The sequence below is a fragment of the Marinomonas atlantica genome (assembly GCF_001639725.1).
Lineage (GTDB): Bacteria > Pseudomonadota > Gammaproteobacteria > Pseudomonadales > Marinomonadaceae > Marinomonas > Marinomonas atlantica.
Window position 1 is genome coordinate 1 of record NZ_LTAW01000007.1, and the last position, 57671, is coordinate 57671.

44 protein-coding genes, 6 tRNA genes and 1 riboswitch (1 of these 51 running past the window's edge) are annotated in these 57671 nt (G+C 43.6%); of the genes, 37 read left to right on the forward strand and 13 right to left on the reverse strand.

The window, feature by feature from the left end; genetic code table 11:
• From AYW75_RS13160 to recD, 4 genes are all read left to right on the forward strand, one after another.
• A partial coding sequence (locus tag AYW75_RS13160) for an Ig-like domain-containing protein (RefSeq protein ID WP_156490858.1) occupies positions 1-5565 on the forward strand: 5565 nt, incomplete at its 5' end.
• 152 nt (positions 5566-5717) lie between these two features.
• Entirely contained in the window at positions 5718-9254 is a 3537-nt protein-coding gene (recC, locus tag AYW75_RS13165; protein WP_067100164.1) for an exodeoxyribonuclease V subunit gamma, read from the forward strand.
• The gene (recB, locus tag AYW75_RS13170; RefSeq protein WP_067100165.1) at positions 9254-12976 is read left to right on the forward strand and encodes an exodeoxyribonuclease V subunit beta; all 3723 of its coding nucleotides are present in this window, start codon (positions 9254-9256) and stop codon (positions 12974-12976) included. Before recC ends, recB begins: the two co-directional genes overlap by 1 nt.
• A complete protein-coding gene (gene recD, locus AYW75_RS13175; RefSeq protein ID WP_067100166.1) occupies positions 12969-15014 on the forward strand; it encodes an exodeoxyribonuclease V subunit alpha in 2046 nt (681 codons plus the stop codon). The genes recB and recD overlap by 8 nt, the downstream gene beginning before the upstream one ends.
• Before the next feature lie 39 nt (positions 15015-15053).
• Here recD and msrA read toward each other — a convergent pair whose 3' ends face one another.
• The gene (gene msrA, locus AYW75_RS13180) at positions 15054-15692 is read right to left on the reverse strand and encodes a peptide-methionine (S)-S-oxide reductase MsrA (protein ID WP_067100167.1); all 639 of its coding nucleotides are present in this window, start codon (positions 15690-15692) and stop codon (positions 15054-15056) included.
• 177 nt (positions 15693-15869) lie between these two features.
• Here msrA and AYW75_RS13185 point away from each other — a divergent pair, with 177 nt between their 5' ends.
• From AYW75_RS13185 to AYW75_RS13220, 8 genes are all read left to right on the forward strand, one after another.
• The gene (locus tag AYW75_RS13185) at positions 15870-16760 is read left to right on the forward strand and encodes a hypothetical protein (protein ID WP_067100168.1); all 891 of its coding nucleotides are present in this window, start codon (positions 15870-15872) and stop codon (positions 16758-16760) included.
• Positions 16761-16799: 39 nt separating this feature from the next.
• Positions 16800-16876 (forward strand) — tRNA-Met (locus AYW75_RS13190).
• A 58-nt stretch (positions 16877-16934) separates the two neighbouring features.
• Positions 16935-17011: transfer RNA gene (locus tag AYW75_RS13195), tRNA-Met, on the forward strand.
• Between the two features lie 71 nt (positions 17012-17082).
• Positions 17083-17159: transfer RNA gene (locus tag AYW75_RS13200), tRNA-Met, on the forward strand.
• A gap of 71 nt (positions 17160-17230) precedes the next feature.
• Positions 17231-17307 (forward strand) — tRNA-Met (locus AYW75_RS13205).
• 71 nt (positions 17308-17378) lie between these two features.
• Positions 17379-17455 (forward strand) — tRNA-Met (locus AYW75_RS13210).
• 71 nt (positions 17456-17526) lie between these two features.
• Positions 17527-17603 (forward strand) — tRNA-Met (locus tag AYW75_RS13215).
• 180 nt (positions 17604-17783) lie between these two features.
• Positions 17784-18455, forward strand: coding sequence for a DUF6933 domain-containing protein (locus AYW75_RS13220; protein WP_067100169.1), 672 nt, complete (start codon positions 17784-17786; stop codon positions 18453-18455).
• Between the two features lie 33 nt (positions 18456-18488).
• Here the strand turns inward: AYW75_RS13220 and AYW75_RS13225 are convergent, their stop codons facing one another.
• Complete coding sequence (locus AYW75_RS13225; protein WP_067100170.1) at positions 18489-18893, reverse strand: hypothetical protein; 405 nt, start codon at positions 18891-18893, stop codon at positions 18489-18491.
• A gap of 493 nt (positions 18894-19386) precedes the next feature.
• Here AYW75_RS13225 and AYW75_RS13230 point away from each other — a divergent pair, with 493 nt between their 5' ends.
• The 9 genes from AYW75_RS13230 to AYW75_RS13270 all read left to right on the forward strand — a co-directional run bounded on the left by AYW75_RS13230 (position 19387) and on the right by AYW75_RS13270 (position 29540).
• Positions 19387-20235 carry a mechanosensitive ion channel family protein gene (locus AYW75_RS13230; RefSeq protein ID WP_197478956.1) on the forward strand — a complete coding sequence of 283 codons (849 nt, stop codon included), beginning with the start codon at positions 19387-19389 and terminating at the stop codon, positions 20233-20235.
• Between the two features lie 276 nt (positions 20236-20511).
• Positions 20512-22701, forward strand: coding sequence for a catalase/peroxidase HPI (katG, locus tag AYW75_RS13235; RefSeq protein WP_082856530.1), 2190 nt, complete (start codon positions 20512-20514; stop codon positions 22699-22701).
• 149 nt (positions 22702-22850) lie between these two features.
• Positions 22851-23387: a DUF2889 domain-containing protein gene (locus tag AYW75_RS13240; protein WP_067100173.1), complete on the forward strand. Its 537-nt coding sequence runs from the start codon at positions 22851-22853 to the stop codon at positions 23385-23387.
• A gap of 208 nt (positions 23388-23595) precedes the next feature.
• A complete protein-coding gene (locus AYW75_RS13245; protein ID WP_067100174.1) occupies positions 23596-25239 on the forward strand; it encodes an aminoglycoside phosphotransferase family protein in 1644 nt (547 codons plus the stop codon).
• On the forward strand, positions 25232-26134 hold the full coding sequence (locus AYW75_RS13250) for a GAK system ATP-grasp enzyme (RefSeq protein ID WP_067100176.1): 903 nt from the start codon (positions 25232-25234) through the stop codon (positions 26132-26134). Before AYW75_RS13245 ends, AYW75_RS13250 begins: the two co-directional genes overlap by 8 nt.
• A complete protein-coding gene (locus tag AYW75_RS13255) occupies positions 26134-27219 on the forward strand; it encodes an HprK-related kinase B (protein WP_067100178.1) in 1086 nt (361 codons plus the stop codon). Before AYW75_RS13250 ends, AYW75_RS13255 begins: the two co-directional genes overlap by 1 nt.
• On the forward strand, positions 27216-27911 hold the full coding sequence (locus tag AYW75_RS13260; RefSeq protein WP_067100179.1) for a histidine phosphatase family protein: 696 nt from the start codon (positions 27216-27218) through the stop codon (positions 27909-27911). The genes AYW75_RS13255 and AYW75_RS13260 overlap by 4 nt, the downstream gene beginning before the upstream one ends.
• A 30-nt stretch (positions 27912-27941) precedes the next feature.
• A complete protein-coding gene (locus AYW75_RS13265; RefSeq protein ID WP_067100182.1) occupies positions 27942-29264 on the forward strand; it encodes a metallophosphoesterase in 1323 nt (440 codons plus the stop codon).
• Positions 29265-29273: 9 nt separating this feature from the next.
• Complete coding sequence (locus tag AYW75_RS13270) at positions 29274-29540, forward strand: amphi-Trp domain-containing protein (protein ID WP_067100185.1); 267 nt, start codon at positions 29274-29276, stop codon at positions 29538-29540.
• An 8-nt stretch (positions 29541-29548) separates the two neighbouring features.
• Here the strand turns inward: AYW75_RS13270 and AYW75_RS19040 are convergent, their stop codons facing one another.
• Positions 29549-29971: a thermonuclease family protein gene (locus AYW75_RS19040; RefSeq protein ID WP_067100189.1), complete on the reverse strand. Its 423-nt coding sequence runs from the start codon at positions 29969-29971 to the stop codon at positions 29549-29551.
• Between the two features lie 175 nt (positions 29972-30146).
• Positions 30147-30345, forward strand: a riboswitch (cobalamin riboswitch).
• 59 nt (positions 30346-30404) lie between these two features.
• On the opposite strand from AYW75_RS19040, the gene AYW75_RS13280 reads away from it, so the two are divergent.
• The 11 genes from AYW75_RS13280 to AYW75_RS13330 all read left to right on the forward strand — a co-directional run bounded on the left by AYW75_RS13280 (position 30405) and on the right by AYW75_RS13330 (position 40686).
• Positions 30405-32237, forward strand: coding sequence for a TonB-dependent receptor domain-containing protein (locus tag AYW75_RS13280; RefSeq protein ID WP_082856531.1), 1833 nt, complete (start codon positions 30405-30407; stop codon positions 32235-32237).
• Between the two features lie 71 nt (positions 32238-32308).
• Positions 32309-33151: a cobalamin-binding protein gene (locus tag AYW75_RS13285; protein ID WP_331709528.1), complete on the forward strand. Its 843-nt coding sequence runs from the start codon at positions 32309-32311 to the stop codon at positions 33149-33151.
• A gap of 8 nt (positions 33152-33159) precedes the next feature.
• Positions 33160-34140, forward strand: coding sequence for a FecCD family ABC transporter permease (locus AYW75_RS13290; protein WP_067100195.1), 981 nt, complete (start codon positions 33160-33162; stop codon positions 34138-34140).
• Entirely contained in the window at positions 34137-34898 is a 762-nt protein-coding gene (locus AYW75_RS13295) for an ABC transporter ATP-binding protein (RefSeq protein WP_067100198.1), read from the forward strand. The genes AYW75_RS13290 and AYW75_RS13295 overlap by 4 nt, the downstream gene beginning before the upstream one ends.
• Positions 34899-34914: 16 nt before the next feature.
• Positions 34915-35298, forward strand: a complete 384-nt coding sequence (locus AYW75_RS13300) for a nucleoside-diphosphate sugar epimerase/dehydratase (protein WP_067100200.1) — start codon at positions 34915-34917, stop codon at positions 35296-35298.
• Between the two features lie 470 nt (positions 35299-35768).
• Positions 35769-36776, forward strand: a complete 1008-nt coding sequence (locus tag AYW75_RS13305) for an amidohydrolase family protein (RefSeq protein WP_067100203.1) — start codon at positions 35769-35771, stop codon at positions 36774-36776.
• Between the two features lie 16 nt (positions 36777-36792).
• Complete coding sequence (locus AYW75_RS13310; RefSeq protein WP_067100205.1) at positions 36793-37470, forward strand: 4-carboxy-4-hydroxy-2-oxoadipate aldolase/oxaloacetate decarboxylase; 678 nt, start codon at positions 36793-36795, stop codon at positions 37468-37470.
• On the forward strand, positions 37463-38533 hold the full coding sequence (locus AYW75_RS13315; RefSeq protein ID WP_067100207.1) for a 4-oxalomesaconate tautomerase: 1071 nt from the start codon (positions 37463-37465) through the stop codon (positions 38531-38533). The genes AYW75_RS13310 and AYW75_RS13315 overlap by 8 nt, the downstream gene beginning before the upstream one ends.
• Before the next feature lie 41 nt (positions 38534-38574).
• Positions 38575-39444, forward strand: a complete 870-nt coding sequence (locus AYW75_RS13320; RefSeq protein WP_067100224.1) for an amidohydrolase family protein — start codon at positions 38575-38577, stop codon at positions 39442-39444.
• Between the two features lie 34 nt (positions 39445-39478).
• Positions 39479-39838 (forward strand): protocatechuate 4,5-dioxygenase subunit alpha, encoded by a 360-nt coding sequence (locus AYW75_RS13325; protein ID WP_067100227.1) that lies wholly within the window; start codon positions 39479-39481, stop codon positions 39836-39838.
• The gene (locus tag AYW75_RS13330) at positions 39838-40686 is read left to right on the forward strand and encodes a class III extradiol dioxygenase family protein (protein WP_067100229.1); all 849 of its coding nucleotides are present in this window, start codon (positions 39838-39840) and stop codon (positions 40684-40686) included. The genes AYW75_RS13325 and AYW75_RS13330 overlap by 1 nt, the downstream gene beginning before the upstream one ends.
• A gap of 77 nt (positions 40687-40763) precedes the next feature.
• Here the strand turns inward: AYW75_RS13330 and AYW75_RS13335 are convergent, their stop codons facing one another.
• The 3 genes from AYW75_RS13335 to AYW75_RS13345 form a co-directional block, all read right to left on the reverse strand.
• Positions 40764-41747 carry an aldo/keto reductase gene (locus tag AYW75_RS13335; RefSeq protein WP_067100242.1) on the reverse strand — a complete coding sequence of 328 codons (984 nt, stop codon included), beginning with the start codon at positions 41745-41747 and terminating at the stop codon, positions 40764-40766.
• A gap of 83 nt (positions 41748-41830) precedes the next feature.
• Positions 41831-42778, reverse strand: a complete 948-nt coding sequence (locus AYW75_RS13340; protein ID WP_067100245.1) for a Gfo/Idh/MocA family oxidoreductase — start codon at positions 42776-42778, stop codon at positions 41831-41833.
• Between the two features lie 149 nt (positions 42779-42927).
• Entirely contained in the window at positions 42928-44142 is a 1215-nt protein-coding gene (locus AYW75_RS13345; RefSeq protein ID WP_067100250.1) for a LysR family transcriptional regulator, read from the reverse strand.
• A 177-nt stretch (positions 44143-44319) separates the two neighbouring features.
• Between AYW75_RS13345 and AYW75_RS13350 the strand changes: the two genes are divergently transcribed.
• Both AYW75_RS13350 and AYW75_RS13355 read left to right on the forward strand, forming a co-directional pair.
• Positions 44320-47217, forward strand: a complete 2898-nt coding sequence (locus AYW75_RS13350; protein ID WP_067100254.1) for a ligand-binding sensor domain-containing diguanylate cyclase — start codon at positions 44320-44322, stop codon at positions 47215-47217.
• A 120-nt stretch (positions 47218-47337) separates the two neighbouring features.
• Positions 47338-47649 carry a high-potential iron-sulfur protein gene (locus tag AYW75_RS13355; RefSeq protein WP_067100257.1) on the forward strand — a complete coding sequence of 104 codons (312 nt, stop codon included), beginning with the start codon at positions 47338-47340 and terminating at the stop codon, positions 47647-47649.
• Positions 47650-47721: 72 nt separating this feature from the next.
• Here the strand turns inward: AYW75_RS13355 and AYW75_RS13360 are convergent, their stop codons facing one another.
• The 6 genes from AYW75_RS13360 to AYW75_RS13385 all read right to left on the reverse strand — a co-directional run bounded on the left by AYW75_RS13360 (position 47722) and on the right by AYW75_RS13385 (position 53605).
• Complete coding sequence (locus AYW75_RS13360; protein ID WP_067100259.1) at positions 47722-48528, reverse strand: M48 family metallopeptidase; 807 nt, start codon at positions 48526-48528, stop codon at positions 47722-47724.
• A 13-nt stretch (positions 48529-48541) separates the two neighbouring features.
• Positions 48542-48901, reverse strand: a complete 360-nt coding sequence (locus tag AYW75_RS13365; RefSeq protein ID WP_067100262.1) for a DUF2750 domain-containing protein — start codon at positions 48899-48901, stop codon at positions 48542-48544.
• A 118-nt stretch (positions 48902-49019) separates the two neighbouring features.
• Complete coding sequence (locus AYW75_RS13370; RefSeq protein ID WP_067100264.1) at positions 49020-50090, reverse strand: BMP family ABC transporter substrate-binding protein; 1071 nt, start codon at positions 50088-50090, stop codon at positions 49020-49022.
• 48 nt (positions 50091-50138) lie between these two features.
• The gene (locus tag AYW75_RS13375) at positions 50139-51071 is read right to left on the reverse strand and encodes an ABC transporter permease (RefSeq protein ID WP_067100269.1); all 933 of its coding nucleotides are present in this window, start codon (positions 51069-51071) and stop codon (positions 50139-50141) included.
• A gap of 9 nt (positions 51072-51080) precedes the next feature.
• Entirely contained in the window at positions 51081-52148 is a 1068-nt protein-coding gene (locus AYW75_RS13380; protein ID WP_067100272.1) for an ABC transporter permease, read from the reverse strand.
• Positions 52145-53605: an ABC transporter ATP-binding protein gene (locus AYW75_RS13385; RefSeq protein ID WP_407943039.1), complete on the reverse strand. Its 1461-nt coding sequence runs from the start codon at positions 53603-53605 to the stop codon at positions 52145-52147. Before AYW75_RS13385 ends, AYW75_RS13380 begins: the two co-directional genes overlap by 4 nt.
• 524 nt (positions 53606-54129) lie before the next feature.
• Here AYW75_RS13385 and AYW75_RS13390 point away from each other — a divergent pair.
• The 3 genes from AYW75_RS13390 to rlmM are packed head-to-tail and all read left to right on the forward strand — an operon-like array spanning position 54130 to position 56989.
• On the forward strand, positions 54130-55221 hold the full coding sequence (locus AYW75_RS13390; protein WP_082856533.1) for a GGDEF domain-containing protein: 1092 nt from the start codon (positions 54130-54132) through the stop codon (positions 55219-55221).
• 17 nt (positions 55222-55238) lie between these two features.
• Positions 55239-55934, forward strand: coding sequence for a pseudouridine synthase (locus AYW75_RS13395; protein WP_067100278.1), 696 nt, complete (start codon positions 55239-55241; stop codon positions 55932-55934).
• A gap of 2 nt (positions 55935-55936) precedes the next feature.
• A complete protein-coding gene (rlmM, locus tag AYW75_RS13400; protein ID WP_067100281.1) occupies positions 55937-56989 on the forward strand; it encodes a 23S rRNA (cytidine(2498)-2'-O)-methyltransferase RlmM in 1053 nt (350 codons plus the stop codon).
• A gap of 61 nt (positions 56990-57050) precedes the next feature.
• Here the strand turns inward: rlmM and AYW75_RS13405 are convergent, their stop codons facing one another.
• Positions 57051-57671: the 3' portion of a L,D-transpeptidase family protein gene (locus AYW75_RS13405; protein WP_067100282.1), read on the reverse strand. The gene runs 1065 nt beyond the window's last position; 621 of the gene's 1686 nt are visible here — the last part of the coding sequence; its start codon lies beyond the right edge, outside the window; it ends in the stop codon at positions 57051-57053.

The following is a 57671-nucleotide window of genomic DNA, read 5'->3' on the forward strand; positions in this document are numbered from 1 at the left end:
TACACCATTACTGATGGTACCGCGACCGACAGTGCTGAAGTGACTGTGACCGTGGATGCGGTCAATGACGGTCCAGAAGCCGTGGATGACACAGCTTCTACCAACGAAGACACGGTTGTGACCATTGATGTGTTGGCCAACGATACGGATCTGGATGGCGATACATTAACCATCACAGACGTGAGCGTGCCAGAAGCACAAGGCACGGTGGCGATTGTCGATGGTAAAGTTCAATTTACGCCGGCGGACAACTTCAACGGTGACGCGACCATCAGCTACACCATTACTGATGGTACCGCGACCGACAGCGCTGAAGTGACTGTGACCGTGGATGCGGTGAATGACGGTCCAGATGCCGTGGATGACACAGCTTCTACCAGTGAAGACACGGTTGTGACCATCGATGTGTTGGCGAACGATACGGACCTGGATGGCGATACTCTAACCATCACAGACGTGAGCGTGCCAGAAGCACAAGGCACGGTGGCGATTGTCGATGGTAAGGTACAGTTTACCCCGGCTGAGAACTTCAACGGCGACGCGACCATCAGCTACACCATTACTGATGGCACTGTAACGGACAGTGCAGATGTGACAGTTAATGTCACTCCTGTTGATGATGGTTCTGAAATCACTATTGAACAAGATAATGGTGACAAAGCCAGTGGTTCGTTAACTGAGGATAACGATACTAATTCCAATCAAAGTGGTATTCAGTTGTCTTTGAACGGTACGTTAACGGTTACTGATGTTGACGGAAATGGTGCATTTAACACGACACCAGTATTTACCAGTAGCACTGTTGATAATGGTGCTCAATTGGGTGTGCTGACTATCGATGATGAAGGCAACTGGTCGTATGAAGTCGATAATAGTAATGAAAAAATTCAGGCCCTAGATGATGGTGAGAGCATCGTTGAGACGTATACCGTCTCAACCGCTGACGGTAATGATACTCAGACTATTACTATCACCATAAATGGTAGAGATGAAGTAGCCCTTTCTATTCCAGATGGTTCTGAATTGGCAACGGTTACAGAAGAGGCTTTAACCGGAGGGTTAGCTGATGATAGCGGCAATACTGATGTTTCTGATGTACGAATTGTAACCAACACATTTAGTATCTCTGGACCTTCAGATGCTGATCTCGCTTTGTCTTTAGGATTGCCGACAACTTCAATCACTTCTGGTGGTGTGTCTGTTGTTTGGTCTAAAAATGGTGATGATGTTATTGGCATGGCAGGCGATACTGAGGTATTGCGTATTTCCGTAAGTGACATCCAGGATGGTCAGGCGTCTTACACAGTAACTCTATCTGCTCCCGTTGATCATGCAGTTACAGATTTAGCTTCTGAAGAAAATACGTTAGATCTCGATTTTGAAATTCTTCTCTCTGATGGGCAAGATACTGTTTCAGAGGTCATTAAAGTTGTTATTGAAGATGACTCACCAAGTGCTAGTGATGTTGAAGATGATGTTTACCTGAGCTTGAATTCAACCGCTGCATCTGAGTTCACGGTAGCGAATATTCAAGGCGGCTTCACTAATGTCGATTTTGAAACAACCTCTAACGAGGACCAGGATAAGTCACAGCAATTAGATACTGACTCTGATGAATTGGTTGATAAGCTTTCTTGGGATGATAGTGACGGTAGCCCAACTGAATTGACTTTGGTTGATGCCAATGGAAGTAGCTCTGTCGACGTTGATAGTTACGTTACGTTAGGCAACTTTAGCCACCATAATACCCCTATTTCTTCAAGCTATGTGTCGTTAGAAACGACAGATGTAAGTTATACCTTTGATGTGATTATTGAAGGTGAAACGCATCAAGTCACACTAACTGCAGATCTTGTCATTGATCAAACTACAAATAGTGGTTCTGCTTCTGAATCTGCGGATACAGTACGTTTGTCTAATTTAAGCAGTCAGACAGTTACCGTTAATGGAAATGAATACAAAGTTTCTTTGGAAGGCTTCTTGGCTGATGGGTTTGTGTCACATACATTAGTTACTGAAGAAGACCAAACAAATACTGTTCAAGTAGTTGCGAAGGTCGAAGTAGTTAGCTCGGTAGATGGATATGAACAAATTACTGGCACTGTAGATCTTGGTTCTGATTTTGGTGCTGACGGAGGGGATCTTGAAGCGCAGACAATAGTTGATAGCACATATGGCACTTTGGTTATTGCCGAAGATGGATCATATACATATCAACCAAATTCAACTTTTGCCGACTCCATTCCTAATGGCGGTCAGTCTGATGCATCTTTTGATTACCAAGTTAAGGATGCTGATGGCGATACTGTTGTTAGAACATTGACTATTTCTGTTCATAACAACTTACCGGCTCTAGCTGATGACAGCGGTAACTTGTTAGAAGATGCCACTTTAACTGTCGATGCAGAGCACGGTTTGTTAAGTAATGACTTTGGAGGAGACCAGCAGCTTGCTGTTTCAAGTTTCTCTTTCGGGGGGCAAGCAGCGAATGCAGATCAATCAATTACATTAGATGGCGTTGGCCAAATTACTATCAATAGTGATGGTTCTTATCAGTTTACACCTGTAGAAGATTGGGCTGGGGAAGTGCCTGATATTACGTATGCAACAAATAATGGCATGTCTTCAATATTGTCATTAACTGTTGACGCCGTTGCTGATGCGCCAACTTTATCTGTTTCTATTGGTGAAGTTTCTTTGAACAATGACTTGGTGTTAACTGGTGATGATATTCATAATTTGGGTGACCGAGGTGACAACAATGTTAATAGCTCTAGTGACTGGACAGACTCCTCTGCGGTGAGAACATTGAGCTTCGGTGAAGAGAATGCTGGTGCAACAGTAACTTTATCCTTTGATGCCTTAGTGAAAGGTAGCTGGGATTTAGACGGTAGCAATAGTCGAGCTGATACCTTTGTAATTAAAGCAAATGATGTTCAGTTAGATGAACGTAATTACCACCATACTTATGAATCCTCTACAACATCTGATGCGCTGACTTATACTGCAACCTTAGATGCTCAGGGTAACCTTGATGTTGAGTTTTTAGTGGATAGTACCGCCACAACAGAGACCGTTGATATCTCTAATATTCAGGTAACCTTAGAATCGACATCCGATGTTACCTTGTATCCACTGAATATTAGTGGTGTAGAGAACGACCAAGATGGCAGCGAAACTTTAACGTTTACCGTTTCTGGTATTCCAGAAACTGCCAAGCTTGTTAATTCTAGTGGTGTCGAGTTTAGTAAAAATAGCGATGGCAATTATGAACTTTCTGAAAATGAAATTGACGATGTTCAGCTAAGCGTTCCAAATAGTTTAGCGGGCTTCGATATCACAGTTGAAGCAACATCCACTGATGGGACATCGACTGCTACTGATAGCGAAACGGTCTCAATCACTCCTATTAATCATGACCCTAATGCCAGTGATGACCAGTTTAATGCTGTTGTTGGATCAACGTTGACGATAGGCGCTTCTAGTTTACTTGCTAATGATAGCGACACAGATGGTGACAATTTAACTCTAACCTCTGTATCGAACGCTCAGCATGGTCATGTGTTCATTGGAACTGATGGAAATGTTCATTTTACGGCTACTGAGGGTTTTAACGGTACCGCATCATTTGATTACACAGTCAGTGATGATGAAGGGGCTACGGGCAGTGCTACGGTGAGCATTAGTGTCCCTGCGGCATCGTCTAATGCAGCTGAAGTCGATGTGACCGTAACCCGTGTTGACTCAAGTATCTCTTCTGATATTTGGAAAGGCTTTGAGGATGGACATAGCTTTAATGTATGGGGCGACGATTACCATGAAATAGGCGATAGAAATATTTACTTTAGCGATTACCGCGGCGATAGCGATGTACTACTAGAAGGCAGCACATGGAGTGGTAATTCTTATGTGAATACTGATTCTGGCGATGATCGTATTGAAATCACTGGGGCTTCGTCAGCCGATATATCTACTGGTGATGATAATGATAATGTCGCGTTAGGCAGCTCTACTAATTGGGGAAGTGATATTTCTCTTGGAGAAGGTAATGACTCACTATATGTAAATGGTAATGTAACCGGGACGGTTGATACTGGGTCAGGCGAAGATAAAGTTCTAATTGAAGGTAGCCTTAATTCATCAAGCCCTCTAAATACTAATTCTGGTGACGATATCATTGCTGTACGAGGCGATGTTAATTCTAAAGTCGATACAGGTAGTGGAAATGATACCTTATATATTAAAGGGCATTTGAATAGTAACAGTGAGATTAAAGCTGGTTATGGGGAAAATGATATCTACATTGGCGGCGATGCTAACGCAAAAATCAAATCTGGCAATAATGATGACTCAGTATATATTGGTGGGAATTTAAACAGCAATAGCAAAATAGAAACCGAAAAAGGCAACGACCAAATCTTTATTGGTGGAAATGTGAATACCACTATTGATACCGACAAAGGTAATGATGTCATTCACATTAAAGGTGCGGTCAACTCTAACGGTGAGATCTCTACAAAAGATGATAATGATACCGTTGTTGTTGAAGGGCACATAGATGGAACCGTTAAGCTTGGTAAGGGTAGTGATGTCTTGGTGGTGGGAGGCCATGTAAATGGTGTATTGGATGGTGAAGACGGAACGGATTATCTGTATTTGTCTAGCTTGACTGTATCCCAGGTACAACAGCTGATAAATAATGATCGCATCAAGAACTTTGAAAATATCAAAGCGATGGACGGCGTTGTTCAGGGGGCCGACTTTGATTTGCCAACAGATACTCAACTGTCTGCTATGGAGGACCCATTTAATGGAAGCACTTCTCAAGCTTATTACCAAGTAAGCATTGATGTGTCAGATTTAGCGAATGGCGAAACATTGTCCAGCGTAGATGTCTTTGGAGTACCGACCGGAGCAAAATTACAGCAAGATGGTGTTGATCTCTCCGTTAATGCTGATGGTTCCTATACTGTGCAAGCAAATGGTCAAACCTCTATTGATAATCTAACGGTTGTTAGTAATTCTGATGCGGATATTGATGAGTTTGATCTAGTTGCACAAATCAATACAGATGGCGTCAATGATGACTTAGCCGGTACATCTGTTGATTCAGCCATTGTTGGTTCGAATGGAGATGAGTACCTTGAAGGAACTTCTGGAGAAGATACTTTATTTGGTAACTCTGGGGATGATGTTCTTTTCGGAGGCGATGATAGCGCGTCTGATACTATGGTCGGTGGTGAAGGGAACGACATCTTCATTCTTGCTAAAGACAGCAGTGTGTCAAATAATGCATTAGACCTAATCCAAGACTTTGATGCTGATGACGATGCACTAGATGTGTCTGATTTGTTTGAAGTAAACGAAGGCGATGATATTCAGCAGTTGTTGGCAGATAACCTTTCATTAACTAAAAATAGTGATGGTTCTGGTTCATTGATGATAAAAGATTCATCTGGCAATGATGTTGAAGCGGTATCATTTGGTACAGAATCTGATCTAAGTAGTAACGAAATTACTGTGATCTTCAATAATCAGGAATACGTCATTAATCCTGATGGTTAATTTGTAATTGCTTATATTTTAAGTCAATTCAAAAGCCAGCTAGGTTTCTAGCTGGCTTTTTTTATTTTTGAAACAATCATTTGTTTGCGTCATGATCTGTCGTCATTTTGATGTACCATAGTGCCTAACGTGAGATTGGATATAGGTGAATTATGAGTCATTGGCCGACGGGATTGATGGTCATTCAAGGCAATCGTCTTGAGTCGTTAAAAGACGTGTTAGTGGAATGGGTGAAGCGTTATCCGCTTGAGCCGCTGGAGACCGATAAGTTTCTGGTACAAAGTAATGGCATCGCTCAATGGTTGCAGCAGGCACTGGCTCAGGATGAACCAAAAGGTGGCTGTGGTATTGCCACTTCTATTGATGTCTCCTTGCCTGGGCGGTTTGTCTGGGAAGCCTATCGAGCCGCGTTTTGGGAATTAGATACTCAATCGCCATTCGACCTCAAGCCGATGACTTGGCGTTTGTTTCGCTTGTTAAAGGATTTAGACCGTGTCAATCAAGCAGGGCATTACGATGCATTGCTGCATTTTATGTCGACAGGTAAGAACCCCGAGCATCGCCGCTATGTGTTGGCGGAGCGTATCGCTAAGCTATTTGACCAATATCAAATCTATCGCGCTGATTGGCTGCAAGCTTGGCAAGACCAACTGGATGTCATGCCTAGTCGAGATGATATCGCAAGTTCGCATTCCAAGCCTGTGCCAGACGATCAGCTATGGCAGCCCATTTTATGGCGTTATTTAGTATTAGACGTGGAGCAAGATCCACAGTTTGCCAAAGGCAAGCGGCAGATTGTTAACCGCGCCAAAATTCACCAAGACTTTATTCAGCACTGTAAGCAACAAACCTCTCTTGAGGGGTTGCCTCGTCGGATTGTTGTATTTGGCATTTCATCTCTGCCCAATCAAATTCTCGAAGTATTTCACGCCATTGCGCCGTTTACCCAAATTCTGCTGTTTACCATGAACCCGAGTGAATATTACTGGGGGGACTTAATTGAAGGCCGACAGTTGCTGCGTCAAGCGACCTCTCGACGACCTATGCGCGAAGGCCGCAACCAAAAAGACATCTCATTAGACGAAGCGCACCTTTACGGCAATCCTTTACTGGCTTCATGGGGCAAGCTAGGTCGTGACTATTTACATTCCTTGGATGAGCAAGACGAGCCAGATAAATACCAACCATTCTTTGTCGATAGCAAGATCGATTTATTTGAATCACCAGGACAATCGACACTGTTAGAGCAGCTGCAAGATGACATTTTTCAATTGCGCAGCATTGAAGACTGCAAAGCTCAGAAGCGCTTAATAGATGTAGAAACAGACCAAAGTGTTCGTTTTATCGAAACACACAGTCGCCAGCGAGAAATGGAAGTGTTGCATGATTTATTGCTCAATGAGTTTGAGCAAGCTTTGCAACGCGGAGAGACATTGGAGCCGCGAGATATTTTGATTATGGCTCCAGATATTAATGTCTATGTGCCGCACATAGAGGCCGTATTTGGCCGTTTTAATAAATACGGTGAACATGCTGATGAGCGTTTTATTCCGTTTCATGTGGCGGATCAAAGCGCTCGTCAGCAGCATCCGATCGTAGCCGCATTTGAATCGTTGCTATCCATCACCCGTTCGAGGTTTGAAGCGACGGATTTGTTGTCTTTGTTAGACATTCCTGCGCTTCGTTCGGCTTACGCCATAAATGAAACTGATGTGGTGACGCTTAAAAGCTGGATTGAACATGCCAATATTCGTTGGGGATTAGACAAAGAACAGCGCAGCGGCTTGGGATTGACCTACCCCTCTGAACAGAATACGTGGCTATTTGGTCTAAGGCGTATGTTGTTGGGTTACAGTGTGGGTAATGGCGAGATCTGGCAAGACGTATTGCCTTATGGTGATATTGGTGGTCTTGAAGCGCGTTTATTAGGGCAGATGCACCGCTTGGTCGACGATGTGCAAACGGTTTGGCGGACATTTAATGAGCCCAAAGTATTGTTAGATTGGAGCCAGACGTTACAGCAATGTTTGCAGACTTTTTTTGCACCGAGCAGTGATCATGAACAACGAGTGCTAAGTCGTATCTCTGATCAAATCGAGCTGCTTGAAGAGCATGTACAGGGCTCCGGTGTCGAGCAAGAGCTTGTGGCGATTGATGTAATTCAAGAAACCCTGTTAGGTCAAATGGATGAACCGTCACTGAGTCAGCGCTTTCTGTCTGGTTCTGTGAATTTTGCCACACTGATGCCGATGCGTGCGATTCCATTCAAACAGGTATATTTGGTGGGTATGAACGATGGTGATTATCCTCAAATCAGTACGCCAATGGATTTTGACCTGATGGTGGGGGATTATCGCCCAGGGGATCGGTCACGACGCGAAGACGCCCGTTATCTGTTTCTAGAGGCAGTATTGTCAGCGCGCGATAAGCTGATCATTAGTTGGCAAGGACGAAGTGCTAAAGACAATACTGAGCAGCCGCCATCGGTATTGGTTGGGCAGCTGCGTGATTATCTAGACAAAGCGTGGAACAACGATCAGTTGGTACAACAACTGACACAAGATTATCCAATGCAACCGTTCAGTCGTCAGTATTTTTTTGACGACTCCGCACTGTTTACCTATCAAAAAGAATGGGAGACCATCAACAGTATTTCTCAAGAGGCAAATCAACAGGACTTGCCTGCTTGGACGCCTGATGCACCATTGAATGCTCGCAGGCTGACTGCGTTGTTTCGTTCCCCAGTGGATGCACTGTTTGCTCAGCGCTTGGATATTCATCGCCCAAATGAAATAGAAGAAACCAAAGTGGTTGAGAATTTTGTCAGCAATGGCCTCGAAGTTTGGCAAGTGCACGATGCGATTTTGCAGTTTGCCAAGCGTTTTGAGCCAACGGAGGAGGCATGGGATCGTCAAGTTGAGCAAGCTTTGCAGCGTCAAATAGCGGCGGGCGAGTTATATGAGGGTGCGTTTGCCGAGATTCGTCGTGAAAAGTTGTTTCCAAAGACTGTTAAGCAGTTGTATTTTGCATGGCACCAACGTGTACACAGCCTCACTCCAAAAGTGGATACATTACGTCAATTTGAGTGGCTACTGGATGAAAATTCGGGTTTATCGTACGCCGATGATCTCGATCGCTTATATGAGTCGGGTGATGGGCAGGGCGCGCTACAGTTTATTTTACAAACCTCGAATGTCTACAGTGAGAGTCGTATTGAGGAAGATATCTTTCCTCGAGCCATAACGAAAAACTTTATTGACACCAAAGTGCGTTGGCAAAATGTGGTGCACGGTTGGGTGCGTCATGTGGTGGCGAATGTCGCTCACAAGGGTAATGTGGCTACACAAATTATGTCACCCAATGGCGACTTATGTTTTGCAGCACTGGAGCTGGCTCAGGCAAAAGCGTACCTAGAGCTATTAACGAAGACTTGGTTAAAGGCTATGCAGGGTCCTCTGTGTTTTGGGGTCAACGGCGCGATGGCGTATTTAATTGCGGGTCGCTCAAAAAAGACGGATCGTGAACGAATGTTAGAACGATATGTGGACGGCGACTTGGCAAGCTCTGGAAGCCACTATGCTAAACAGTATTTTAAACCACCGCTAGATGAAGCAAAGACGAAAGAGTTTGAAGAACTGATTCCTGTGTTATGTCAGCCTATTATGGACAGTTTAGCGGAGCGCAAGTAATGGCAAGCCAATCCAAGCAATTAAATCCACTTAGCTTCCCGTTATCTGGCTCAGCGTTAATTGAAGCCAGTGCCGGAACGGGAAAAACCTATACACTGGCGTTGTTATATCTGCGACTGGTTTTAAAGCATGGTGGCGACAGCAGCTTTACGGATCATTTGTTACCGCCCAATATCTTGGTCGTGACGTTTACCAAAGCCGCGACGCGTGAGTTACGTGACCGTATTCGGGCACGTTTAGTGGAGGCCGCATCTTATTTTCGCGGTGATGTTGCACAAGCAGACCCTCAGCTGACTCAGTTAAAACAAGAAGTAGCCGATGAGCAAGACCTTAACTCCGCCGCTCGCCGCCTTGATGTGGCGGCAGAATGGATGGACGAAGCGGCGGTCTCGACGATTCACTCTTGGTGTAGTCGCATCCTATCAGAGCATGCGTTCTACAGCGGTTTAAACTTCTCACAAACCTTGATGGAGAATGAGAAGCCATTAGTTATTCAGGCGTGTGAAGATTACTGGCGAGAAATGGTGTTTCCCCTAGAAGAGCCCGAACTACGTCAAGTGTTGAGCTGCTTTAAATCCCCAGCAGACTTGTATGCAACCGTGAGTCGTGTGGTTTATAAAATCGCTGTCATTCCTCCCGTGTCTGAGGATATTAGTGCTGAATTAATAGCGATTGCCAAGGATCGTAGTGATAAAATTGCTGCTTTGAAATCCGCTGTGCAGGATGCATTACCAATATTGCAGCATGATTTTGAAGACGCTGCAAAACAAAAGTTATTCAAAGCCACTTCTCTTAATGCCAAACATCGAGCGTCAGTATTTGATACGCTTCATGCATGGAGCCAATCATCTGGCGAAGATTTGCAGGCCTTAGACAAGCTTTTCTCTGGCAAGAGCTTTGCTAAGATTGCGTTGTTGGACACTGATTTCTGGCTCGATCCCAGTCATATCCCCGTTGACCCAGATAGCGCAAATACCTTGGTGGATTTACAAGAAGCGATGTCGCAGTTGATCACTCCGTTGCAGTATTTGATCGGTCATGCCAGTCATTGGGTTGCAACACGAGTCGAAGACGAAAAGCTACAACGAGGTGCGTTAAGTCAGAATGATCTGTTGATCAAGCTTGATCAAGCGTTACAGGGTGACGGAGGCGAGCGCCTCGCTGAGGTAATTCGTAAACAGTTTCCAGTCGCTTTAGTGGACGAGTTTCAAGATACAGATCCTGTGCAATATCGAATATTTGACACTGTTTACAATGTTGCTGAGCCGTACCCTGATACAGGCTTCTTTATGATTGGGGATCCGAAACAGGCAATCTATCGCTTTCGTGGAGCCGACATTTTTACTTATTTAGCGGCTAAACAAGATACGGGTGAGCGTCAATACACATTGACTCATAACTATCGGTCGGCACCAGAGCTGGTTATGCGCGTCAATCGTTACTTTGAGCATGCTGAGACTGTTAATTCAAGTGTTGGTGCCTTCCTGTTTAAGCGGGACGATGAAGATCCTATTCCATTCTTGCCGGTTGAGTCAGGCCGTCAAGGCGATGCCATTGCGTTGCTGTTAGACGACAGCCCTGTTGCACCGCAGCAAGTATGGGACCTTGGCGAAGTAGAGGAAGGCGCCCCAAAATGGGATCGTGCTGCCGTGACTGCAAATGAGATCGCATATTGGTTAAACCTATCTCAGCAAGGTAGAGCAAGGTTGAATCTAGGCAAGGGCGTGCGAGCCATACTGCCAAAAGATTTTGCCGTGTTGGTCAATAGTGGTAATCAAGCACGCCAAATTCGTCGGGCTTTGTTTGAATTGAATGTCGCGAGCGTCTATTTATCTGATGCTAATGATGTCTTTGTAACCGAAGAAGCTGACGATATTTTACGGGTGCTGCGAGCCATGGCGGAGCCGTATAGCAGTTATTATCTGCGTATCGCGTTAGGCAGTCGCTTGATGGGCATGGCACTGTATGATTTGGACCGATTAAATCATGATGAAGTGTTTTGGGAGAGCTTCATTGAACAGTTTCGAAGCTATCACCATCATTGGTTAAGCTTTGGTGTGATGCCAACGTTGCATCGTTTTTTCAAGGATCAACAGGTCACCAGTCGCTATTTGAAAGACGCCAATGGCGAGCGTTCGATTACAGATCTATTTCATATCAGCGAACTGCTGCAACAAGCCTCAGAAGTGGTGCAAGGTCAGCAGGCCTTGATTCATCATTTGGAGCAATGCATCAGCACCGAAACTTCTGGAGAAGAGAGTCGACAACAGCGCCTTGAAAGTGATGCTGATTTGGTGCAAGTGGTAACCGTGCATAAATCCAAAGGCCTACAGTACCCTATCGTTATGTTGCCGTTTTTAGATTACGCGCGGCCAGTCAAATGTTCGGATTTACCGATCGAGTACCATGGAGCGGACGGCGCTTTGCATCTGACGTTTATGCCGACCGAGGAAGACGTAGAGACAGCTGATTTCGAGCGCTTGGCAGAAGATGTGCGTAAGGTCTATGTGGCAATGACTCGTGCTATTTGCGCACAATGGGTCGCAGTGGAAGATCCTGTTGGTAGCAAAAGCGACCCTGAGCCAGCATTGGTATCGGCTGGTCATCGATTGCTGGGGCGTAGTGATGGCTCTGTGCTGGCGCAATATCAACAGCTGGACGATGTATTCGCCACTGCAACCGCTAAACTCGATGAGCTTTCTTACCAACCAGAGCTTCACGCTCAGCCTCGCCCTGCTAGGCGTGTCAACGTTTTGGGTATTGAACCTTGGTGGATTGCCAGTTATTCCTCCATTAGTTATGGCGGCAAAAGTGATGCTTTGTTCCCAGAAAGTACGCAAAGCGAGCAAGCCATTGATGAGCAGTTGAGCGATGATGATACATTGACAATTGAACAGCCAATGCAGCAGCTGGCGAATAAATTAATGCATCGTTTACCGCGTGGCAGTGCTATGGGGACGTTTTTGCATGGTCTGATTGAGTGGGCGGCTGAACAGCGTTACGAAACACCGGATGGTCAACGATTGCAAGGTTTTGCCGCAACGGTAGTAGATCAAGAGACGCGTCAAGAAGCAGTTTACAGTCGTTGCCGCAAGCGTATATTAGAAGATTTTGCGCAAGGGCTTTCAGAGTGGCTAGCTGATTTTTTAAGTACGCCGTTTGCAATCGAGTCACTGACACACAAACCAAGTCACGTGCTGCGTTTGATGGATCTCCCGTCACATAAAATATCTGTTGAGTTGGAATTCATGTTTTCGGCTAATCAGGTCACTACTGGTGCGATAGATCAACTGGTTAGGCGTTATACATGGCAAGGACGTGAGCGCCCTATGGCGAATTTCCAAAAATTGGAAGGTATGTTTAAAGGTTTTATTGATTTGGTGGCTGAAATTGATGGGCAATATTTTGTTATTGACTGGAAAAGTAATTTCCTAGGCAACACCGATGATGATTACCACGCACAAGCGTTGCAAGATGCCTTACTGAAAAAGCGTTATGACCTGCAATATGTCTTGTATCTGGTTGCGCTGCATCGCCACTTGAAAGATCGTATTCCCGACTACAACTATGACACGCACGTTGGCGGTGCGATTTACTTCTTTTTGCGGGGTTATGACAACCCAGAAACACAGGGTTTGATTATGGATAAGCCGCCTAAAACATTGATTGAGCAATTAGATGCTTTGTTTGCTGGGAAGGCAAAGGGGTGTGCATATGACTAGATTAGAGCAAATGCATACGTGGGTAGATGTTGGGCTGATCCGTTATATAGATTACGCGTTGGTGAACTTTATTCGTGAACAGGCTCAGGATACTTCGGAAGATGTATTATTAGCCATGCTGCTGGTAAGCCACAGTGTCTCGATGGGACAAGTTTGTGTAGACCTTAAGGACACCTTAGTCACGCCTTTAGCTATGGTGTCAACGGATAGTATGGATGATGAAGCGCAGCAAATAGCTCGTGCTCAGCTGCAAAGCTGGATAGAAAGTTTAACGATATCAGAATGGTTGGCTGACATTGAGGCGTGTTCGGCTGTGGCAGTGATCGCTAACAATCTAGAAGATTCGAAACAGGCTACACCGTTTGTATTGGTCCAGCAGCAAGGCAATGCCTTGCTGTATTTACGTCGCTATTGGCAAGCAGAAAAAACCATAGAATCGGGAATTAAAGCGCGGTTTGAACCTGCCAGTCGCATTAGTAACACGGATATACGTAGTCTTCTTGATCAGTTATTCGGAAAGAAACAGCATGATTACGAAGACACAGATTGGCAGCGTATCGCCTGTGGTATTGCTGCCAGTAACCATTTTTCAATCATTACTGGCGGTCCTGGCACGGGCAAGACGACAACGGTTTTAAAGCTCTTGGCGCTTCTACAAGCTGAACGCTTGATGCACCAATTACCACCATTGGCAATTCGCTTAGCAGCTCCCACCGGAAAGGCGGCAGCGCGCCTGAATGAGTCCATAGCGGACAACTTAACGCGTTTGGCATTACCTGAGCTTGAAAATCTTGCACCTGACGCATTAAAAGCAGTGATTCCCACGCAGGTTATGACTTTGCATCGATTATTGAGTCCTAAGCCAAATAGCCGCCAATTTCAGCATAACAAGTCGAACCCATTGGTGGCCGATATTGTGGTTATTGATGAAGCTTCAATGATTGATATTGAGATGATGGCCAATCTCTTTGATGGTATTGAGCCAGATGCCAGAGTAATTCTGTTGGGAGATAAGGACCAATTAGCCTCAGTGGAAGCAGGATATGTGTTAGGCGACTTGTGTCAGGGCGCGGTTGATGGCCATTACACTCAAGAGACCGCAGATTGGATTCGTGATATTTGTCAGCAGAACCTTGAGGAAAGCTTTATTGACCCGCAGGGCTCTGTTCTTAATCAAGCCGTCTGTATGCTTCGACGAAGCTACCGCTTCCAAGATGGCGGGGTTATTCATCGATTGGCAAGTTTAGTAAATGATGAGCGTGATGACCCTCAAAATGATCCTAAGATGCCTGAGCTTAAAGACGTGTTTCGACAGAGAGAGCAGTACGAGAACAACCCGGTATTACGTTTCCTAGAACAAGAGCAATTACCAACATCGGTATTGCAAAATGCCTTTCGGAAGCTCTTAGTCGAAGGCTATGGTCATTATTTGTCCGTGGTTCAAGCTATGCCTGACGCAATAATGGATAACGCTCTTTTCGACACTTGGGGCAAGCAGGTGCTTAGTGCTCATGCCCATTTTCAGTTGCTGGTAGCATTGCGTAAAGGAGAGTGGGGCGTAGAGGGTATGAATGCTAAAATAGAACAGGTGCTGCTATCAGCCAAGCAACTCACTAGTATCGATAGTCTGTGGTATTTAGGGCGTCCTGTGATGGTCACGCAAAATGACTACAGTGTTGACTTAATGAATGGTGATATTGGCATTAGTTTACTGTATCCCGTTAATGGGCAATTAAAGCAACGTGTTGTATTCTCTGATGGCAAAGGTAGCGTGCGCTGGTTGTTACCAAGCCGCTTACAAAGCGTAGAGACCGTATTTGCTATGACGGTCCATAAGTCGCAGGGGTCAGAATTTCACCATGCAGCGATGTTGTTGCCTAGTCAAAATTCCCCCATATTGACTAAGGAATTGATCTACACGGGCATTACGCGATCAAAAAAACACTTTACTCTGATTTCAGGCGATGCAGATGTACTCGAAAGCGCAATGAACCGAAAAGTTGAACGCTCCAGCGGTCTTTCACTGTCTATTCAGTAGTGCTTTGGGGGGGCGATTTAAAGGTCGCCTCCCATCGTCTTAGATTAAGCCGATAGGGCAGCTAATGCCTGTGCCGGCCAGCCCACAATAACCATTAGGGTTTTTATGTAAGTATTGTTGGTGTTCCGTTTCTGCAAAATAAAAGGCTTCCAATGGTTCTACTTCGGTTGTGATTTTACCAAAACCATTTTCAATCAAACGTTTTTGATAGTCATCACGACTTTTAAGCGCGGCTTCTAAATCGTCATCGTTGATCGTATAAATGGCAGAGCGATACTGTGTACCAATATCATTGCCTTGACGCATGCCTTGAGTAGGGTCATGGCTCTCCCAAAAGACTTTAAGAATTTCTGACAGCGACGTTTCGTCGGTATTAAAAATAACTTTGACGACTTCTGTATGCCCCGTTTGTCCTGTACAAACTTCTTTATAGGTTGGATTAGGTGTGTAGCCACCTGCAAACCCTACCGCAGTAACGCTAACGCCATGTGTGTTCCAAAACCGTCTTTCGGCACCCCAATAGCAACCCATAGCAAAATAGACCTCCTTTTCAGATTCAGAAGATTTAGCATGGCGCTTTATGTTTTCTTTTGTAACTATATTTGTATCTTCTGTGATTAATGGTTCACTTCTTCCTTTTAAAGCGCTTTCTTTTGTTATAAAAATAATGTTTTTCATTGGGTTACCTAATCGTAATTTAAATTAATTTTATTGTTTATTTATTGATATCACTGATCAATAAATAAACATTTTTTACGTTTCATTACGTATGGATGCAAAAGAATACTATGTAATAATGGTATTACAAGAGCCCTAGCATACACTTGAGTAATCTACATTAGGGATGGTTTGGTTATGTCTGATGCGTTGGTCCTGTGGGACGCTCGAAACAGTAATCGCTTTCTGCAAAGGTTTATTGAAGACTTCAAGGCAGAGCTTACGCGCTTCTCTTTGAAGGTTCGTTTTGTTACGTTGTCTAATGTTACGTCATTAGAGGAAGATCAGATCAAACCGTCTATGCGAGGATTGCTTGATTTAATTCATGTAGAGTCGCCACTCCATTTAATCACGTTTGGCTCTAAACCTAACTCACTGGCATCCTTAATTAGCCCTGCATTACGTTGTAAGCTTCATACTAATCTTTTGCCTGAGTGGCTTGAAGGAGAGCCTCATCATTCAACCATCGCCAAACTTGCTAGCTATATACATAAAAATGAAGAGTGGGGTGACGGTAGCGAACTTAAAGACTATTTTTATCCTCAGTTCACCAGCAAAGCAGTTAACGCAATTGTATTTTTTAAGGAGGATGACTTTTCAAATGTGATAGAAGAGCATGCTATTGCTCACAACATCGCATATCAATCTATATCATTGAAGTCATTTTTACCGCCAGCTGTTCAGCTGTTGCATAAAGTAGGAATATTAGTCGTTTCTTCTAATAGTGCTAATCAAGGTGACATTATTGAGTTGGCAAATGGTTATGGCCTACCTGTTTTGTTAATTTCACCAGAGATGCGTAACTTTGGTATTAGAGAAGGAGAAAATGGTTGGGTGGTATCGACGACGCAACAAATTCAATATACCAACTATCTTAAAAACTGGCAGTGTATGTCACAAAATGTCAGGGAAATGATTTCTCAATATTGTCGATACTCCCAGTCTACTCAATCTGGGGTTCGCTGTTACTGTTCTTCACTTGGTTACCCTGAAAAATTAGAATTGAAAGATTTTAAGTTAAGGGGTTGACCAATAAGATAAAGCTACGTAATATGCGCACCTCGTTGACGCGGGATGGAGCAGTCCGGTAGCTCGTCGGGCTCATAACCCGAAGGTCGTAGGTTCGAATCCTGCTCCCGCAACCATTTTAGAATGAGTCAACGAGTTGAAATAAATTGTTAGTGAATGCGCAAGCATATTTGGCGCGGGATGGAGCAGTCTGGTAGCTCGTCGGGCTCATAACCCGAAGGTCGTAGGTTCGAATCCTGCTCCCGCAACCAATTTAAAAAACTGGTTGTATGCAAGATAAACATAATTAGCTTGAATCTATTTAATTCGATAGATTTCATGGCGCGGGATGGAGCAGTCTGGTAGCTCGTCGGGCTCATAACCCGAAGGTCGTTGGTTCGAATCCGGCTCCCGCAACCAACTTATTAAAAACAAGTTGTTTAGAATTTTACTGAAAAATAAAGTGATCTATTTATACATAGGTTACATGGCGCGGGATGGAGCAGTCTGGTAGCTCGTCGGGCTCATAACCCGAAGGTCGTAGGTTCGAATCCTGCTCCCGCAACCAATTTAAAAAACTGGTTGTATGCAAGATAAACATAATTAGCTTGAATCTATTTAATTCGATAGATTTCATGGCGCGGGATGGAGCAGTCTGGTAGCTCGTCGGGCTCATAACCCGAAGGTCGTTGGTTCGAATCCGGCTCCCGCAACCAACTTATTAAAAACAAGTTGTTTAGAATTTTACTGAAAAATAAAGTGATCTATTTATACATAGGTTACATGGCGCGGGATGGAGCAGTCTGGTAGCTCGTCGGGCTCATAACCCGAAGGTCGTAGGTTCGAATCCTGCTCCCGCAACCATTTTTTTATAACTCAGTTTAACCTCACCTAAATCCCCAGTATTATTTATATCTCATCTGTTTTGTAGCATACTATTTGTTCTTCTTATTCCTCATTCCTTGTATAGCGATATATTGGCTTCCAAATATCTTTGATCCGCTGTTACTATCATGGCTATATTAATTCTGACAAAGCCAACCTATGATTCGACTTCACTGTACTAGTAAATTGCTGCCCAAGCTTCCTGTTGATGGTAAGGGCTGTTTTTCAGCATCTAATAAAAGCCAAGCTAATGTGGCACAGATGCTAGAGGCCTTGAACCCTTTAAGTGGTTGGTATGGCAGTATGTTTTTGTTGAAGGGGCGAAACTGTGTTGTCATGGTTCATGAAGCAACACGCTTTCCTGTTTTTATGCCTTGTTTAATGAAAACGGACTTTGCGGAATTAGAAGACTCTTTTGCAAATGCATTTGTTGCGGCTTTAGTAGAGGTTGGGGCAAATGAAGAGCAAATCTATGCAGCTAGTAGGCTGATTCAACCATTTGTTGTTGATGATGAGAGCAAAGATGTTATGCAAATGGCATTGAATCAGGCGAAAGCGTGTATCGAGCGTATGCTCTGGGATGACAATACGTCAATTGAAAAATTAGAAACGGCTCAGGCGAGTCGGATATTGAGTGATATTCCTTTCAATTTACAGGCTAAAAAAGAAGTTGTTTGGCCTAAGAAGCTCATGCTGAGATTGTTGGACGATGCCGCTGGTGTTCTGATTAGAACAGCTAATAATTCCCTTGAGTCAGATGGTGAAGTAAGTGAGGCTCCGAAATCGGATAACATCGTTTCTATGATAGATTTTCAGAATCACCGGAAATAGACGTTCTTTAGGTGTCATCGAAGACGTCTAAAGTTAGCTTAAATCTTCTAGGTTAATTCCCTTTTTTGTCATCTCAGCCAATATTTCTTTGGCCGCTCGAGCTCGATTATCCATTTCGTTAAGGATTTGTGTAATAAGGTCAAGTAACGCATTTTTTTCTAAAGCCGTTAGCATGCCGCATTGCTTTTGAAGGTCTGTAAGCTTAATACCACTGTCACGAATGCGATCGAGTAAGTTTAAAAGAGTGCTTTCTGTCGGTACTTTCTTGGTTTCTAGATCGTAACCACTGGATTGATGTCTTTTCAAACCCTTCTGCAAACGTTCAAGTTCAGGGCGTAAGTCATGTCTTTTTGCTAATGATGCGACACACTTTGACGAAGTTTGTACAACAGTCAGGCTATAGGCTAGAGATTTTAAAATGTGCGTTAATTCGTTCATTTAGATATATGTGTTCTCAATTGAAACATTGTGAAATAAGGGCTAGTTACAGGCTCATGCGTCATCATTAAGGAGCTTAAAATTGAGCCAGTACGAATAAGTACTCTACACCCATTTGCCATACATAATATTGCCAAATAAAGTAAGTGCCTAATTAATTCATGACATTTGCTGCGAATGAACATAAAAGACTGGCGATAATTGGTCAAAAATGTGCACTGTATGGGTTGAGTGTGAATATATTGTTCACGGTGTCCATTTGGAGGTATCTGCTGGCGCGTGTTTAATAACCGTATTATAGCTCAAGAAATTACCTTTGTTGCAAGTCCCCGTTAGCGATTCTGTTTTAAGATTTTTGCTAAGTACTTTCAGATATAGGATTGAATGAGCTGAGCTATAGTAGGCAGCATTAAATAACTGGTTCGAAAACTTAGCTTTGCATAGAATGGCTGGATAATTGAATACATAGTATTAACGTGCCTTTGAGGAGAGCATGATGGACGCGCTAATAGCGTTTTATTCCACGTACGAAGTGCAGATTTTTCTAATCGCCAAAAATGTTGTATTAGCATGCTTGGTAGTCGTGATGGCTACTTTCATTTCTAAGTTGGCAAGAAAAGGGGTATATGCTGGTGCTGCACGGCTCAGTCAGAATGACGAAATAATTGCTCTGTTGCTGTCAAAAATAGCCGCTTACGCTGTGTATTTGATTGGCTTGGTGATTATTCTCGATTTGTTTGGGGTAAATACAGCCAGCCTAGTGGCTTTGGTTGGTGCTGCGGGGTTGGCCGTTGGCTTAGCATTGAAAGATACGCTGAGTAATATTGCAGCAGGTATCATGATCTTATTTCTCAAACCCATTAAGAAAGGGGAGTATGTTGAATTCAATGGCTATATGGGGACGGTTTCATTCATAGGCCTGTTTACCTCTGAATTTGAAACGGCAGATGGTTTATACATATCAAGTCCCAACAGCAATGTTTGGAACGCAACCATTCGTAATTACAGTCGAAACAGCAAGCGTCGACTAGAAGTGACCGTTGGGATTTCTTACAAAGATTCCATAGATACAGGTATGAAAGTGTTGCTTGAGCTTGCCTCTGAATTCACTGTCATAATGAAAGATCCAGCTCCGCAAGTGATTGTACATATGTTGGCAGATAGTTCAGTGAACCTTCAGCTCCGAGCTTGGACCACCCCCGATAAGTTCTGGGATACTTACTGGGCGCTCCAAAAACAAGTCAAGCCTCGTATTGAGGCGGCTGGTCTTACGATTCCTTTCCCTCAGCGGGATTTGCACATTATTAAAAATAACGAGCTCAATGAGAATAGCCCTAAATAAGGGCTATTTTTTTGCCCTAAAGAAAATGCTAGGTTGTAAGGGCTGAGCAATTCATGTGGCGGTTTAGCTTCATCATTTAAAATTACTATTAGATTGATCAGTAAATGAAATTTTCTAAATTGAGAGTAAAGGCATATTGTTAAACCTACTTTAACGATCCAGCATAAAGCGATCTTAAATGTTGCAGCACAACACAGTATTTTTTCATCTATCCTTAATTTAGTCAGATGACAATATAGAGTGTGCGACAAAAACATAAGCATAAGGAGTTTCGACGTGAGCCAGAATAACACTTCATCGACAGGAAAATGCCCGGTCATGCACGGTAGCCACACGGAGACCGGCGATTCGGTTATGGCTTGGTGGCCTAATGCACTCAACTTAGACATCTTGCACCAACACGATACGAAAACAGATCCATTTGGCGAATCATTCAATTATGCCGAAGAGTTCAATAAGCTAGATTTAGAGAAAGTTAAGAGCGATCTTAAAGACCTGATGACAAATAGCCAATCATGGTGGCCTGCAGATTGGGGTCATTACGGTGGTCTTATGATTCGTATGGCGTGGCACTCAGCAGGTAGTTACCGTGAGTCGGATGGACGTGGTGGCTCAAACACCGGTAACCAACGATTCGCACCACTAAATAGCTGGCCCGACAATGGTAACCTTGATAAGGCGCGTCGACTTTTATGGCCAGTGAAAAAGAAATACGGTAATAAATTGTCTTGGGCGGATCTGATGATTATGGCTGGTAATATGGCGTACGAGTCAATGGGCTTCAAAACCTTTGGTTTTGCCGGTGGCCGTGAGGATATTTGGCATCCAGAGAAAGACGTTTACTGGGGATCGGAGAAAGAATGGTTGGCGTCTTCAGACAACGAAAATAGCCGTTATTCTGGAGAGCGAGATCTTGAAAATCCTTTAGCAGCCGTAATGATGGGGCTGATTTATGTAAACCCTGAAGGGGTAGATGGTAATCCTGATCCTCTAAAAACAGCGCAAGATATTCGAGTCACATTCGCCCGAATGGCCATGAATGATGAAGAAACAGTTGCCTTGACCGCGGGTGGCCATACTGTTGGTAAAACGCATGGTAATGGCAATGCCGACGATTTAGGGCCAGAACCTGAGGCTGCTGATATAGAAGAGCAAGGCCTAGGTTGGAACAATAAAGTCTCCCGAGGTATTGGGCGTAATGTCGTGACAAGTGGCCTAGAAGGGGCTTGGACAACCAACCCTACGCGATTTGATATGGGTTATTTCGATATGTTGCTTGATCATGAGTGGGAAAGTGTCAAAAGTCCTGCTGGTGCTTGGCAGTGGGAGCCAATCGATATTAAAGAGGAAGACAAGCCCGTCGATGTTGAGGACTCAAGTATCCGTTGCAACCCAATGATGACGGATGCAGATATGGCCATGAAAATGGATCCAGAGTACCGTAAAATCATGGATCACTTCCGAGCAAACCCAGATTACTTTAAAGATGTATTTGCTCGCGCTTGGTTTAAGTTGACTCACCGTGATATGGGGCCAAAAGCGCGCTACCTAGGTGCAGATGTGCCAAGTGAAGATTTGATTTGGCAGGATCCTGTTCCTACTGTTGATTACACATTAGATGATGCGGAAATTGCCGATCTTAAGGCTAAAATTCTAGCGACAGACCTTTCTGTTGCAGAGCTGGTAGCGACGGCGTGGGACAGTGCTCGTACTTTCCGAGGCTCCGATTACCGTGGGGGTGCGAACGGTGCTCGTATTCGTTTGGCACCTCAAAAAGATTGGCAAGGTAATGAGCCAGAGCGTTTGCAAAAAGTATTGTCGGTATTAGAAGTCATTCAAAAAGACTCTGCTAAACCGATTAGTATGGCAGACCTTATCGTGTTGGCTGGTAGTGCTGCTGTCGAAAAAGCGGCTTACGATGCTGATGTTCATATTAATGTGCCATTCGCGCCAGGGCGTGGCGATGCCACAGATGATATGACGGATGCGGACTCATTCGACGTATTAGAGCCTTTACATGATGGCTTTAGAAACTGGTTGAAAGAGCATTACGCCGTCCAGCCAGAAGAAATGTTGTTAGATCGAGCTCAGTTAATGGGGCTGACGGCGCCAGAAATGACGGTATTGTTAGGTGGTATGCGAGTATTGGGTACCAACCATAGTGCGAGCAAGCATGGCATTTTGACCTACCGTGAAGGGGTTTTGAGTAATGACTTTTTTGTTAACTTAACCGATATGGGTAATACTTGGAAGCCAACAGGACGTAACTCATACGATATCTGCAACCGTGAAACGGGTGATGTGAAGTGGACGGCAACACGTGTTGATTTAGTGTTTGGTTCGAATTCGATCCTTCGTTCTTACGCTGAGTTCTATGCCCAAGACGATAACCAAGAAAAGTTCGTGAAAGACTTTGTTAAAACTTGGGTTAAAGTCATGAATGCAGACCGTTTTGATTTAAAATAATGTGTATTGAATGAGTGCATAGCTGCTCATGCCTTAAACAAAAGCGTCTTAGTTTCTGACTAAGGCGCTTTTTTAATGTTGAATGCTCGCTGAAAGTCGATAACATTCTCTATTCGCATTTTTGTAATGTAATTATTTGGACTTGTCTCATGATTGTAAAACGTACACCACTGCATACTCGTAACATCTCCATAAATGGTTTTAAACGAGAAGATGATTTATGGGAAGTTGAAGGTGTGCTGCAGGATACCAAAGGGTATCCATTCTCACTTGATGATCGTGGTGTAATCGAGGAGGGTGAATATCTACATCAAATGGTTTTAACATTAGTATTTGATGGCACGTTTACTATTCGTGATGTACGAGCGCAAATGCATGATACGCCATTCTTAGATTGCTCCGGTGCAGCACCGCAATACGAGAAACTCATTGGTTTGCAAATTAAAAAAGGCTGGATGACAGAGGCAAAGGAAGTGTTGGGGCGAACTACAAGTTGTACTCATCTAACTGAAATGCTGCCAGCTTTAGCTACGGCAGCATTGCAAACAGTACGTGGATATAAGTTAAATTTCGAACCTACTTATGCCTCAGGTTCAGAAGAGCGTAGCACTGTGCGTAATACCTGCCACGGTTTTCGTGACGGCGGTCGGGCACAGCGTCGCTTATGGCCCGATGCATCCGAATAATTCAAATATGGTGTCGTTTTTTGAGAGATTGCACATGGTGGTATCAAGAATTATTTAAAGGTATGGTGTTAGATAAAAGTGTGCAAAATGTGGGAATTTAGAGAGCTTAGTGAGCCTAAGGTATTAATATTATTGATTTTTTAATAATACTGTAACGTTTGGGGGCTCTAATATAAAGTATAGTCAAATATTAAATTTTAGAGACTTTATGTCAGCTCCAGCTCCTCTTATCATTATCAAAGATGACCTAACTTTTTTATTAAGTGAAATAGAAAAGCACGGTGTGTACACAGAGCTACTTTTTAAAACAGGCTCTCCTGATATCTTAAGAAGTATTCGTGCTCGTCGCGGTTACGTCCAAACTCTGCGTGAAAAAATAGAACTGGCTTGTGCCCGCTTGCTTGAGCGTCGCAAGCTAGGGACGTCCTACTATAATCAAGTCATCGCCGTTCGCGGGTTAGCGAATGCATTGGCTGCACTCGCTCAAGGTTTTTTAGATACTGTCAACGCGGGCTCTCTCGACGAGCAATTTGAACACCCTGATAGCAAAAACTGTCTTAAATTTATCAAGCGGATTAATCGAACTATTGCTTTGGTTAAGGTTGGTTTTTCTGAAGATATTCGACGTACAGGTATAAAAGTTGCTCGCCGCTCAGAAAAGCTAAAATCCATGTATGACGATATTCAAGTCGAAACCCTAAGTCAAAAAGGGCTTTTATTGGATCTAGAGTTGCAAGCCTCCATACTGTGCAATGGTTGCTTGCGTCGATTGGTTGATCAACTGTCTGATGTGGCGGAAACGTTGATAAAAGTCGACCTTGGTCATGTGGCAACGCTTAAAAACTACAAGCATCTTAAGCACGTTACTTCAGAGCTCAATTACGATTTGAATGATGTAAAGGTACGTCGTTTAGCATTAACTCGATCAGGTAGTGCGATTGCTTCAGTGTCACATCAGAATGCCGTTGGTCAGCATGTGCTGGCCGTATACAAAGAAGGGGATCGAACTAAGATCGACGAAGAGGTTCAAGGTGTTCAAAACTGGCGTAACGTGGACCCCAAACTTGCTCCTGATGTTCTAGTGAAAACCCAATCCGACGGTGAAACCTCTGCATTACTGATAGAACACATTCCTGGAAAAACGCTCGAATCGTTGCTTCGTGAAGGAAAAGAGAAGGCGCTGGAAAAAGCGCTTAAAACCCTGTTCAAGACACTTAATGATACGTGGCAGGCGACCTTAACGAGTGAGCATTCACGTGCTGATTTTATGCAGCAGTTACGTAAACGTATCAAAGACAGTGCTGGCGTACACCCAGAGTATTTTACACCTGAGCAGCGAATCTGCGGTTTATTGCGTCCCAGCTTTTATGACATTGTCGATAGAGTAGAAGCGAAAGAAAGTCGTTGGCCTTCACCTTTTTCGGTTTTGATTCACGGTGACTTTAATGTCGATAATTTAATATACGACGACGTTGAAGGGCGTATTTACTTTATTGATTTACATCGATCTACCTACTATGACTATGTGCAAGACATTTCAGTGTTGATGGTCTCGATTTACAGGTTACAAATACTTGAAAAAAATAAACGCAAAGTGATGATGGATTGCGCCAAAGACATTTATAAATTTGCTCAGCGCTTCGCAAAGCGGCATAACGATGACAATTTTGATCTCAGACTGGCGGCGGGTTTAGCTCGCTCATTTGCGACGTCTACTCGGTTTGTGCTGGATAAAAAATTGTCAACCAGAATGTATTTGAGGTCTCGCTACTTGTTAGAAATGCTGGCCGCTTTACCTATTGAAAAAGAAGCTAAGTTTAAGCTTCCACTTAAGGAGTTATACAGTGAATAAACCCAAAATTGGGGTGGTAGGAATCCCAGGAAAATGGTCTACGGAAGTGCTTGCGGATCGTTTGGAGGCGTTAACGGGTTTTCGTGCCGTCATTGACATGGCTGACGTGGAACTGCGCTTAGATACGAATCAATTGATGCACGGCGATTTAGACTTAGCTCAATTAGATGGCGTCATTGTTAAAAAGATCAGTGAAGTATATGCCCCTAGTGCAGAGGACCGCATACTATTTATTTCGCATATCGAAAAACTGGGCGTGCAAGTATTCAGTTCATCCGAAGCAATCGGAAAATTGATTAATCGATTAAGCGGTACATTAGCCTTGCAGCAAGGTGGTGTACCGATGCCTAAAACACGGGTGACTGAGAGCTTAGATCAGGCTTTAGCAGCCGTTTATGAATTTGGTTCAGTGATTTTGAAACCACTTTACTCAACTAAAGCTCGTGGTATGGAAATGCTCACAGCTGATCAGGATGAGTCTGAGTTACGTCAAGTTCTTACTGCATACCGTGAGCAAAATAGTTTGTATTACATCCAGCAAACGGTAAAACTGGATGGGCGTGATCTTGGGATGGTGTTTCTAGGTGGAGAGTATTTCTGCACCTATTCACGAGTAGGAAATAAAGATTCGTGGAATACCACTATTCATAGTGGAGGTCATTATGAATTATTTGAACCGACAGAAGAATTGATTGAATTGGGCCGCAAAGCTCAGGCATGTTTTGATTTAAGTTTTACGACAGTGGATATTGCTTTGACCGATCAAGGTCCTGTTGTGTTTGAAGTATCTGCCTTTGGCGGCTTTAAAGGGGCTTTAGAAGGGTGTGACCTTGATGCAGCGGGTGCTTACGCAGACTATGTAGTAGCACAAATTAATCAGCGAGGTGTGGTGTAATGTTGCAGGATCTTTTTAACCCGACGCAATTAATTGCCGCACAGGATAAGTGTGATTATCAGCGCATCTATGGCTTTGGGGAGCTGTCCGTCAAAGTAAAAAGTAATTCCGAAGCTTTATTGGATGAGCTAGACCTTTATTACAAGAGCTACGTGAGTTCGAGTAACGACGAATCGGGCAAAACGCTTTATGTGATCAATCAAGATAACATTGGCCATGAGCATAATTGGTTAGATGTGCCGCGTGAAGCCGGTAAGCAGGGTAAAAAAGAAGGTTACCTTGAGAACGCAGAAGGTGGTCGCTGGATTAAAAAATTCAAAACTGGTTTAACGCTACTTCAGCATAAATCAACGCCTACTGTTGTGGGTGAATGTGAGCAACAGTTAGCTCAGATTGTTAACTTTATTAATAATCAGTGTTTGAACCATTATCTAAGCCAAGGCTTCGAGTTGGGTCATGCCTCTGCGTTCAGCCGTGATGGAAAGGTGACGGCAATTGCTGCAGGTTCAGGTGGTGGCAAATCCACGCTTATGTTGCGTTGCTTGGAAGATGACGCACGTAAATTTTTAACGAACGATCGTTTGTTGTTTAAAAATGAAAACGGCAAAGTTTCTGCCGTGGGCATTGCTAAACTGCCTCGTGTAAATCCCGGTACACTATTAAATGCGCAGCGCTTAAAACACATTTTACCTGTGCAGCGTCAGACTGAGTTAGAAAAAATGCCTATTTCAGAGCTGTGGGGTTTAGAGGAAAAATACGACGTACAAATTGAAGATGAATACGGTTTGGGGCGAGTCGTGCTACAGGGGGAGTTGGTCAACCTAGTGATGCTTGATTGGGCGCTAAACTCAGATGAACCGACCGCGCTGTTACCTGTTGATCTGTCTGCTGAAGCGGAAGAAATTGATGGGTTACGTAAGCGTCCAGGGCCATTCTTCCAAGACAGCAATGGTGTTTTTTCTGAAGATTTAAATGAATTGGCATCCTTGTCGCAATATTGTCAAGCATTGGCACCGATTAACGTCTATCGTTTAACAGGTAAAATCGATTTTGATCGTGCGTTTGAGCTATTGGAGACGCTATGAGTAAGGTTTGTGCCCTGATACGCCATGGTGCCTACCATCAGTTAAAAAATACTCCCAGTGCGATGCAGCCTTTTGCCTTGACTCTGGAAGGTGAGCATGAGGTGCGTCGACAGGCGCGCCTGTTTGGTGAATGGTTAAGTGAATCAGGGTACACCTTGGACTCCGTAGTGGATGCCTCTTCTTTATTGCGTGCGTGGCAAACTGCTTGTATTTATGTTGAAGAGCTAGGACAGTTTTTCAATAATACGCCGCAAGTGGTGTGTCACTCTGAGCTGTGTGAACGTAGCGTTGGCGCCGTAGCGAATCTTCCCCTCGAAGAGATTGAGCGTATTTTAGAGCTTGATCCTCGTTTTGATGTGGCGCCAAAAGGTTGGAAGTCTGATAGCCATTATTGTTTGCCATTTGACGGAGCAGAGTCTTTGTTGCAAGCTGGTCAAAGAGTAGCCAATCATATTATGGCTTGGCAAACAGATGAGTCTGAAAAGTCTAGTAACCGCAGCATTAAATTGATTGTGGGGCACGGAGCGTCGATTAGGCATGCTTCATTTCATCTAAATGTCATAAAATTTTGCGATATTAAGCGATTAAGTATGCACTATGGGCATCCAGTTGTTTTAGAATTTGTCGGCGATAAGGTAACTCAGCTTTTCGGGGATTGGAAACAGCGACAGACCCATGATGTTCCCGACTGATAAAACCTCTAAAAAGGCCTCTAGCTTCTTATGAAGAATCATTTTCCCACAATTTCTGATCTCCCTCTTCATGAGGAAATTCGCGCACGCTTGCCAAAAGAAGTAGAGCTTTGGCCGCGTGAGGCGTCCTCTTTTAACCACAAAGCGTTAGATACTCATCATCCACTAAATAAGTACTGGCGTAAAAAAGTGCGCTGGCCATCGCGCCCAGTGGTCTTTATTTCTGATCCTCATGCGGACGCACAAGCGTTTGAAGACTCTTTGATTGCGGCAGGCGTTGCCGATCGTAAAAAACTAGGCTTGTGCCAACTGAAATTGACTAAGTTTGGTAAGTCTGCAGAGATTATTATAGGCGGTGACTGTTTAGATAAGGGCCCGAGCAATCTGGACTTGTTGCGCAGCGTGAAGCAACTGTATCGAATGAATGCGAAAGTTACGCTGTTAGCGGGTAATCACGACTTACGTTTGCGTATGGGATTATTAGCCATAACTCGTAAAAAGGACGTGGGTAATCAGCACTTCTTTGTGCGTATGGGTAAGAAAATTGTACCGCTGTTTAAAGAGGTGTTTGAACAGTATTTAGAAGGTACAAAATGGGAAAAGAAGGTGCCCGATGAGGAAACGTGCCGTAAGAAGCTATTCCCCGACGAAGATTGGTTTAATGAATTCCCGTTCCATGCTGCTGGCTTTTTGACGGCTGAGGGGATTGATCGTGAAGTACGTAAGATGCATACCAAAGTTGATAAGTTTGAGCGACATTGTTTAGAGGCTGGATTAACGCTACGCCATGTTTACGCAGCCTCCATGCAATGTCAAAAACTGTTTTTAAGTCGTAAGGGAGAATTTAGCTGGTTCTTCCGTAAGATGAAGCTGGTAGAAAAACGTGGTTCGTTCTTATTTTTGCACGCAGGTTTAGACGATGTAATGGGGCGTATGCTGCTTAAAAATGGCACGCGTTATGCTAATAAAGCTTTCCACCGTAATCTTGAACGCCGCGACTTGTTTGGATTCTATTACAGCGCATTAGCGAATACGTTTCGAACAAAATACCGTGATGCGGATTTACCTTTAACGGACCATGGTGTCAAAGCTGTTCATAAAGCGGGTATTAAGGTTGTTGTACAAGGCCATATTAACCGCATTCAAGGTCAGCGCATCGCCATTAAAAAAGGGTTGGTGCATGTCGAGGCAGATGTAACATTGGATATTAATTCTCGTATTGCTGAAGGCTTAGAGGGAACCGGTGTCGGTGCTACTCTGATTGGTAAAAAGATGGGCATTGTTGGCATCAGTTGTGATTATCCAGCGGTTAAACATTTACCTGAAAAATCACTCAAGCAAATTTACGCGTAGTAGCAGAGTATGAAGTCAAAAACAGAATTTAAACACGAAGCATTACTGGAAGCGGATGACATTCAAGGGGTGCTTGAAGCACTTTCTAAAGGTTTATCGAAAGGTAAAATGGAATTCAGTGATGCAAAAGAGAGTACGCTTGAGCTTCAGCCCAAGGGGCTTATGCACTTAAAGGTGACCGCCAGTGAAGAAGATGGCCGCCAGCAATTTGAAGTGAAAGTTCGATGGGAAAAGCGTCCTAAATCTTTGTCTAAGACGCCGCCTAAAATCAAATAGTAACTGTTTTAAAGGTTGCACCAGCCTTCACGAGTACCCCCGTGATAGCTGCGTGCATGACCTGACACGATCAATGCTTCTGACAATGATTGGTCATCTACATAAACGTCCGCTAATAACCTGAAGTATTTCCCTCGCTTTATATTCCTGAGTTCAATATTACTGCCATTTTCTAGGAACGCTCTTGTGTAATCACGTGCGGCCTTTGCTTGGGCTTTCTCACTCGGGCATTTGCCGCGTATTTCCGCAGCGTCAACACCGTTGACTCGGATGGGGATGTTTTTGCCGACAATATCAGGCCAGTTACTGATATCTACTCGAAAGGTATCTGCATCGTAGACGGAGTTAATACGTTCGACCTTGATGTTGCTGCTAGCAAAAGAAGAAAGACTGGCTAATAAGCCGGTTATAACGACAGCGTAACGAATCACGGCAATTACTCCCTAATATGGTTTGTCACAGCCGTGTGATTATTCGATCCATCTATAAGCAGCAATAATAGGTTCACTGAATTTTAAGTCAACGTGATTTGCAGTTCGCTCTATTTTATAGGGGTTTTTAATCTTGTCTTGAGTTCCTTTCATTCAACCTATGTCACGCTTATGTTAGAGTACGCGCGCTAGAGGTTGTTGGCGCAAAGGCCAGCACGAAGAGGGAAGTCAGCGCGATTCTGACACTGCCCCCGCAACGGTAATTAAAGTTAAGCTTTGTCTTTTTACGCCACTGTGGTTTTTTCATGGGAAGGCGACAAAGTTGGTGATGCCGCTTTATGAGTCCGGAGACCTGCCTTAAGCGTGGAGCTTGTAATACAAGCTATTTATTTACAGCTGTACGGGCGAGTGCAGTGTTAATGCAGATGACAATATGACTAAACAAACTTTTTCTTTTCCAGTGTATGCAAAAACCGCAACAGCACTGAGTATCTTAGCGGCTATTTCGCAGACGAGTTATGCTGCAGACAATGGTGAGGCAAAACAGCTTCGTGTTGTGGTGACAGCGACAACCACCGAAATGACGGAAGCGGAATCTTTGACATCTGTTTCTGTTATTGACAAAGAAACCATTGAAAAACAACAGCCTCAAGAAATTACTGAGCTGCTTGCTGGCCAACCTGGCATAGACATTGTTACGAATGGTGGGTACGGCAAAAGTACCAGCATTTACACGCGTGGATCAAACAGTACGGGTACTAAGCTATTGATCGATGGTGTGCCGATACAGTCTCATTCTCTAGGTTCTTCGTCTTGGCAGTACTTACCAATGGCGCAAGTTGAACGTGTTGAAATTGTTCGCGGACCTAAATCGTCTTTATACGGCTCAAGTGCCGCTGGTGGCGTTGTGCAAGTGTTTTTGCCTGAAGCGGGGCAAGAAAATAAGGCCAATGTATCACTAGGGGGCGGTTCTTTTAATACCAAACAAGCGGATGCAAGTGTTTCTGGCTCGTCAGGTAATGCTAGCTATCTGTTATCTGTAGGTTCATTTGATACTGATGGTGCGCAAGTAAAAGAACAAGCGGGTGATATGGGTTACTCAAACGATAATGTTTTAGCGCGATTTGGCTATGACTTTGAGTCGGGTGCTTATGCTAAAGCATTTGTTATGCGCGCTGAAGGCGAGTCAGATTACACGACATCTAGAAACAGTTTGCGCAGTAATGACTATGTTAACCAGGTAATTGCGCTAACCGGTGGCGTCGACATTTCAGAGAACTGGCAGTCCGAAGTTCAGGTTCGTGAATCGCGTGATAATTATGATGTAATTGATGGCCAAGGTGTACCTACAGGAACTCATTACAACAGCCAATCTCAAGCTGTACGTTGGGATAATACACTTTGGTTGAACGATCATGAATTCGTCGTGGGTGCTGAGCATATTAAAGATGAATTTGACGGTTCATATTCGAAAGAACGTACCAGCAATGGTGTATTCGCACATTCATTTTCACAATTTGGTCAAGCCAGTTTGCAGCTTAATATTCGAGCCGATCACTATGGTGAATATGACACGCAAACGACGGGTGGTATTGCTGTAGGTTACCAGCTAGATGATATCTATACCGCTCGTGTGAGTGGCAGAACGTCGTTTACCGCGCCAACATTCAATTCTATGAATGCTGAAAACTGGGGCTATACGCTAGCCAATGAAATTCGACCTGAAACCTCTGAAACCTTTGAAGTAGGTATGCGTGCTGACTACCTTCATGGCTACTGGGATGCGGCAGTTTATCAAGCGGATTATGATGATCTAATCGCATGGGATTACCCAACGGTGGGTAATATCGATAAAGCCCGTGTTCGTGGACTTGAGCTAGCGGCAGGTACAGATATTGAACAGTGGTCATTTGCCGTGGCGGCGACCGTATTGGATACCGAGAATCAAAGCGAAGGCGCTAATAAAGGTAACCGCTTGGTTCGTCGTGCGCACAAAAGTGCTCGCATTGATGTTGATCGACAGTTTGAAAATGTTTCTTTAGGGTTCACTGTAGCAAGCTATGGTGAGCGTTATGACGATGCAGAAAATCAGTCGCTACTACCTGGATATGGCTTACTTAACTTGCGTGCAAGCTATGACTTTGCCCAGGACTGGAATGCTAAATTAACGGTTAAAAACGCCATGGATAAAGCATTTCAAACAGCCGAAGGTTACAATAATCCAGGTCGAGGTGTATTCCTGACCGTTAATTACGCGGCATTTTGATGACGACTGATAAGCAGACTTGTTTTTTGCAGTTATGCTTGGGTGTGCTAGCCATTGTAATGAGTCAATCTATGTGGGCACAAACTGACGTTGTCAGATGTGTTGAAGATGATAAGCTTCGCCAAGTATGCGTTGAGCAAGCCGCTCAACGCATTGCGGCATTATCACCTGGTGCAACCGAATTGATTTATGCGGCTGGAGCAGGAGATCAAGTCGTTGCTGTCGTGTCATACAGTGATTATCCACCTGAGGCCAAGCAAGTCACCTCAGTTGGCAGTCATACCAGATTGGATTTAGAGCGCTTAGTCAGTTTGAAACCTGATCTTGTTTTGGCTTGGCGAACCGGTAACCCAAGTGAACAGATTGCAACCCTAGAGCGTATTGGCATGAGAGTGTATTACGTTGAGCCTCATAACTTTGATGATATTGCGGATAATATCGTAGATATGGCTGTGTTAGCTGGAACTGAAGAAACCGGAAAGAAAGTAGCACTGGAGTTTCTTAAAGGGATTGAGGGCTTGGCTCATACTTATAAAAATGCAGATCCTGTATCAACGTTTTATCAGGTTTGGGATGAACCTTTGATGTCGATGAATCATGCTCATTATATCAGTAAAGTCGTTGAGCTTTGCGGTGGGGTTAACGTGTTTGCCGATTCCCCCCGCTTGATTCCTCGTTTGAATCAAGAGGCGATATTAATAAAGAATCCAGAAGCTATTATTGCAGGTGGAATGGGTGAACGAAATGCGCATTGGTTAGATAAATGGAGGGCGTTTCCGGAGCTTAAAGCGACGCAACAAAATAATTTATTTTTTGTGCCGCCATCTTTGATACAGCGCCCTACGCCAAGGCTTTTAGAGGGTGCAAAAGTGATGTGTGAAAAGTTAGAAACTGCGCGCCAGCATAGAGGCTAATTATTAACATGTCTCGTCGCTATCTCTTTTCGCCTTTAATTCTGCTTTTATTGCTATCTGTATTCTGTATGGTAACAGCCATCACGCAAGGTAGTGTGCAACTGTCTCTAGGGCAAATTTTTGATGTACTTCAGGGGCAGGGGACGTCATTGAACCAAATTCTAGTTTGGGAATTGCGTGTTCCTCGCATTTTGGCAGCCTTTGCGACGGGTGGTTTATTGGCTGTAGCAGGCGCGTTAATGCAAATCTTGTTACGCAATCCTCTGGCAGATCCCTATGTATTAGGGATCTCTGGGGGCGCTTCCGTTGCGGCACTACTGGCGATATTGGCAGGAGTAACAGGAATACTATTGTCGTCTGCCGCTTTTTTGGGAGCGGCTTTATCTACGATACTAGTGTTTGGGTTAGCCCAAGGTAATGGTCGGCCTAGTCCAATGCGCTTGTTGTTAACCGGCGTAGTAGTCGCATCAGGTTGGGGTGCATTTATTACACTAATGTTGGCTCTGGCGCCACCGCAAAAGATTCCAGGTATGTTGTTCTGGCTAATGGGGGATTTGTCATATGCTCATTCGCCTTGGTTGGCTTGGGCAACACTTTTACCCGTGTGTTTAGTCTTGATTCCATTGGGGCGGAGTTTAAATGTTTTAGCTCGAGGCCCTCTGCAAGCCGCTGCGTTGGGGCTGAACGTTAAACAACTGGAGCGTTTTGTGTTTGTTATTGCCAGCTTGTTGACTGCTGTTGCGGTCACGACCGCGGGAAGTATTGGGTTTGTAGGGCTGGTGGTACCTCACATCCTTAGACTGATTTTAGGCAATGATCAACGTTTGATTTTGCCTGCTTGTGCTTTGGCTGGAGGATGTTTGGTAACATTGGCCGATACGGTTGCGCGAACGGTGATAGCACCTGAACAACTGCCTGTAGGTGTGATTACGGCATTGTTAGGGGTTCCAACCTTTCTGTTCTTGCTTCGCAGAGGACGTGTAGCATGACGTTGTCAGTAGCTGACTTAATCATTGATATCCCAAAGCGATCACCAGAACCATTAACGTTTACGATGCAGGCTGGTCAAGTGTGGGGAGTGTTAGGGCCTAACGGTGTGGGTAAAACTACATTACTTCATACATTGGCAGGGCTGAAAATGCCACGAAAAGGTGTACTTAGGCTGAATGATCAGGATTTTTCCTGCGTTCATCGCATGAGTTTAGCGCAGCAAGTCGGTATTATGTTTCAAGATCATCAGGATGGTTTTCCCGCGACAGTTATGGAGACGGCATTGTTAGGGCGTTTCCCCCATCTTTCGCCTTGGGAGATGGAGACAGAACAAGACATTAAAATTGCGCAACACTCTATACATAGGCTGGAGTTGTCTTCGCTGGCAGACCGCTCTATAACACAGTTATCAGGCGGCGAACGACAGAGAGTAGCTTTGGCGTCTCTTTTAACTCAAAATCCGAATATCTGGTTGGTCGATGAGCCAACTAACCATCTAGACCTGCATCATCAAGTCGCCGTCATGTCGTTATTGCAGGAAAAAGCCAGAGAGACTAAGTTGGTCGTTATGTCGTTGCATGATGTCAACGTAGCAGCCCACTGGTGTTCTCATGTGATATTGCAATACCCTGATCGACCCGCATTAGTTGGTACGGCTGAGAGCTTATTAACACTTGAGAATCTTGAACCGTTGTACCAGCAAAAACTTGTTCGGGGTGAGATCGAAGGACGTTGGGTATTCATGCCTTCCATTTGATCGATAGGGAGAGTTGATGTCTTGGTTACAATGTTTAAAAACTAAGCTATTTAAGTTATCTAGACCTAAACCAAACATTATAGTGGTGGGGATTGATACGCCATCTTATCGGCTTGCCAGCCACTTACAACAAGCGGATTTAGCAAATATTATTGCCTTTATTGATGATGAACCTTGGACCAATCGAACGGACATTTTAGGTGTGACAGTGCGTTATCCTAGTGATTTGTCGGCATTGATAGAAAAGTGGCAGGTAACCAGCGTCATCGAGTTTGATGGTAATGATCTTATTCCTGATAATGTACGCGAAGAGCTTAAGCGCTTATCTTTTGAGTATGTGCTGTTAGACTCAGCCATAACTCCTGATCATTGGGCTCACCAGATCAAAGTTTCTTTGTGAATTAAGAAAACAACTCTAGCTCTTTGTAACGCTGTTTTGCCAGTTCAATGGCATCGGAGACTTGTTCAACGGGCGTTGCAGTATAGAAATAAAATCCCTGCATCAGACCGCACCCATTAGCGATTAAATAATTGGCTTACTCGACAGTTTCTTCACCCTAATCCCTCATCGGCATTTATTAGCGAGTATTAAAATAGATAACGCTTAAGCATTAGCGCTAATGGTGGTGTCAATCTGCAGAGCTTGATCAGTCTTTTGTTGTAAAACCGTAAATCTATACATGATTATGATGAAGTAAGTCGCTATATCAAAATGCAATATAGTTCCTGCGAAAATGAAATAGTCAATCCATGCCAACTTAACAATACTTTACTCAGCTTAATACTAATTTTTTTAGTTACATGTATTAGCCGCTAAGAAAATTAAAAATCACTATTCCTTATAATAATTAGATACAAGAGAGCAGTAGCATGATTATAGATTGCCATGGCCATTACACGACTACGCCACCTGCTGTAGGTGAATACCGAGAACAGCAAAAAGCGGATGTTGCGCGAGACCCTTCTTTTGTCGGGGAAAAAGGTACAGTGCGCATTTCAGATGATGAAATTCGAGAGAGCATAATTAATAACCAGCTACGATTACAGCAAGAGCGCGGTACGGACCTAACGATCTTTTCTCCTCGTGCAAGCTGGATGGGGCACCACATTGGCAATGAGCATACCAGTCAGTATTGGACAGAACATCAAAATGACTTGATTCGACGTGTTTGTGATCTCTTTCCTGAAAATTTTGTACCAGTAGCACAACTGCCTCAATCTCCAGGTGTTGATCCTGCTAAGTCGGTTCCTGAAATTGTGCGTACAGTAGAAGAGATGGGCTTTATTGGCATAAATCTTAACCCTGATCCAAGCGGAGGCCATTGGAATGGTTCACGGCTATCGGATCGCTCTTTCTATCCCATTTATGAAAAAATGTCTGAGCTCGACATTCCTGCAATGATTCATGTGTCGGCTGCTTGTAATAGCTGTTTTGATACGACAGGTTCTCATTATTTAGGTGCGGATACGACAGGCTTTCAGCAATTAATGATGTCTGATGTATTCAAAGACTTCCCTGATCTAAAGGTCATTATTCCTCATGGTGGCGGTGCTGTGCCTTATCATTGGGGGCGTTTCCGCGGTATGGCGTTGGATAAAGGCTTTGAACTAGAAGAACGTGTACTTAACAACATTTATTTTGACACCTGCGTTTATCATCAGCGCGGTATTGATTTACTGCTTGATATTATTCCTACGAAAAACATTTTGTTTGCCTCTGAAATGATTGGTGCTGTTCGCGGTATTGATCCTGAAACAGGTCATTACTTTGATGATACTAAGCGTTATATAGACAACAACGCGGTACTGAGCGAAGCCCAAAAGCAAGATATTTTTGAACATAATACGCGTCGCGTTTTTAGCCGTTTAAAAGTTTAACGTTAAGGGGTCTCCTATGAGAGAGAATATCGTAGTGCAGCATATTGAACGTGCAGACCAGTCTGTCATTGATGGTTTAGCAAAGTGTGGTGTGGCAACTATCCATGAAGCACAAGGTCGAGTTGGATTACTCGCTGATTATATGCGCCCGATTCAACAAGATGTTGCTGTTGCAGGTTCTGCCATTACCATTTCTGGGGCAGCAGGAGACAATTGGATGATGCATGTTGCCATTGAACAATGTAAAGCGGGCGATATGTTGGTTTTTGCTCCAACATCACCCTCTAATCACGGTTTTTTTGGTGATCTGTTGGCCACTTCTGCGCAGTCCCGAGGTGTTGTTGGGTTAATCATTGACGGGGGGGTACGTGATACACGTGACCTTCGTAAAATGAAGTTTCCAGTATGGTCTAAAGCAGTGTTTGCTGAGGGCACAATTAAAGAAACTGTTGGATCTGTCAATGTTCCAATTGTTTGTGCAAACGAAATCATCAATGCTGGCGATATTATTGTTGCTGACGATGATGGTGTGGTCGTTGTGCGTCGTGAAAAAGCGGCTGAAGTGCTTGAATTAGCACTTCAGCGTGAAGCAAAAGAAGAAGAAAAGCGCGTTCGTTTAGAAAATGGTGAATTGGGTCTTGATATCTATGACATGCGTGGCCGCTTGAAAGAAAAAGGGTTGAAGTATGTCTAAGGGTATCGAATGCATGTGGATGCGTGGAGGGACGTCTAAAGGCGCATACTTTGTTGCTAATGCATTGCCTGCAGATGCGCAGTCCCGAGCCAACATTTTGTTGCGAATCATGGGGTCACCCGATGCACGTCAGATTGATGGCATGGGGGGCGCTGATCCACTTACTTCAAAAGTAGCAGTTGTGCAAAAATCTGAGCGTTCTGATGCCGATGTAGATTACTTATTCCTACAAGTATTTGTCGATCAAGCTGTTGTTACGGAAGCTCAGAACTGCGGCAATATCTTGGCAGGGGTAGGGCCTTTTGCTATTGAACGTGGCTTAGTTGACACTACTGAAGGTGAGGTAGACGTCCGTATTTATATGCAGAATACAGGACAGATCTCCGTTGCTAAAGTTCAGGTTAAAGATGGTCAAGTCGTTTACGAAGGTGACGCTTGTATAGATGGTGTGCCTGGTTTCTCAGCTCCTATTCCAATCACTTTTAAAGACACAGCTGGCTCTAGCTGTGGTGCACTGTTACCTACAGGAAATACGGTCGACATAATAAATGGGGTTGAAGTGACTCTGATTGATAATGGTATGCCTTGCGTAGTGATGCGTGCTTCAGATATGGGAGTATCTGGGAGTGAATCACGTGAAGCACTTGAAGCAAACGTCGAATTACGTGAACAGCTTGAAGCTATTCGACTGCAAGCAGGTCCTTTAATGAACCTTGGTGATGTGAAAGAAAAATCTGTTCCTAAAATGACTATGGTGTCAGAAGCTTCGAACGGTGGCGCAATTTCTACGAGAACGTTTATTCCACATCGTTGCCATGCCTCTATTGGTGTATTAGGTGCGGTCAGTGTGGCAACCGCGGCGGTTTTAGATGGAACACCTGCGAAAGCCATGGCTACGTATAAAGAGGGGCAAAAAATGACGTTAGATGTGGAGCATCCAACTGGTTGTATGTCAGTTGTGTTAGATCGAAATGACGATGGACTGCTGGAGTCAGCTGCGTTACTGAGAACCGCACGAAAGTTGTTTGACGGCAAAGTATTTGTACACGAAAACGGTCTTTAACCCGTTCTTTCATTAAGAAGAATAACGATAGGTAGCTAACGATGGACAAAGATTATCTTCCATTTCACCCCAATCCAAGCAAGCCAAAATATCAAGCTCCGGCAGGTGCCGTTGATGCGCATTGTCATGTCTTTGGTCCTGCTGAAAAATTTCCATATCACCCAAAGCGTAAATACACGCCTTGCGATGCCTCGAAAGATCAGTTGTTTGCATTGCGTGATCACCTTGGCTTTTCCCGTAATGTTATTGTACAAGCGTCTTGCCACAGTACGGATAACGCAGCCTTAATTGATGCGTTGCAAACCGCAGGTGAATTAGCGCGCGGCGTGGCATTTATTGATGATTCATTTACATTGGATCAGCTCAAAGAAATGCATGAAGCTGGGGTTCGAGGCGTGCGTTTTAACTTTGTGAAACGCTTAGTTGATAGCACACCTCGTGAAGTATTTTTGTCCATTGCTGAAAAAATTAAAGCCTTAGGTTGGCATATTGTTGTGTACTTTGAAGCCCCAGACTTGGAAGAATTGATGCCGTTTTTAATAGAGCTAGGGACAACCATCGTTGTGGACCATATGGGTCGTCCAGATATAGCCAAAGGCGTTGATCATCCAGATTTCGAGCGTTTTGTAAGTTTCATGGCAAACAATGAAAATGTCTGGTGTAAGGTAAGTTGTCCTGAGCGTCTAACGCTTCAGGCGCCGGATTATTCTGATGTGGTTCCTTTTGCTAGAGCTTTAGTTGAAAAATTTCCAGAACGAGTGTTGTGGGGTACTGACTGGCCTCACCCAAACATGAAATCACATGTCCCAGATGACGGTCATTTAGTGGATGTTATTCCAATGATTGCGCCGACAACTGAGCTGCAGCAAAAACTGTTAGTGGATAACCCAATGCGTTTGTACTGGTCATAATTTAGTACGGGCAAAATAAGAATAAGAGGTCATTATGGCGACTAAAGAGAAACGAGAAGTTCCCGGTACATATCTATTTGATAGCACAATGGCTAAAAAAGGCTATGGCTTGAATAAAATGTGTTACTCATTTAACAATCAAGAGTCACGTGATGAATTTAATGCTGACCCCGATGCTTATTGTGACAAATTCAATTTAACTGATGCCCAAAAAGCAGCTATCAAAGAAAAAGACATTATTGCAATGCTTAGAGAGGGGGGCAGTATTTATTATTTGGCCAAATACGCGGGCTTATTAAAATTGAATATGCAAGACATTGGTGCTTTACAGACAGGTATGAGTGTAGATGAATTCAAAGACATGCTTGTTAAAAATGGTCGAGGAGACGTGTAATGGCGAACATAATTGGTGGCATAACAACTTCCCACATCCCTGCGATCGCAAACGCAATGGCAAATGGCTTAGAAGAAACACCATATTGGAAGCCTTTCTTTGATGGCTACCCACCTGTACGTGACTGGTTGAACGAGAAAAAGCCAGACGTCATTATCTTATTTTACAACGATCATGGTTTAGAGTTCTTTATAGACAAAAAACCTACGTTTGCAATTGGTGTGGCTGATGAGTATCACAATGCTGATGAAGGTTGGGGGATTCCAACGATTCCACCTGTTACGGGTGAATCGGAATTATCTTGGCACATTGCGAACAGCTTAGTCGAAGATGGCTTTGATATGACCATCTGCCAAGAGATGAAAGTGGATCACGGCCTAACAGTACCTCTTAACCTTATGTGGCCTGGCTATAACTACGGTCATGTTAAGGTGATTCCAGTGTGTATTAACTGTGAACAGCACCCGATGCCGCAACCAAAACGTACTTTTGCCTTAGGTCAGGCTATTGGGCGTGCCGTAGCATCATTTGATGAAGATATGAAGGTAGCGGTATTTGGTACTGGCGGTATGTCTCATCAGCTTGATGGCGAACGAGCAGGCATTATAAATCGAAAATTCGATTTAGAGTGTTTAGATAAATTAGTGACGGACCCAGAAGATTTAACTAAATACTCAAATTTAGATTTGGTTGAGATTGCTGGCGCCCAAGGTGTTGAGTTGAATATGCTGCTTGCAATGCGCGGTACTTTAATTGGTGAAGTGAAAGAGCTGCATCGTAATTATCATGCTCCAATATCCAATACTGGATCTGGACTTATGTTGTTAGAGCACGAAATGCCTAAGTGATAATACTTCGAAATGACTAGGTGGGTATGAAAGTAGAAAGAGGAAAGTATCGGCTTTCCTCTTTTTTTATGAATAAGTTAAAACTCTTCAGTATCAATTTCTTTTTGTTGAGCGGCGTTGTAGCGTGGGCCGCTCACAGTGGATTGATTAATTAGCTGGCTTAAGTCACTCAGTTGAGATGCGGACAAAGACACACTATCACCGGACAGGTTATCTTTCATGTGCTCGACGAAACGAGTCCCAGGGATCGCCACGATATTATCGCCTTGACGTAATAGCCACGCTAGGGAGAGTTGTGCAGGAGTACAACCAATCTCGTTTGCCATGGCTAGAAAGCCTTTTAGTAGTTCTCGGTTTTTGGGATAGTGATCGTTGTCGAAGCGCGGCATGTTCAGGCGAATGTCACCTGCTTCTAGTGTATCAGTGCTCTTTACCGCGCCAGTCAAATAGCCACGAGCAAGTGGGCTAAATGCCACAAATGTCACGCCAAGCTCTTTTGTCGCTTCAAGTGTCGCAATTTCCGGGTTACGCGTCCAAAGCGAGTATTCAGACTGTAGTGCTGTGATTGGCGCTTCAGCATGAGCGCAACGCAAAGTGTTAGCTGACACCTCGGAAAGGCCAATGGCGCCAATTTTACCCTCCTTAACTAAGTCATTCAGGGTGCCCACGCTTTCCTCAATGGCTACATTGGGGTCTTTACGATGAAGATAATACAGATTGATGTAATCTGTTTCTAAGCGCTTTAAACTCTCTTCACATTGTTGACGAATGTTCTCAGGTCGACCATTGATTTCTTTTTTCCCATTAACCATCGCCATGCCGCATTTGCTTGCTAAAAAAAGTTCATTGCGTAACGGCGCCAACGCTTTACCTACTAACAATTCATTTTTGCCACCGCCATATAAAGTCGCGGTATCAAAATGGCGGTAGCCCATTTCGAATGCTTTTTGTAGTGTCGCTATCGCCTGTTGCTCTGCAACCGGAGTGCCATATGCATGTGACAGATTCATACAGCCTAAGCCGATTTTAGGGTTGAGGAAATTGGGGTGTTTACTTGACATGGGGGAACCTCGTGAACTATTGATGTACAGACCGCAAAAAGCAGGGCGCTTGGCCCTGCTTTTGAAATTTAATAGGTGGAAGGTTAGTCTTCCAAGCACTGCTCAAGTTTGTGTAGGGTCTCCATTGCGTCAATTGCTTGAGTGACACACGCATTCGGAGTGCGGCCTTCTTGAATTGCTGAGATGAATTCACGATCCTGAAGTTCAATGCCATTGTTAGAAACAGCAACATCCGATAGATCAATCTTGTTCTCATTGCCATCAAATAGGTCATCGTATCGAGCGATATAGGTACCATTATCACAAATATAACGGAAGAAAGTACCAAATGGACCGTCATTATTGAATGACAGCGATAATGTACAGATCGCACCGTTTGGCACTTTCATACCAATGCTCATATCCATGGCAATATTCAGTTCTTCATGTATAGGGCCCTGTAGGGCTTGAACTTTTGTCGCAACTTCACCTGTTTGATACTGAAACAAGTCAACTGTATGGCAGGCATGATGCCATAACAGATGGTCAGTCCAAGATCGTGGCTTACCTAACGCATTTTTATTGGAACGACGGAAAAAATAGGTCTGCACATCCATCTGCTGAACTTTTAACTCACCCGCTTCGATTTTATTGTGGATCCACTGGTGGGAAGGGTTAAAGCGACGAGTGTGACCTGCCATGGCGACCAGTCCCGTACGTTTTTGAGTCTCAACAATTTTGCGTGCGTCTTCAATATTGTCGGCCATTGGAATTTCAGACATAACATGCTTACCAGCCTCTAAACATTGGATAGTTTGAGTGGCGTGCACCTGCGTTGGTGTTGCTAGAATGACAGCATCAACATCATCACGAGCCAACGCTTCAGCTAGATCCGTTGTATGGTGGGCAACGCCACGCTCTTCAGCAAAAGCTTTGATTGCATCAGGTTTGGTGCCGACAACTGATACGACCTCTGCACCGTCAATGGATGCTATAGCATCCATATGCTTCATGCCGAATGCGCCTGAAGCGCCTGCAATACAAATTCTCATTAGATATCTCCTAGCGATTAACTTGTTGTTCTTGGTGAGCGTCGCTGCTCTAAATTATTATATTCAATCTAACATTGGCGTAATAAATGATGTAATTCGTAAACCACAGATGCTATTCGAAAAAGAGATAATATGCTTTTGTGGGAAAGCTATCTGAATTGATCGCATGTTTCTCGTAGAACACTCAAAAAGTGAGACTGAGTAATAGTTGGTAGCCAGTTTTTTCTTACACAAAGGCCGATGGGGCGTCGTGTATGTTCTAATGGATAAGATAAGATTTTGAGTATCCCTAACTCAATTTCGCGCTCCATTTGATGCTCAGATATCAATGTTAATCGGTCACTACCGATCAGTAATTCTCTTATTAAAATCTGTGAACTAGATTCAACAATACGACTTGGTTGCGGGGTGTCAGCTTGATCAAAAATTGCTTCAAATGCCGATCGTGTAGGGGTTCCATCTGCAGGGACAACCCATGCAAATTTTTCTAAATCTTCAGCAGAGACTTGGTTAAGCGATAAAAGTGGATGGTCATCGCGACAGATGATCGAAAGCGGTGGATGCCAAAGCTCTTCTTGAACAACATCGTCAGCAGGAGAGGGGTAGCGAAGAGCGCCAAGTACAATATCTACATCACCGTGACGTAAATGATGAAGTAAATCGGGATAAGGGCCTTCTATAATTTTAACATTCACATCTGGATGTTGATCACCAAACCGAAGAATAGACTTGGGTAACATTGTGGTTCGTGCCAAAGGCATACTACCCAATGAAATAGTGGAAACATCTTTAAACTGTAAAGCATGAATTTCATGCATGCCCTGACGCAGTTCGCTAAATGCCAGCTTAGCAGCTTTTGTGAGTGTCTTAGCAGCCTCTGTTGCACTAATACCAGTATTTGTTTTATCAAAAAGGGCGATGCCAAGAAGCTTTTCAAGATCACGTGCTGCTCTGTGAACAGATGATTGTGAAACACCAAGATTTCGGCTGGCAATACTGAAATTTTGTACATCGCACACAGCGACTAAGGCTTTTAATTGAGTTGTACTAATTTGAGCCAGCACATTCGCTGAAAGTGTTTCTTTTAGCGATGGGTTACGAAGTAGCTCAGCAGCCGAGTCTTTTAAGTAATCAAGCGAACGAGTGACTCGATTTTGCCATAATAGCCCTGATTCTGTTGGGTACATGCCATCGGAGTGTCGTTCAAATAAATGTGTCTCTAATTGCTTTTCTAATTTTGCAATAGCTTGCGTGATTGCAGGTTGAGATAAATAAATTTGCTCAGAAGCTCTAGTGATACTTTTTAGTTCACAAACAGCTATGAATACTCGTAAGTGACGCAAATTAGGAATTTGTAAATCCACTACTAGCTCCAGTAAGACAATTTAGGTCACTATATCAAAAGTGAATAGGTTTTAAAGTAGTTACCTATACTATGTTGATCCTGAGCTGTAACCAAAAATGAGGTACACTTATGAAAATCTACTTTTCTTCCATAAATTAAGCTATTTTTGTTTCAGTATATGTTTTTAGGATTGGGCATGCAGTTAAGTTGTTACTACAAGGGATTAAAGTGGCTAATGTGTTCCATCGCTCTTTTATATGGGGCAACCAGCTACGCAACAGCCAGTTTACATGACTATTTTATTGATGTGTGGACGTCACATGAAGGGTTGCCGCATAACAGTATTAATGCCATTACTCAAACTGAAGATGGTTACTTGTGGTTTGCTACATGGGAAGGCGTGGCCCGTTATAACGGAAAAAGCTTCGAGCTGTTTAGTCGCGATCCAGAAACAGGATTGATTGATGCGGCTGTGAGAGCACTGATTCCGGCAAAAGGTAATCAACTTTGGGTTGGTGGAGGTCGTGGTGGTATTACTTTGCGTGATCATTATCATTGGACACAACAACCCCCAGCAAAAAGTCTTGTAAACGATATATTGTTAGACAGCGATTCCAATCTATGGCTTGCCGTAGAGGGTGAAGGGGTATTCTATCGAGAAAAAGAGGGTGAACATACCTACTCTGAAGATCGATTAGTGCTTAACGTAAGTGCTGCCCACCTTGCTCAAACCCGCTCTGGAACTATTTATGCAGCTACGCGTTCTGGCTTTTATCGCATATCTACTAATGGCGCGGAAAAACTGAGAATACCTCATGTGCCTGAAAATGTTCGCGTTTATTATGTTTCCGTTGATCATCGAGACCATGTACTTATAGGTACGAGCGATGGGGCTTGGAAATTCGATGGAGAGCAATTTATCGAATTACTACCAGAGCTTAATACATCAGCGATTACAGTTGCTGAAGAAGACGATGAGGGAAATATATGGTTGGGCTCGATTGATAAGGGGCTAATGCGCATCACTCTTCGTGGTGTCGATTACATTGATACCAATTCTGGCCTACCAAATAATCGTGTAATCTCTTGGTTTCAAGATTCTGAAGGCAGTATCTGGATAGGCACTAACGGTGGAGTAATGCGTTTACGTGAAGCGCCATTTCGTAATTATTCAGTGTTGGAAGGCTTAGAAGGTAACTTTGTACGAACGTTACTTAATATTCCAGGTGACCGTTTTTTAGTGGGTAGTAGTGAAGGTTTAAACCTATTGGAAGACGGAAAGGTGCTCTCAGCAAGTGCACAGCCTGCGGCCCGTCAGTCAACTCTGAGTCTAGCAAATACCTCTGATAATTCTGTTTTGGTGGGTACGCAACGAAACGGCGTTTACAGATGGAGTTCTGGGCTGATGACTCGTCTTTACAACAAAGATAATGGGTTGCCTGCTAATGAAGTTCGATCATTATTAGAAGATTCAAGAGGGCGTACTTGGGTTGGTACAGTTAACGGATTAGTGATGTTCGAGCAAGATGGTACTCGAACCCTTTTTGATGAACACGCCTCTAGTTTACCCGATAATTATATTATAGCGTTAAGTGAAGATAAGCGCGGTAGGATTTGGGTTGGTACGGCAGAAGGGGTTGCTGTATATGACCGTCGCAATCGAATGCTTACCATTGATATTTCGGAGTTTGAGCAAGCGCAGTATGTGTTTGGGTTCTATATTGAACCTGGTTTTGTATGGATGGCAACCGATCGCGGCTTACTTCGATACAATACGATCTCTAATGAACTGAGTGGTGTAGGTAAGCCTGAGGGATTACCAATCGATAAACTGTTTCAAGTTGTTTATGATCGCATGGGAAGTTTTTGGTTAACAAGTAACCGCGGAATTTGGAAAATTAGTTATGTAGAGGCGCACCGTGCTGCCTCCGGTGAAATTAATAGCATTAATTTTGAACATTTTGGTGCAGAAGATGGTATGGGCAGCAGCCAAGTCAACGGTGGTTCAACACCCGCAGCAGTAAGCTCTAAAAGTGGCTTATTAGGTTTCGCAACGGCGGGTGGGGTGTCCTTTATTCAGCCAACGACACTTAAGCAACTTTATCAATATAGTTTACCAATAGTCATAGAAGATGTTGAAGTCGATGGGCTGTCGATCAACCCTCAGCGCGATAACTTACTTCAACCTGGCTCAAATCGAATTCGAATCAATTTTGCTGGTCTTAGTTACATCATGACTGAGCGTTTGCAATATCAAACCAAACTGGTGGGATTTGATGATGAGTGGAATTACCAAGGTAATCAAACTGTTGCTGAGTATACAAATTTACCACCTGGACAATATAAGTTTCATGTCAGTGTACGTTATCCTTATGGGGAATGGCATGAGTCCTCAACAAACTTCGAATTTGAACTGCAGCCTTTAGTCTGGCAAAGAAGAGATGTACAAGCTTTGTTTATTTTTGCGTTTGCCGCGGGATTAAGTCTTCTAATGTACTGGCGTGTGTATGCATTGAAAAAGCGTCAGCGTGATATGGCGACCCAAATACATACAAAAACTGAAGCGCTAAGGGAACAATCAGAGCGTTTTGAACGGTTGTCCAAAGAGGATGTGTTAACGGGTCTGTTTAATCGTCGTGCTTTCGATGAAAAAGTACGTAGAGATTTTATGTTATCAATTCAAGGGTTGGGTAGACTGAATCTTGCCATTATTGATATCGACCATTTTAAGCAAGTAAATGATCGCTTCTCCCATATTGTTGGGGATGAAGTGATCAAGCTTATGGCTAAATTCTTAAAGAAATCTGTGATTGCTCCAAACGTAGTTGCTCGCTGGGGTGGTGAAGAGTTTACTTTGTTAATTCATGGTACTGAAGAGCAAGCTTTAGCGCTTTGTCATGAACTACTTGAAGGTGTCGCTCAACTTCATTGTCCAGAGCTGAATAATGAGTTTAATTTAACTGTCAGTATTGGTTTGGCGAATGCGTTAGGGTGCTATGACTATCAAGGTTTACTAAAACGTGCCGACCACGCTTTATATGAGGCCAAAAACTCAGGGCGTAACCGGTTAGAGCAATATCACGAATTTCACTGAAATGGATGCATATTTCCTGATTTAAGTCAGGCCCTGAGAATTGTTCCAGCTTTAGTCTATTTTTGTTAAAACATATTAACGGATCTAGTCGATAGGACAAGATATCAACAGGAGAGAGTGATGATTGATAGTGGTCGCCGTAAGTTTGTAAAAAAAGGGTTGTTTGGTTTGGCCGCACTTCCTTTTGGTATGGGTGCGCTTACATCTAATGCATTTGCTGCATTGCCAATGTTAGACCCGAGTGCCCCTAACGCTAAAGCTTTAGCGTATGTGCCCGATGCAGCGAGTGCTGCTTCACATGCAGCATTTAAAGAAGGTAGTGCTTGTAGTAACTGTAATTTCTACAATGCCGGTTCGGGTGCTTGCCCGCTGTTTGCAGGACATGCAGTGGAAGCAAATGGTTGGTGTCAGGCTTGGGTTAAAAAACCATAACGGTAAATAAGTGACTGATATTAAAAGCTCTCAGGCAGTGGAAGGCCTAAGAGCTTTTTTTATGTGCGTAATTCAATAGCATTGAGCTGTTTGATTATTTGCTTTTAGTGATGCGTAGATCTTTTGTGGTGTTGGCATTGCTTGTTGTAGGTCTCGAATACGAGTTTGATGAGAAGGGTGTGTCGATAGGAATTCTGGCGTAGTGCTCTTGCCACCTTCTCGAGACATATTCTGCCAAAGCGCTACACTTTCAGTTGGATCAAAACCTGCTTTGGCCATTAAGTCTAAGCCAATAAAATCTGCTTCAGATTCATGGGTTCGGCTAAATGGCAAAATGATTCCAAACTGAGCGCCCAATCCAAGGCCTTGGAATATAAGAGATTTTGTCGCCGACTCTTCGCCGGAAAGTTGATAGCCCAGAGCTAAAGCTTGACTGGTTGCTAGTTGCGTAGAAACTCGCTCGTTACCATGGCGAGCTAGTACATGGCCAACTTCATGGCCAATAACAGCAGCTAGTTGAGATTGGTTTTCGGCAACATCTAATAGACCTGTGTAAACACCTATCTTGTAACCTGGTAAAGCAAAAGCATTTACTTGCTCATCATTGAAAAGAACAACTTCCCAAGCCTGTTTACGATAATTATCAGGTAATACTGAGATAATTTTGTCGGCAACACATTGGACTCTTTGAGTAGCTTGAGTACTTTCGGATGTAGGTGTCTCCGCTTTCATTTCTGTAAAAGATGCAACCCCCATTTCATTAAGCTGACTGTCAGGTAATAAGACAAGTTGCTTTCGGCCTGTTGGAGACGTTGTACATGCAATTAGTGCTGTACTAATTAGTCCAATTGTTAAGTTACGAAATAATGACGATGCCAAATGAGCCTCCTTGTTAGCCTTGGATATCGTGAAGCAGCTCGCTAGCCTGAAGCACAATTCCTTCACCTGACATATTGGGTGCTACGCCAACGCTCACACCGTCATTGGTCATTCCTGGTAACCATACTTCAAAAAATGCTTCATTGTTGATGTCGAGTGCACTGAAGCCCTCATAATCAGATTTCGCCCATTCATTGGCCATTTCTTCTGTGGGCCAAACGGGCAACACTCGCTCACTACCGATATTGATGTTCAAACAGCCTTCCGTGTCGGCTAAGGTATAGCAAGTTCCACCATTTTTAATGTGTGAAACAAATAGATCGTAACGGTTCTGACTGGTCTCTCTAAAAAAGCTTGTATTATCAATAGTCATAAATGATTTCTTCGATGAGTTTAACTGATACTAACAACTACAGACTATATCTGATAGTTAAAAAAATGGGCGATCGATATAGATCACCCATTGCGCAAAAAACAAGGAAAGACCGTGATTAGCGTGGTATTTCGTCTGTAATGCCTTCTACGTACCAATTAACCTGAGCTAATTCTGTATCGCTGAGAGTATGACCTTCGGGAACAACTATGTTTCCTTTATTGTCTTTAATAGGGCCTGTGAATGGGTGAAACTTACCTGAATTGATCAAGTCGTATGTTTCATCAATTTTAGCGCGAACGTTTTTCGGTAAGTTATCGTTTATAGACGCTAAACTAAGCATGTCTTCTTGAAAACCACCCCAAAAGTCTTTGGGTTCATACGTACCATCCATAACTTCTTGAGTAACCTTAATGTAATAAGGAGCCCAATCATCACGTACCGAGAAAACGTGTGCGTTTGGCGCGAAGCTGCTCTGATCCGATGCTTGACCGATAGCACGTGCGCCGCGTTTTTCTGCTGCAATCAAAGGTGCAGGGCTATCTGTATGCTGAAGTAACACATCCACACCTTGGTCCATCAGTGCATTGGCCGCATCTGTTTCTTTACCTGGGTCATACCAAGAGTTTACCCAAACAATTTTCATTGTAACTGCGGGATTTACACTTTTTGCTGCCATGTAAGAAGCATTAATGTCACGAATGACTTCAGGAATAGGAAAAGAGCCGATGTAACCAATTGTATTTGATTCGGTTAGCATTCCAGCAGCAATACCTGATACGTAACGACCTTCATAGGTACGAAGTACGTATGTGCCCATGTTCTTAGAGCGTTTATAGCCAGTTGCATGCTCAAAGGTGACGTTAGGAAAACGTTTTGCGACTTTTAAGGTTGGGTTCATGAAACCAAAAGATGTAGAAAAAATCAGGTCATTACCTGCTTTTGCTAACTGAGTGATAACTCGCTGAGCGTCTGCACCTTCTGGCACGTTTTCTACATACGTTGTTTCAACTTTATCACCGAAGAACTCTTGAAGCTCTTGACGACCACGGTCATGCTCGTAACTCCATCCAAGATCACCTACTGGACCAACATAGACAAATCCGACTTTAAATGGGTCATCTGCAGCTTGCACAGTTGCAACACCTGCTAGTAGACCAAGACCTACAAGTAAGCTTTTTAGTTTCATTATTTGCTCCTTTTGTGCCCGAAGGCGATTTACTTTAAACGCGATTAACTAAGCCATTTGACGTGGGTCGAATGGTTTACCAAGAGACCGTGGCGCGAGCAACTTCTCTTTGTATTTATCCGCACTGATGATAACCATCACTATGATCGTTGCCACATAGGGCAGCATCGCTAATAAGTTTGGAGAAATGGACCACCCCATACCTTGTAAAACTAGATGCATAATACTTGCCAATCCAAATAGATAAGCACCTAATACAATATTGCCAATTCTCCATGAAGCAAATACAACTAGGGCTAATGCTATCCAACCTCGTCCAGCGGTCATGTTTTCTACCCACATAGGTGTGTAAACCAATGACATATAGGCACCGCCTAAACCCGCCATAGCGCCACCAAACATGACAGCAAGGTAGCGAACTCGCAGCACTTTAATGCCAATTGCGTTGGCTGCATTTGGGTTTTCACCAACGGCTTTAATCGTCAGGCCTAATCGAGTTTTGTTTGCAACAAAAGCAATTATGATGGCAAGAAGGACAGCAAGATATACCATCACATCATGACTAAATAGAACTTTGCCTAGTACAGGTATATCTGAAAGTACTGGGATCGACAAAGGTTGAAAACCAGTAATAGTCTGACCAACAACGCCTGAGCCGATGAAAGCACTTAATCCGGTGCCAAAGATGGTCAGAGCTAAGCCTGTTGCAACTTGATTGGCGCCAAGATGTAACACTAAAAAACCAAAGATTAAGCTCATCACCATGCCGATGATCATCGCTCCTAGCAGCCCGAAACCTGCATTACCAGTGCCGTAGGCGGCCATGAAACCGACCACTGCACCCATTAACATCATACCTTCTTGCCCTAAGTTTAAGACCCCTGTTTTTTCACAAATGGCCTCGCCTAGAGCGATAAATAGAAGAGGAGTGCCCGTTTTAATGGCTGCAAACAGTACTTGAGTAATTAGATCAATATCCACGCTTTGCTCCTAAGCCATTTTTTCGCGATAAGGTACGATGCGGTAACGAATGAAGAAATCACACGCCAAGAGGAAGAACAACAATATTCCTTGAAACATTCCTACGACAGCAATCGGAATGCCCATTTCTATCTGAGCTAAGTCTCCACCCATGTATAAAATAGCTAAAAAAATAGCTGCGACAATGGCACCTGCGGGGTGGAGTCGACCAAGATAAGCAACGATAATAGCGGAATAACCGTACCCAGGGGAGACATTTGGCGTGAGCTGGCCGATAGGTCCGGCTACTTCGGATACGCCCGCCAATCCGGCCAAAGCACCTGCAAACAGCATGACAAACCAACTTATTGCTTTGGAATTATAACCTGCATAGATCGCGGCAGGTTCATCTGCACCGTAGACCCGAATCTTAAATCCAAGGTGTGTTTTGGACAGCAAAAACCAAGCAAATAGGGCCGATACAATAGCAAAGGCAACGCCAAGGTGTACTCGCCCGCTGTCTGAAAGTACAGGTAGCAAGGTAGCATCTGAGAACAACGCTGACTCAGGAAAACCGAAGCCTTCTGGATCGCGTAGTGGCCCATGAACCGCCCAGATTAACAAGTACAATGCAATATAATTCAGCATTATGGTGGTAAGAATTAAGTTAGAGTTAAATTTTACTTTGAGAAAAGTGGCGATGCCTGCCCAAGCCATGCCAGAGAGGATTCCACCCAATAAAGTCAGGGGCATCGCTAAAGCGGAATTGGAGTCAATGAACATCAGGGCAACTGCACTGCCGCCAAGCGCTCCTGCCAACAGTTGGCCTTCAGCACCAATGTTCCACATGTTGGCGCGATAACACAAAGCCAAACCGACGGCGCAAAGCAGCAATGGCCCCATTTTAACCAGCATTTCACTAATATTATAAGCGTCTGATAATGGTAGTATTAGCAGTACATGCAGTGCTTGTAATGGATCTTTGTCGAGAGCCGTAAACAGCAGAGAGCCAAAAATTAATGTGAGTACAATGGCTAAAAAAGGCGATGCAAACGTCATTAGTGTGCTGGGTTCTGTTCGAGCTTGCACTTGAATCATGCGAGTGCCTCCTGTTGCTCTGATTCATTAATGAAGGTACCCGCCATCCACTGACCTATTTGATCTATGGACGTTTCTTCGGCGCGAACAACGGGAGAAAGATGACCGTCACACACGGCAGCCATACGGTCTGCTAGCAAGAAAAGCTCGTCGATATCTTCTGAAATTAATAAAATCGCGGCACCTTGATCGCGAAGCTGTAATAACGCTTGATGTATGGCCAGTGCGGCACCAACATCTACTCCCCAAGTTGGGTGAGCACAAATAAGAACTTTGGGGTTTTGGCCGATTTCACGCCCCATAATGAACTTTTGTAGGTTACCACCACTTAAGCTTTTAGCTTCAGAAAACTCGCCATGACATTTAACACTGTACTGGGAGATAAGGCTTTTGGCGTACTCTTTTAAGGCTTTCCAGTTCACAAGGCCGGATTTTACAAAACCACGACTGTGCGTCAATAATGTATTCTCTGACAAGCTCATTTCAGGTACAGCACCACGCCCCAAGCGTTCTTCTGGTACATAAGCCAATCCGTTTCGTCGGCGTAGGCCAGCAGATTGAGTGCCAATATCACGGCCATCAAGAGTTAACATATTTTTAAGATGACGATTGTCTTCTCCGCTGATGATCGACATCAGTTCTTCTTGCCCGTTACCCGCGACACCAGCAATGCCTAGAATTTCACCTTTGTACAGCTCAAAGTTAATCTGCTTCAAGGCAGTGCCAAAAGGGTGTTTAGCGGTTAAAGAGAGATTATTAGCAGTAAAGACAATAGTTTCACCGAATGCTTTTTCATAGCCAGCATCTTGTTCAGCCAAGTCACCTACCATCATTTTGGCTATTGTGGCAGGCGTTTCATTCGCTGGTTCACAATCACCTACGAATTTGCCTCCGCGGAGAATTGTGGCGTTATGACAAATTTCCGTTACTTCATGAAGCTTGTGAGAAATAAATAAAATGCTACAGCCTTCAGAAGAGAGTTTTTTCAAGACGGTGAATAGTCCAGCAACTTCTTGTGGCGTTAATACTGAAGTGGGCTCATCAAGAATCAAAAGTTTTACCGATTGTACCAGACAACGCATGATCTCGACGCGTTGGCGCTCTCCAATCGAAAGGGAATGTACGAATCTGTCTGGGTCAACGTTGAGGCCGTAGGTTCTAGATAGGTCTCGAATACGTTCAGCTAAGTCGCCGATTGAATGCAATTGTGATCGACTTAAACACAGCTCTATGTTTTGCGCGACAGTGAGTGTTTCAAATAATGAAAAATGTTGGAACACCATGCCGATGCCTAAGTCACGGGCCTTGGAAGGAGACTTGACTTCAACTTCGTGACCATCCCATAGAATCTGACCTGCGTCTGGGGCGACTACGCCATAGATTGTTTTTACTAACGTACTTTTGCCAGCACCATTTTCACCTAATAGTGCATGTATTTCACCTGGCATTAATTTCATGCAGATCTGGTCGTTAGCCAGACATCCGGGGTACTGTTTAGTGATATTCAGTAGCTCTAAACGTGGTCTAGAACTCTGGTTTTTCAATGTTTCCGACACCGTTAATTCTCTATGTAATTGGATGTTAAACGTCTTAAGAGAACGCTTCTTTATTTCGTCAATATTGACGTTAGGCCTTCCTTTGCGGACTCAGATTGAGCAAGTACTTTGTAAGCCGAGTAACTGACAATCAATAACTGTGCCAATAGATCGTAACTATACGAAAGATTTAATAAGTCGCGAAGAATACGCAATTTTAAGTTGTTTGTCTGCACGGTCAGCTTTGTTGCTGTACATTATTTATGTTTGAAGTGCATTATTCCTGATTTTATGGTCAGCATTGCTCTATGTTGGTGCTTTATTTGACCGATTGGTTCAGAATTAGGCGTAGGCGTGCGCTATCTGCTCGTGTAAAATGGAACTTAAATATTTGGCTCTAAATTCTTTGGTTTTGGTGCTATGACCGCTGTCTAATAGGACAAATTTTGTCTCTGTTGAAGAAATACTTTGAAAAGCTTGCTGAACTCAGTGCTAAAAATAGTATTGATGTCGATCTGAATCGCAAGCAAGTGGTTAATATAACTTATTTGCTTTCTATGATCGTTGGGGCATTGTCTGCTTTAGTCTTTATGGCTAATAGCTGGTTCATTGAGTCCACGGTTCATTTTGTTGGCGCTGCTGTTTCATTAATCGGTTTTGCGCTATCTATTAAAGGTTATGCCCGCACATCAAGAATACTGTTTCCAGTTGCTTGTGCGACGTATATTGCTTTCTGTACCTTCTTGTTTTATGGCTCAGATAGTAACTTCATGTGGCTGCTAGTGGTATTAGCTGCATATTCGGTTACAGGGTTTCGAGTCGAGAGCGGAAAAGCTCAACTGTTGGTTTGCTTCTTTGCCTTATTAGTCTTTACCTTCATTAAGTTGTTCGCACCTGCTACTACCCAGTACATATCAATGGATACTCGCTTGCTTATAGCGCTGTGCACATTTATAGCGTCCTGTACTTTAATTGTTTTAATTGCTGGAGTAGTTGTCACAAAACTACGTAAGCTTAATGAGCATCTTCGTAATCTTGCTGAAGTGGATGATTTAACTAAACTCAGTAACCGTCGCAAGGTTTTGGCCGAAGCCGTCAATGTGTTTGCCGATTCAATTATCAGTAATCAACGTTGCTGTTTTGCTATTCTGGATTTAGATCATTTTAAAAACATCAACGATCGATTTGGGCATGAAGTGGGTGATACCGTTTTGAAAAGCTTTGCGCAAGTCATGTCGAATACTTCGCGTCGAGGAGATTGGATTGGTCGTTACGGGGGTGAAGAATTTGTCATTGTTATGCCTAATACTCGTTTAAAAGATGCTGTCAGTGCTATGGAACATTTAAGAGTTCAAATTGCAGATTTAGCGATTCAAATCGAGGGGCATGCTACGCCAATACATGTTACTACTAGTATTGGAGTGGCTGAAATTACTGATGATACGTTGCGTTATGAGCAAATATTGGCGCGAGCGGATGAAGCGTTATACATGGCAAAAAATAATGGCCGTAACCGCGTTGAAATCAACGTAAGCTAATAAGTGAGAAAGAATAAATGGATCCAATTGAAGTCGTGTTAAATCACGATGATTTCTGGGTGGTCGTTAAACCGGCTGGAGAGAGTTTTCACTCAGAGGGCGGCATTGGATTTGCTGAGCGCTTAAATCAAACCTATCCGGAGCAGACGTTTTATCCTTTGCATCGTCTGGATAAAATGACATCTGGCTTGATTCTGTTTGCAACGAATAAGGGAGCAGCAGCGACCTTTGGTGAATTGTTCGCGAAGCATACTTTAGAAAAAAGGTATATTGCTGTATCAGTCAATAAAGCAAAGAAGAAGCAGGGTACTATTTCAGGTTCAATGTTGCCGAGTCGACGTGGTCAGTGGAAGCTTTCTACTCAAGGTGACAACCTTGCTGTTACTCAGTTTTTTAGCTTTTCTGAGTCTGGTAAACGTTATTTTTGGATACGTCCATTGACGGGTAAAACACATCAAATTCGTGTTGCGCTAAAAAGCATTGGTGCGGCAATTTTAGGTGATGAGCGTTATAGTGGCAATGTATCAGATCGTGGCTATTTACATGCCTACTCCCTTGCATTTGAGTGGCAAGGAAAGCCGATGTATTTTGAAAGTTGGCCTAAAGAGGGCGAACATTTTTCGGACTCGATCCGGTCTTTATATCAACAATATTTTTTCGAGCCATCTTTGTCATGGCCTAAATTCACGATTCCTAAGAAAACCACCTTTTAACTATGAAAAACGTTTTAATATATTGCCGTCCGGGATTTGAGCGAGACGCTCTAGCAGAAATTTCAGATAAAGCATCTGAACATGGCTTTTATGGCTATGGCGTTCCCGCTGAAAACTCAGGTTATGTGTTGTATAACACTGGTGATGAACAAGGTGGAGAAACGTTAATTCAATCTCTGTCATTTAATCATCTAATTTTTGCGCGTCAAATCATTGCAGTAAATGATGTCATTGATTTCGAAAAGGGCGGTCGAGTGCAGGCGCTTCTTGAAGCGGCTCGAGAGCTTCCCCTTGCAGAAGACATGTGGTTTGAAACCGCGGATACTAACGAAGCTAAAGCGTTAGCGGGACTGATAAAAAAGATTGAAAAACCGTTGATGGGGGCATGGAAAAAAGCGGGATTGCTGCGTAAAAAAGCAGTAGGTATCCGTCATCATGTCTTTTTCATGGAAGGGAATCAAGCCTACCTTGGTGTTAGCTACCAGTCTTGTCGATCTGAGTTCTTATCGGGTATTCGTCGATTGCGCTTTCCCTCTAAGGGGCCTTCTCGTTCAACCTTAAAGTTAGAGGAGGCTTTACTGCAGTTTGTGCCAGAACAAAGACGAGAAAGAGATCTTTACGAAGGCATGCATGCTGTAGATTTGGGGGCTGCGCCAGGCGGATGGACGTATCAGTTTGTTATCAGAGGTATTCATACCTACGCGGTTGATAATGGGCCGATGCAGAAAGAGTTAATGAATACAGGACTAGTGTCGCATATGACTGAAGATGGCTTTAAGTTTAAGCCGCCAGGAAAAGTTGACTGGTTGGTATGTGACATGGTTGAACGCCCAATTTTAGTGGCGGAACTCATGGCTAAATGGTTATGTGAAGGGTGGACTCAGCGCGCCATATTTAACTTGAAGCTGCCAATGAAGAAACGATATCAGGAAGTGGTTCAGTGTTTTGAACTTATTTCTAGTCAACTGAAACAGCAGGGGTTGAGATATGAAATGCAATATAAACATCTATATCATGACCGAGAAGAAATTACGGTTTGCGTGATGGTAAAATGACCAAATCCTAGTTTTGATAAATGGGGCGATTAAGCCCCATTTATTTGTGTCTTGCTTTTGCCTAAATGCTTTCTTTGGTTTGAAAAGGGGCATACCCCATCGCTTCTTCCATTAATGTATCGCGCTCATAGATGTCATTACGGAATTCTGGCATACCATTACTGTTTGGTACGACAGTAAAGTAAACTAAATAGACAGGTAACTCATCTTTCAATGAGATGACTTTGGTTTGCTTGGATTGACGTGCTTGAGCCAGCTGATTTTGGCGTTTTTTATCGCCAGCAACCAGTAAATCGGCAAAACCTTCTGGACGCTCTAAGCGAATACAGCCAGAGCTGAAGGCACGGTCTTGTTCTCTAAAAAGATGCTTTGCTGGCGTGTCGTGCAGATAAATATCGAATTTGTTGGGGAACATAAATTTATAGGCTCCCAGTGCATTATTATCATCCGCTGCTTGCTCAAAACGGAAGTGAAGGTCTTCAGGTTTGATGTCATTCCATTTAATTGATAATGGATCTATTCGTTTTGCGCCAATGCTCCAGCTGGAGTAAAGCTGATAACCGTTTTCGGTTAGATAGTTGGGGTTCTTCTGTAGCTTAGGCAATATATTCTCGCGCGCAATACGCATAGGAACGCGCCAAGTTGGATTAGTGACCATATAAGTCATTTTGCCATAAAACAC

Excerpts from the sequence above, each read along its gene's own strand:
- AYW75_RS13310 (WP_067100205.1), top strand. The coding sequence starts at position 36,793 with ATGAGAGAGAATATCGTAGTGCAGCATATTGAACGTGCAGACCAGTCT.
- AYW75_RS13285 (WP_331709528.1), top strand. The coding sequence starts at position 32,309 with ATGTGGGCACAAACTGACGTTGTCAGATGTGTTGAAGATGATAAGCTT.
- AYW75_RS13230 (WP_197478956.1), top strand. The coding sequence starts at position 19,387 with ATGATGGACGCGCTAATAGCGTTTTATTCCACGTACGAAGTGCAGATT.
- AYW75_RS13245 (WP_067100174.1), top strand. The coding sequence starts at position 23,596 with ATGTCAGCTCCAGCTCCTCTTATCATTATCAAAGATGACCTAACTTTT.
- AYW75_RS13315 (WP_067100207.1), top strand. The coding sequence starts at position 37,463 with ATGTCTAAGGGTATCGAATGCATGTGGATGCGTGGAGGGACGTCTAAA.
- recD (WP_067100166.1), top strand. The coding sequence starts at position 12,969 with ATGACTAGATTAGAGCAAATGCATACGTGGGTAGATGTTGGGCTGATC.
- AYW75_RS13355 (WP_067100257.1), top strand. The coding sequence starts at position 47,338 with ATGATTGATAGTGGTCGCCGTAAGTTTGTAAAAAAAGGGTTGTTTGGT.
- AYW75_RS13260 (WP_067100179.1), top strand. The coding sequence starts at position 27,216 with ATGAGTAAGGTTTGTGCCCTGATACGCCATGGTGCCTACCATCAGTTA.
- AYW75_RS13365 (WP_067100262.1), bottom strand. The coding sequence starts at position 48,901 with ATGACTATTGATAATACAAGCTTTTTTAGAGAGACCAGTCAGAACCGT.
- recC (WP_067100164.1), top strand. The coding sequence starts at position 5,718 with ATGAGTCATTGGCCGACGGGATTGATGGTCATTCAAGGCAATCGTCTT.
- AYW75_RS13290 (WP_067100195.1), top strand. The coding sequence starts at position 33,160 with ATGTCTCGTCGCTATCTCTTTTCGCCTTTAATTCTGCTTTTATTGCTA.
- rlmM (WP_067100281.1), top strand. The coding sequence starts at position 55,937 with ATGAAAAACGTTTTAATATATTGCCGTCCGGGATTTGAGCGAGACGCT.
- AYW75_RS13300 (WP_067100200.1), top strand. The coding sequence starts at position 34,915 with ATGTCTTGGTTACAATGTTTAAAAACTAAGCTATTTAAGTTATCTAGA.
- AYW75_RS13270 (WP_067100185.1), top strand. The coding sequence starts at position 29,274 with ATGAAGTCAAAAACAGAATTTAAACACGAAGCATTACTGGAAGCGGAT.
- AYW75_RS13330 (WP_067100229.1), top strand. The coding sequence starts at position 39,838 with ATGGCGAACATAATTGGTGGCATAACAACTTCCCACATCCCTGCGATC.
- AYW75_RS13265 (WP_067100182.1), top strand. The coding sequence starts at position 27,942 with ATGAAGAATCATTTTCCCACAATTTCTGATCTCCCTCTTCATGAGGAA.
- AYW75_RS13220 (WP_067100169.1), top strand. The coding sequence starts at position 17,784 with ATGATTCGACTTCACTGTACTAGTAAATTGCTGCCCAAGCTTCCTGTT.
- AYW75_RS13340 (WP_067100245.1), bottom strand. The coding sequence starts at position 42,778 with ATGAGAATTTGTATTGCAGGCGCTTCAGGCGCATTCGGCATGAAGCAT.
- AYW75_RS13305 (WP_067100203.1), top strand. The coding sequence starts at position 35,769 with ATGATTATAGATTGCCATGGCCATTACACGACTACGCCACCTGCTGTA.
- AYW75_RS13225 (WP_067100170.1), bottom strand. The coding sequence starts at position 18,893 with ATGAACGAATTAACGCACATTTTAAAATCTCTAGCCTATAGCCTGACT.
- recB (WP_067100165.1), top strand. The coding sequence starts at position 9,254 with ATGGCAAGCCAATCCAAGCAATTAAATCCACTTAGCTTCCCGTTATCT.
- AYW75_RS13280 (WP_082856531.1), top strand. The coding sequence starts at position 30,405 with ATGACTAAACAAACTTTTTCTTTTCCAGTGTATGCAAAAACCGCAACA.
- AYW75_RS13295 (WP_067100198.1), top strand. The coding sequence starts at position 34,137 with ATGACGTTGTCAGTAGCTGACTTAATCATTGATATCCCAAAGCGATCA.
- AYW75_RS13385 (WP_407943039.1), bottom strand. The coding sequence starts at position 53,605 with ATGAAATTAATGCCAGGTGAAATACATGCACTATTAGGTGAAAATGGT.
- AYW75_RS13395 (WP_067100278.1), top strand. The coding sequence starts at position 55,239 with ATGGATCCAATTGAAGTCGTGTTAAATCACGATGATTTCTGGGTGGTC.
- msrA (WP_067100167.1), bottom strand. The coding sequence starts at position 15,692 with ATGAAAAACATTATTTTTATAACAAAAGAAAGCGCTTTAAAAGGAAGA.
- AYW75_RS13255 (WP_067100178.1), top strand. The coding sequence starts at position 26,134 with ATGTTGCAGGATCTTTTTAACCCGACGCAATTAATTGCCGCACAGGAT.
- AYW75_RS13240 (WP_067100173.1), top strand. The coding sequence starts at position 22,851 with ATGATTGTAAAACGTACACCACTGCATACTCGTAACATCTCCATAAAT.
- AYW75_RS13320 (WP_067100224.1), top strand. The coding sequence starts at position 38,575 with ATGGACAAAGATTATCTTCCATTTCACCCCAATCCAAGCAAGCCAAAA.
- AYW75_RS13350 (WP_067100254.1), top strand. The coding sequence starts at position 44,320 with ATGCAGTTAAGTTGTTACTACAAGGGATTAAAGTGGCTAATGTGTTCC.
- AYW75_RS13380 (WP_067100272.1), bottom strand. The coding sequence starts at position 52,148 with ATGATTCAAGTGCAAGCTCGAACAGAACCCAGCACACTAATGACGTTT.
- AYW75_RS13370 (WP_067100264.1), bottom strand. The coding sequence starts at position 50,090 with ATGAAACTAAAAAGCTTACTTGTAGGTCTTGGTCTACTAGCAGGTGTT.
- AYW75_RS13185 (WP_067100168.1), top strand. The coding sequence starts at position 15,870 with ATGTCTGATGCGTTGGTCCTGTGGGACGCTCGAAACAGTAATCGCTTT.
- AYW75_RS13325 (WP_067100227.1), top strand. The coding sequence starts at position 39,479 with ATGGCGACTAAAGAGAAACGAGAAGTTCCCGGTACATATCTATTTGAT.
- AYW75_RS13335 (WP_067100242.1), bottom strand. The coding sequence starts at position 41,747 with ATGTCAAGTAAACACCCCAATTTCCTCAACCCTAAAATCGGCTTAGGC.